The organism is Curtobacterium sp. C1 (genome assembly GCF_021049325.1).
GTDB lineage: Bacteria > Actinomycetota > Actinomycetes > Actinomycetales > Microbacteriaceae > Curtobacterium > Curtobacterium citreum.
Genome location: NZ_CP088076.1, coordinates 1,521,768 through 1,579,438, shown reverse-complemented (window position 1 = coordinate 1,579,438; position 57,671 = coordinate 1,521,768). Strand labels below are relative to the sequence as shown.

Annotated in this window: 45 protein-coding genes (2 of these 45 cut by a window edge); 22 read left to right on the top strand and 23 right to left on the bottom strand. The window is 71.1% G+C overall.

Features of this window, described 5'->3' with window-relative positions:
- On the top strand, positions 1-605 hold the 3' portion of the coding sequence (locus tag LQK89_RS07625; RefSeq protein ID WP_231050639.1) for a hypothetical protein. Its footprint begins 289 nt before the window's first position; the window shows 605 of its 894 coding nt (coding positions 290-894); the start codon falls outside the window, past its left edge; it ends in the stop codon at positions 603-605.
- 71 nt (positions 606-676) lie between these two features.
- Here LQK89_RS07625 and LQK89_RS07620 read toward each other — a convergent pair whose 3' ends face one another.
- On the bottom strand, positions 677-1,645 hold the full coding sequence (locus LQK89_RS07620) for a beta-ketoacyl-ACP synthase III (protein WP_180225224.1): 969 nt from the start codon (positions 1,643-1,645) through the stop codon (positions 677-679).
- 54 nt (positions 1,646-1,699) lie between these two features.
- Complete coding sequence (locus LQK89_RS07615) at positions 1,700-2,095, bottom strand: ChaB family protein (protein WP_231050638.1); 396 nt, start codon at positions 2,093-2,095, stop codon at positions 1,700-1,702.
- A 112-nt stretch (positions 2,096-2,207) separates the two neighbouring features.
- Between LQK89_RS07615 and LQK89_RS07610 the strand changes: the two genes are divergently transcribed.
- Positions 2,208-3,179, top strand: a complete 972-nt coding sequence (locus LQK89_RS07610) for an aldo/keto reductase (protein WP_231050637.1) — start codon at positions 2,208-2,210, stop codon at positions 3,177-3,179.
- 196 nt (positions 3,180-3,375) lie between these two features.
- Here LQK89_RS07610 and LQK89_RS07605 read toward each other — a convergent pair whose 3' ends face one another.
- Both LQK89_RS07605 and zapE read right to left on the bottom strand, forming a co-directional pair.
- A complete protein-coding gene (locus tag LQK89_RS07605) occupies positions 3,376-4,650 on the bottom strand; it encodes an ammonium transporter (protein WP_058743398.1) in 1,275 nt (424 codons plus the stop codon).
- 266 nt (positions 4,651-4,916) lie between these two features.
- Positions 4,917-5,936 carry a cell division protein ZapE gene (gene zapE, locus LQK89_RS07600; protein WP_373682784.1) on the bottom strand — a complete coding sequence of 340 codons (1,020 nt, stop codon included), beginning with the start codon at positions 5,934-5,936 and terminating at the stop codon, positions 4,917-4,919.
- Positions 5,937-6,057: 121 nt separating this feature from the next.
- Between zapE and LQK89_RS07595 the strand changes: the two genes are divergently transcribed.
- The 7 genes from LQK89_RS07595 (at position 6,058) to LQK89_RS07565 (ending at position 15,521) form a co-directional block, all read left to right on the top strand.
- Positions 6,058-6,963: a sulfurtransferase gene (locus LQK89_RS07595; RefSeq protein WP_231050636.1), complete on the top strand. Its 906-nt coding sequence runs from the start codon at positions 6,058-6,060 to the stop codon at positions 6,961-6,963.
- A complete protein-coding gene (locus LQK89_RS07590) occupies positions 6,960-7,412 on the top strand; it encodes a SufE family protein (protein ID WP_141861374.1) in 453 nt (150 codons plus the stop codon). Before LQK89_RS07595 ends, LQK89_RS07590 begins: the two co-directional genes overlap by 4 nt.
- Positions 7,413-7,615: 203 nt before the next feature.
- On the top strand, positions 7,616-12,931 hold the full coding sequence (locus LQK89_RS07585; protein WP_231050635.1) for a DUF6531 domain-containing protein: 5,316 nt from the start codon (positions 7,616-7,618) through the stop codon (positions 12,929-12,931).
- 24 nt (positions 12,932-12,955) lie between these two features.
- Entirely contained in the window at positions 12,956-13,411 is a 456-nt protein-coding gene (locus tag LQK89_RS07580; protein WP_231050634.1) for a hypothetical protein, read from the top strand.
- 100 nt (positions 13,412-13,511) lie between these two features.
- Complete coding sequence (locus LQK89_RS07575) at positions 13,512-13,913, top strand: DUF6188 family protein (protein WP_231050633.1); 402 nt, start codon at positions 13,512-13,514, stop codon at positions 13,911-13,913.
- Positions 13,914-13,962: 49 nt separating this feature from the next.
- On the top strand, positions 13,963-14,364 hold the full coding sequence (locus LQK89_RS07570; protein ID WP_231050632.1) for a DUF6188 family protein: 402 nt from the start codon (positions 13,963-13,965) through the stop codon (positions 14,362-14,364).
- The gene (locus LQK89_RS07565) at positions 14,361-15,521 is read left to right on the top strand and encodes a hypothetical protein (protein ID WP_231050631.1); all 1,161 of its coding nucleotides are present in this window, start codon (positions 14,361-14,363) and stop codon (positions 15,519-15,521) included. Before LQK89_RS07570 ends, LQK89_RS07565 begins: the two co-directional genes overlap by 4 nt.
- A 122-nt stretch (positions 15,522-15,643) precedes the next feature.
- Here LQK89_RS07565 and LQK89_RS07560 read toward each other — a convergent pair whose 3' ends face one another.
- A complete protein-coding gene (locus LQK89_RS07560; protein WP_231050630.1) occupies positions 15,644-16,867 on the bottom strand; it encodes an alpha/beta hydrolase family protein in 1,224 nt (407 codons plus the stop codon).
- Positions 16,868-16,890: 23 nt separating this feature from the next.
- Here LQK89_RS07560 and LQK89_RS07555 point away from each other — a divergent pair, with 23 nt between their 5' ends.
- From LQK89_RS07555 to LQK89_RS07540, 4 genes are all read left to right on the top strand, one after another.
- The gene (locus LQK89_RS07555) at positions 16,891-17,472 is read left to right on the top strand and encodes a DUF3000 domain-containing protein (RefSeq protein WP_144801333.1); all 582 of its coding nucleotides are present in this window, start codon (positions 16,891-16,893) and stop codon (positions 17,470-17,472) included.
- A 131-nt stretch (positions 17,473-17,603) separates the two neighbouring features.
- On the top strand, positions 17,604-18,794 hold the full coding sequence (locus LQK89_RS07550; RefSeq protein WP_231050761.1) for an HRDC domain-containing protein: 1,191 nt from the start codon (positions 17,604-17,606) through the stop codon (positions 18,792-18,794).
- 125 nt (positions 18,795-18,919) lie between these two features.
- On the top strand, positions 18,920-20,131 hold the full coding sequence (locus LQK89_RS07545) for a thiolase family protein (protein ID WP_175326157.1): 1,212 nt from the start codon (positions 18,920-18,922) through the stop codon (positions 20,129-20,131).
- A gap of 2 nt (positions 20,132-20,133) precedes the next feature.
- Complete coding sequence (locus tag LQK89_RS07540) at positions 20,134-22,272, top strand: 3-hydroxyacyl-CoA dehydrogenase NAD-binding domain-containing protein (RefSeq protein ID WP_231050629.1); 2,139 nt, start codon at positions 20,134-20,136, stop codon at positions 22,270-22,272.
- Positions 22,273-22,405: 133 nt separating this feature from the next.
- Here the strand turns inward: LQK89_RS07540 and dxs are convergent, their stop codons facing one another.
- The 5 genes from dxs to dut form a co-directional block, all read right to left on the bottom strand.
- Positions 22,406-24,340, bottom strand: coding sequence for a 1-deoxy-D-xylulose-5-phosphate synthase (gene dxs, locus LQK89_RS07535; RefSeq protein WP_231050628.1), 1,935 nt, complete (start codon positions 24,338-24,340; stop codon positions 22,406-22,408).
- 140 nt (positions 24,341-24,480) lie between these two features.
- Entirely contained in the window at positions 24,481-27,336 is a 2,856-nt protein-coding gene (locus LQK89_RS07530) for an aconitate hydratase (RefSeq protein ID WP_058742500.1), read from the bottom strand.
- A 128-nt stretch (positions 27,337-27,464) separates the two neighbouring features.
- A complete protein-coding gene (locus LQK89_RS07525) occupies positions 27,465-28,268 on the bottom strand; it encodes a DUF3159 domain-containing protein (RefSeq protein WP_231050627.1) in 804 nt (267 codons plus the stop codon).
- A gap of 38 nt (positions 28,269-28,306) precedes the next feature.
- Complete coding sequence (locus LQK89_RS07520; protein ID WP_083520041.1) at positions 28,307-29,029, bottom strand: DUF3710 domain-containing protein; 723 nt, start codon at positions 29,027-29,029, stop codon at positions 28,307-28,309.
- Positions 29,026-29,517 (bottom strand): dUTP diphosphatase, encoded by a 492-nt coding sequence (dut, locus tag LQK89_RS07515; RefSeq protein WP_175326153.1) that lies wholly within the window; start codon positions 29,515-29,517, stop codon positions 29,026-29,028. The genes LQK89_RS07520 and dut overlap by 4 nt, the downstream gene beginning before the upstream one ends.
- A 65-nt stretch (positions 29,518-29,582) precedes the next feature.
- On the opposite strand from dut, the gene LQK89_RS07510 reads away from it, so the two are divergent.
- On the top strand, positions 29,583-30,014 hold the full coding sequence (locus LQK89_RS07510; RefSeq protein ID WP_114851031.1) for a DUF3093 domain-containing protein: 432 nt from the start codon (positions 29,583-29,585) through the stop codon (positions 30,012-30,014).
- Positions 30,015-30,178: 164 nt separating this feature from the next.
- Here LQK89_RS07510 and LQK89_RS07505 read toward each other — a convergent pair whose 3' ends face one another.
- Positions 30,179-30,478 carry a DUF4193 domain-containing protein gene (locus tag LQK89_RS07505; RefSeq protein ID WP_031272446.1) on the bottom strand — a complete coding sequence of 100 codons (300 nt, stop codon included), beginning with the start codon at positions 30,476-30,478 and terminating at the stop codon, positions 30,179-30,181.
- Positions 30,479-30,759: 281 nt separating this feature from the next.
- Here LQK89_RS07505 and sepH point away from each other — a divergent pair, with 281 nt between their 5' ends.
- On the top strand, positions 30,760-31,773 hold the full coding sequence (gene sepH / locus LQK89_RS07500) for a septation protein SepH (protein ID WP_167510054.1): 1,014 nt from the start codon (positions 30,760-30,762) through the stop codon (positions 31,771-31,773).
- Positions 31,774-31,791: 18 nt separating this feature from the next.
- Here the strand turns inward: sepH and LQK89_RS07495 are convergent, their stop codons facing one another.
- On the bottom strand, positions 31,792-32,943 hold the full coding sequence (locus LQK89_RS07495; RefSeq protein ID WP_231050626.1) for an alkaline phosphatase family protein: 1,152 nt from the start codon (positions 32,941-32,943) through the stop codon (positions 31,792-31,794).
- A 25-nt stretch (positions 32,944-32,968) separates the two neighbouring features.
- On the opposite strand from LQK89_RS07495, the gene LQK89_RS07490 reads away from it, so the two are divergent.
- On the top strand, positions 32,969-35,455 hold the full coding sequence (locus LQK89_RS07490; RefSeq protein WP_141861356.1) for a DNA gyrase/topoisomerase IV subunit A: 2,487 nt from the start codon (positions 32,969-32,971) through the stop codon (positions 35,453-35,455).
- A gap of 196 nt (positions 35,456-35,651) precedes the next feature.
- Here the strand turns inward: LQK89_RS07490 and LQK89_RS07485 are convergent, their stop codons facing one another.
- Complete coding sequence (locus LQK89_RS07485; RefSeq protein ID WP_231050625.1) at positions 35,652-37,769, bottom strand: DNA gyrase/topoisomerase IV subunit B; 2,118 nt, start codon at positions 37,767-37,769, stop codon at positions 35,652-35,654.
- Between the two features lie 179 nt (positions 37,770-37,948).
- Here LQK89_RS07485 and LQK89_RS07480 point away from each other — a divergent pair, with 179 nt between their 5' ends.
- Positions 37,949-38,173 carry a DUF7455 domain-containing protein gene (locus LQK89_RS07480; RefSeq protein WP_058742508.1) on the top strand — a complete coding sequence of 75 codons (225 nt, stop codon included), beginning with the start codon at positions 37,949-37,951 and terminating at the stop codon, positions 38,171-38,173.
- A 74-nt stretch (positions 38,174-38,247) separates the two neighbouring features.
- Here LQK89_RS07480 and LQK89_RS07475 read toward each other — a convergent pair whose 3' ends face one another.
- The 5 genes from LQK89_RS07475 to LQK89_RS07455 all read right to left on the bottom strand — a co-directional run bounded on the left by LQK89_RS07475 (position 38,248) and on the right by LQK89_RS07455 (position 44,228).
- Positions 38,248-39,021: a hypothetical protein gene (locus tag LQK89_RS07475; RefSeq protein ID WP_231050624.1), complete on the bottom strand. Its 774-nt coding sequence runs from the start codon at positions 39,019-39,021 to the stop codon at positions 38,248-38,250.
- The gene (locus LQK89_RS07470; protein WP_231050623.1) at positions 39,018-40,277 is read right to left on the bottom strand and encodes a MurT ligase domain-containing protein; all 1,260 of its coding nucleotides are present in this window, start codon (positions 40,275-40,277) and stop codon (positions 39,018-39,020) included. Before LQK89_RS07470 ends, LQK89_RS07475 begins: the two co-directional genes overlap by 4 nt.
- Before the next feature lie 4 nt (positions 40,278-40,281).
- Positions 40,282-41,580 carry an RNA polymerase sigma factor gene (locus LQK89_RS07465; RefSeq protein ID WP_231050622.1) on the bottom strand — a complete coding sequence of 433 codons (1,299 nt, stop codon included), beginning with the start codon at positions 41,578-41,580 and terminating at the stop codon, positions 40,282-40,284.
- A 192-nt stretch (positions 41,581-41,772) separates the two neighbouring features.
- Positions 41,773-43,098, bottom strand: a complete 1,326-nt coding sequence (locus LQK89_RS07460; protein ID WP_114851023.1) for an MFS transporter — start codon at positions 43,096-43,098, stop codon at positions 41,773-41,775.
- Between the two features lie 197 nt (positions 43,099-43,295).
- Entirely contained in the window at positions 43,296-44,228 is a 933-nt protein-coding gene (locus tag LQK89_RS07455) for a proteasome assembly chaperone family protein (protein ID WP_058742513.1), read from the bottom strand.
- A gap of 75 nt (positions 44,229-44,303) precedes the next feature.
- On the opposite strand from LQK89_RS07455, the gene LQK89_RS07450 reads away from it, so the two are divergent.
- The 3 genes from LQK89_RS07450 to sucB all read left to right on the top strand — a co-directional run bounded on the left by LQK89_RS07450 (position 44,304) and on the right by sucB (position 48,893).
- Complete coding sequence (locus LQK89_RS07450; protein ID WP_231050621.1) at positions 44,304-45,785, top strand: leucyl aminopeptidase; 1,482 nt, start codon at positions 44,304-44,306, stop codon at positions 45,783-45,785.
- 153 nt (positions 45,786-45,938) lie between these two features.
- A complete protein-coding gene (gene lpdA / locus LQK89_RS07445) occupies positions 45,939-47,312 on the top strand; it encodes a dihydrolipoyl dehydrogenase (RefSeq protein WP_058742515.1) in 1,374 nt (457 codons plus the stop codon).
- 72 nt (positions 47,313-47,384) lie between these two features.
- Entirely contained in the window at positions 47,385-48,893 is a 1,509-nt protein-coding gene (gene sucB, locus LQK89_RS07440) for a 2-oxoglutarate dehydrogenase, E2 component, dihydrolipoamide succinyltransferase (protein WP_231050620.1), read from the top strand.
- A gap of 138 nt (positions 48,894-49,031) precedes the next feature.
- Here the strand turns inward: sucB and LQK89_RS07435 are convergent, their stop codons facing one another.
- Positions 49,032-49,928 carry a hypothetical protein gene (locus tag LQK89_RS07435; protein WP_231050619.1) on the bottom strand — a complete coding sequence of 299 codons (897 nt, stop codon included), beginning with the start codon at positions 49,926-49,928 and terminating at the stop codon, positions 49,032-49,034.
- 76 nt (positions 49,929-50,004) lie between these two features.
- Here LQK89_RS07435 and LQK89_RS07430 point away from each other — a divergent pair, with 76 nt between their 5' ends.
- Positions 50,005-50,718, top strand: coding sequence for a DUF4191 family protein (locus tag LQK89_RS07430; RefSeq protein ID WP_058741321.1), 714 nt, complete (start codon positions 50,005-50,007; stop codon positions 50,716-50,718).
- Positions 50,719-50,987: 269 nt separating this feature from the next.
- On the opposite strand, the gene LQK89_RS07425 is transcribed toward LQK89_RS07430, so the two are convergent.
- The gene (locus LQK89_RS07425) at positions 50,988-51,458 is read right to left on the bottom strand and encodes an RDD family protein (RefSeq protein WP_058741322.1); all 471 of its coding nucleotides are present in this window, start codon (positions 51,456-51,458) and stop codon (positions 50,988-50,990) included.
- Positions 51,459-51,602: 144 nt separating this feature from the next.
- Here LQK89_RS07425 and glnA point away from each other — a divergent pair, with 144 nt between their 5' ends.
- Complete coding sequence (gene glnA, locus LQK89_RS07420) at positions 51,603-53,027, top strand: type I glutamate--ammonia ligase (RefSeq protein ID WP_058741323.1); 1,425 nt, start codon at positions 51,603-51,605, stop codon at positions 53,025-53,027.
- A gap of 491 nt (positions 53,028-53,518) precedes the next feature.
- Here glnA and LQK89_RS07415 read toward each other — a convergent pair whose 3' ends face one another.
- The 3 genes in view from LQK89_RS07415 to LQK89_RS07405 are tightly spaced (each overlapping or abutting the next) and all read right to left on the bottom strand, a layout consistent with a single transcriptional unit that may run on beyond the window.
- Entirely contained in the window at positions 53,519-54,949 is a 1,431-nt protein-coding gene (locus LQK89_RS07415) for a UDP-glucose dehydrogenase family protein (protein ID WP_058741324.1), read from the bottom strand.
- The gene (locus LQK89_RS07410) at positions 54,946-56,472 is read right to left on the bottom strand and encodes a glycoside hydrolase family 26 protein (RefSeq protein WP_231050617.1); all 1,527 of its coding nucleotides are present in this window, start codon (positions 56,470-56,472) and stop codon (positions 54,946-54,948) included. Before LQK89_RS07410 ends, LQK89_RS07415 begins: the two co-directional genes overlap by 4 nt.
- A protein-coding gene (locus tag LQK89_RS07405) for a glycosyltransferase family 2 protein (RefSeq protein WP_175324853.1) crosses the window boundary here: on the bottom strand, positions 56,465-57,671 show its 3' portion. Its footprint extends 410 nt past the window's final position; the window shows 1,207 of its 1,617 coding nt (coding positions 411-1,617); its start codon lies off the right edge, out of view; the stop codon is at positions 56,465-56,467. The genes LQK89_RS07410 and LQK89_RS07405 overlap by 8 nt, the downstream gene beginning before the upstream one ends.

Genomic DNA, 57,671 nt, shown 5'->3' with positions numbered 1-57,671 from the left:
TCCCGGGCGTCGGCATGGCCGCGGCCCTCGGGCTGAGCGGCGCGGAGACGGTCGGGTTCCTCGAGACGACGGCGCTCTTCGCCCAGTCCGTGACCGAGGTGCACGGCATCGCCCTCGACGACCCGGAGCGTTCGCGCACCCTGGTGATGGCGCTCATCCTCGGCGCGCCCGGCACGCAGCTCATCAAGCAGCTCGCCGGACAGGCCGCCGGCGGTCAGGTCCGCACGGCGTTCTGGGGCGAGATGGTCACGTCCACGCTGCCGAAACAGGTCGTGAGCGGCATCGGCGGCAAGGTCCGCGACCAGTTCGTCAAGCGGTTCGCCGCCCGGCAGGGCACGTCGATCCTCGGCCGAGCGCTGCCGTTCGGGATCGGTGCCGCGGTCGGTGGCCTCGGGAACCACGCGCTCGGGCGGAAGGTCGTCCAGGCGGCACGCGAGGGCTTCGGCATGCCCCCGCGCCACTTCACCCTGGTGCTCGAGGCGAAGCCCACCAAGGAGTCCAAGGCCGCGCAGAAGGAGCTCACCGCGAAGGGGCGGTCCCGCCGCCGCGCGCGTCGGGACGAGGACCTCTGGTCCGACACGCCGGCGCGCGACGCCCTGGACTGACCCCCGGACGGACGGGAGGCACGTGGCGACCCCGCCCCGTGCCTCCCGTCCGACCGCTGGTCGCGACCGCGTCAGCTGCGCCGCACCGGCGTCCGGACCACCTGACCGGCGTGCGCGAACCCGCCGCCGAACCCGAACAGGAGCGTCGCCGCGCCCTCCGGCAGCTCGCCGCGCGACCAGGCCTTCGACAGTCCGAGCGGCACGCTCGCAGCCGAGGTGTTGCCGGACTCGACGACGTCCCGGACCACGAACTTGTCCTGCCCGCCCAGGGCCTCGACCAGCGGCTCGATGATCCGCAGGTTCGCCTGGTGGAACGCGAACACCTCGATGTCGTCGAGCGTCATGCCCGCGGCCTCGACGACGGCGCGGGCGTGGCCGGCGGCCTCGGTGATCGCCCAGCGGTAGATCGAGCGGCCCTGCTGCGTGAAGTACTCCGGGTCCTTCGTGACGAGCACCGCCTCGTTCAGGTGCGGCACGCTCCCCCACGACACCGGCCCGATCTCGGCGGTGTCCGAGGCGCCGAGCACCGCGGCACCCGCACCGTCGCCGACGAGCACGCACGTCGACCGGTCGGACCAGTCGGCGATGCTCGACAGCGTCTCCGACCCGATGACGAGCGCGGTGTCCGACGCCCCGACGCGGATCGACTGGTCGGCGAGGGCCATCGCGTACTCGAAGCCGCTGCAGGCCGTGTTGATGTCGATCGGCGCCGGCCCGTTCGCCATGCCGAGCGCCGCGGCGACCCGGCCGGCGGTGTACGGCGCACGGTCACGGTGCGTGGTCGACGCGACGATGACGAGCCCGATGTCCGACGGTTCGAGTCCGGCGTCCGCGATCGCGTTGCGGCCGGCCTCGATCGCCATCGACGTGACGGAGTCGTCGGGGCCGGCGATCCGACGGGTCTTGATGCCGGTGCGCGTGGTGATCCACTCGTCGTTCGTGTCGACCATGGTCGAGAGCTCGTCGTTGGTCAGGATGCGCGCGGGCTGGTGGTGTCCGAACCCGAGGATCCGGCTGCCACGGAGTGCTGGGGTGTCCATCCGCGGCACGCTACTCCCCTCGGTGCCCTCCACATGCCCGAGCAGGAATGCGCCTCAGTCCTTCCGGGCGGCTGCGGTCGCGCGGTCGTTCGCCTTCTTGATGGCCTCGATCAGCTCGCCCTTGTCCATCGTCGAGCGGCCGTGCACGTCCAGGCGGCGTGCGACCTCGAGCAAGTGCTCCTTCGTGGCGTTCGCGTCGACGCCGCCCTGGGTCTCGCCGGAGCCACGGGTGCCGGCAGCGCCCTCGTCGGACGGGCCGGCGGACTCCTTGGCCTCCCAGTGGTCACCGACCTTCTCGTACTCGTGCTTGACCGCGGCGAACGCGGTCCGGTGCGCGCGCTCCCCCAGTCCGTAGGTCTCGTTCGCGGAGTCGAGCGCCGCGGCGTACACGTCCTGCGCGTGCTGCGGCGACCGGCGGAGTGTGCTGGGGATCTCGTCCTTCGCGGGCATCGGGGTTCCTCTCGTGGTTCGGGCCGTCGTCCTGACCTTCCGTTGTACCCCGCACCGAGACCGGTACCCTCAGGGCCTGGCGCGCCCAGCGCCCCGGGCGTAGACCGGGGCCATGGACTACAAACACCTCGGACGGACAGGGCTGTCGGTGTCACGGGCGGTGCTCGGCACCATGAACTTCGGACCGGAGACCAGCGAGGACGACTCCCACGCGATCATGGACCGGGCGCACGAGCTCGGCGTGAACTTCTTCGACACGGCCAACGGCTACGGCGGCTCGGTGGGCAAGGGTGCCACCGAGGAGATCATCGGCCGCTGGTTCGCGAAGGGCGGCGGCCGCCGCGAGAAGACGGTCCTCGCCACGAAGGTCTACGGCGAGATGATCGACTGGCCGAACGGCGGCAAGCTGTCGGCGCTCAACATCCGGCAGTCGCTCGACGCGTCGCTGCGCCGGCTGCAGACGGACCACGTCGACCTGTACCAGATGCACCACGTCGACCGGGACACCCCGTGGGACGAGATCTGGCAGGCGATGGACCTCGCCGTCGCACAGGGCAAGGTGCTCTACGTCGGATCCTCGAACTTCGCGGGGTGGCACATCGCCCAGGCCCAGGAAGCCGCGCGGCACCGCAACTTCCTCGGGCTCGTCAGTGAGCAGTCGATCTACAACCTCGTCGTCCGCGACGTCGAGCGCGAGGTCCTCCCGGCCGCCCGGCACTACGGCCTCGGGCTCATCCCGTGGTCCCCGCTGCAGGGCGGGCTGCTCGGCGGCATCATCGAGAAGACCGAGCAGGGTTCCCGTCGGCTGAGCGGCCGCAGCGCCGAGTACGTCGAGGGACACCGCGACCAGCTGTCTGCCTACGAGTCGTTCGCGAAGGAGCTCGGGCACACCCCGGGTGAGCTCGCCCTCGCGTGGCTGCTGCACCAGCCGGGCGTCACCGCCCCGATCACCGGCCCGCGCACGATGGAGCAGTGGGAGTCCGCCGTCCGCGCGACCGACATCCGCCTTGACGACGCGGCGCTGGCGCGGCTCGACGAGCTGTTCCCGGGGCACAAGACCTCACCGGAGGACTTCGCCTGGTGACGTGACCCGGCGGCGCACCTCGCGCCGTGGTCGCGAGCACGGTACGGAGGCGCGGTGCGGGTCGGACCCGCACCGCGCCTCCCGTCCGTCACCCGCCCGCGACCCCGCGCGCTCCCGCCAGCCGCCCGCCCCGAGAACGACGACGGGCCCCACGCCTGCTGTGTGCGCGGGGCCCGTCGTGCGGGAGGTGCGGTGTCTAGCGGACCGACACCGGGGTCTTGTCCGACTCCTCGTAGAGGACGTAGCCCTCTTCGCCGTGGACGGCGGTGTCGATGCCGGCGACCTCGTCCTCGGTCTTGACGCGGAAGCCGATGGTCTTCTCGATGGCGAACCCGATCACGAAGGCCAGGACGAACGAGTACAGGCCGACGGCGAGGGCGGCGACCGCCTGCTTGCCGAGCTGCTCGAACGAGCCCGAGTAGATCAGGCCGGTCGTGTTGGCGAAGATGCCCAGGTAGAGCGTGCCGAAGATGCCGCCGACCAGGTGGACGCCCACGACGTCGAGCGAGTCGTCGAAGCCGAGCTTGTACTTGAGGTCGATCGCGAAGCAGCAGACCACACCGGCGAGGAAGCCGAGCAGGATGCCCCAGCCGGGGGTGAGGGCAGCGCAGGCCGGGGTGATCGCGACGAGACCAGCGACGGCACCCGATGCGGCACCGACCGACGTGGCCTTGCCGTCCTTGAGCTTCTCGATGAGCAGCCAGCCGAGGATCGCGGCGGCCGGGGCGGCGAGGGTGTTGACCCAGGCGAGCGAGGCGATGCCGTCGGCGGCACCCTCGGACCCGGCGTTGAAGCCGAACCAGCCGAACCACAGGATGGCGGCACCGAGGAGGACGAAGGGCGGGTTGTGCGGCTTGTGCGCACCCTTGGCGAAGCCGACACGCTTGCCGAGGACGAGCGCCAGGGCAAGACCTGCAGCACCGGCGTTGATGTGCACCGCGGTCCCACCGGCGAAGTCGATGACGCCCCAGGTGGCGAACATGCCCGAGGTCAGGTTGAAGACCCACGAGGCGACCGGGAAGTACACGACCGTGACCCAGACACCGGCGAAGATCATCCACGCGCCGAACTTCGCACGGTCGGCGATCGCACCGGAGATGAGCGCGACCGTGATGATCGCGAAGGTCGCCTGGAAGCCGACGAAGGCCATCGACGGGTACGACGCGTTGATCTTCGACGCGATCGACTCCTCGAACGCCTGGCCGAGGCCGATCTGGTTCCAGTCGATGCTGAAGAAGCCGACGATGCCCGCGACGTTCGTGCCGGCGCCGTGGTTGGCGAAGGCGATCGCGTAGCCGTAGAGCACCCACAGGACGCCGACGAGGGCGATCGCCCCGAAGGACATCATCATCATGCTGATGACGGACTTGGCCTTCACCAGACCGCCGTAGAAGAAGGCCAGGCCGGGTGTCATGAACAACACCAGCGCCGCCATGATCAACACGAATGCCGTGTTGCCCTGATCAAGCATCTGTTCACCTCTCGCGAATGCAGGCGGCTCTCGGTTCCGCCTCGGGTGCTGATGAGTCTGGCGAGGCGAGGTTTCACGAGGGAGCACGAACTGTTTCGTGGGTGTAACGCGGTGGGCCGTTCTGTAAACGTCGTGTTTCGGGGAGCAGGACACCCCCCGGACGGGAGGCGCGTGGCGGCCCCGCCACGTGCCTCCCGTCCGGTGGGTCGCCGGCCCCGCCAGCCGCCCCCGTCAGGCGGCCGCGGTGGTGGTGGCCGTGGCGTCCGTCAGTCCGCGGCGCGCGACAGCGCGACCACGCGCGACGCGGCGCGCAGGTACTTCTTCCGGTACCCGCCGTCGAGCATCGCCTGCGGGTACACCTGGTCGAGCGGCGTGCCGGACGCGACGATCCGGACCTGCGCGTCGTACAGCCGGTCGACGAGCGCGACCCACCGCAGCGCGTCGGTCTGGTCGGTGAACGCCGCGACGTCGGTCAGGCCGACGGCGTCGAGTCCGTCGACCAGCGCGACGTACTTCGAGGGGTGCACCGACGCCAGGTGCGCGACGACGGACCGGAAGTCGTCGAGCGTGGTGGCCCCGGTCGGCAGCGCGGCGGGGACGTCGTCGACCGTCCGGGCGTGCTCGTCGACCGCGCGGCGTCGGTAGTCGAGCCCGTCGATCCGCATGGTCTCGAAGCGATCGGACATCGCCTGGATCTCGCGCAGGAAGTCCTGCGCCGCGAACCGGCCCTCGCCGAGCGCGCCCGGCGGGGTGTTCGACGTCGCCGCGAAGCGGGTGCCGGTGTCCGCCAGCTCCTTGATGAGCCGGGTCATCACCATCGTGTCGCCGGGGTCGTCCAGCTCGAACTCGTCGATGCAGACGAGCGCGGTCCCGCGGAGCAGGTCGACCGTGCCCTGGAACCCGAGCGCACCGACGAGCGCCGTGTACTCGATGAAGGTGCCGAAGGTCTTGCGGGACGGCTCCGCGTGGTACGCCGCGGCGAGCAGGTGGGTCTTGCCGACGCCGAACCCGCCGTCCAGGTATACACCCGAGCGCGCCGGCGCCTCGGCGGGCTTGCGGCGACCGAACAGGCCGCGCTTCGCCGGCTCCGGCCGGGTCGCGACGAAGGCCTCGACCGCGTCGCGGACCGCCGCCTGCGAGGGGTACTCCGGGTCCGGTCGGTAGCTCGCGAACGAGGCGTCCGCGAACTGCGGCGGCGGCACGAGCGCAGCGGCCATCTGCTGCGGCGTCACCTGCGGGTCACGGTCGACGAGGTGTGCAGGCAAGTGGGCCCCTCCGGGAAGCATGTCGTGCGGTGTCACGTTGCAGGTGGCGGACGGCACGTTGCGCGTACCGTTGCCCGCGGGCACCGAGGACCGATCCTAGCCTCGGCCGCCCCGTTCGTCCCGCACCCTGGAGGTACCCCCGATGACCGCACCGGTCGACCCGTCCGAGAAGTTCGCCGCCTACGCCCACCCGGAGCGCCTGGTGTCGACCGAGTGGCTCCAGGAGCAGCTCGACGCCGGGACCCCCGACCTCGTCGTCGTGGAGTCCGACGAGGACGTCCTGCTCTACGAGACGGGCCACGTCCCCGGAGCGGTGAAGATCGACTGGCACACCGACCTCAACGACCCGGTGCAGCGCGACTACGTCGACGGCGGGGCGTTCGCGCGACTCGTCGGCGGCAAGGGCATCGGCCGCGACACCACCGTCGTGATCTACGGCGACAAGAACAACTGGTGGGCCGCCTACGCCCTCTGGGTCTTCACGCTCTTCGGGCACGAGGACGTCCGCCTGCTCGACGGCGGCCGGGCGAAGTGGATCGCCGAGGACCGTGCGCTGACGACCGACCGCCCCGAGGTGACCGCGGTCGACTACCCCGTCGTCGAGCGCCACGACGAGCTGGTCCGGGCCTTCAAGGACGACGTGCTCGCGCATCTCGGCAAGCCCCTGATCGACGTGCGGAGCCCCGCCGAGTACGACGGCTCGCGCACCACCGCCCCCGACTACCCGGAAGAGGGAGCCCTGCGCGCCGGCCACGTGCCGACCGCCGTCAACATCCCCTGGGCCACCGCGGCCGCACCGGACGGCACCTTCAAGTCGCGCGAGGAGCTCGACGCGGTGTACCGCGACGGTGCCGGGATCGGCGACGCGGACGAGGTCATCGCGTACTGCCGCATCGGCGAGCGGTCGAGCCACACCTGGTTCGTGCTGCAGCACCTGCTCGGGTACGAGAACGTGCGGAACTACGACGGGTCGTGGACCGAGTGGGGCAGCGCCGTCCGCGTCCCGATCGCCGTCGGCACCGAACCGGGTACCGTTCCCTCTCGATGAGCACCGAACTCCCCCGTTCCCTCGCCGAGATCCGCGACGACTTCCTCGAGCTCTCGCAGCAGGACCGCCTCCAGCTGCTCCTCGAGTTCTCCGACGAGCTCCCCGCGCTGCCCGAGCGACTGCAGGGGCACGAGGACGAGCTCGAGCGCGTCGAGGAGTGCCAGTCCCCCGTGTTCATCACCGTCACGGTCGGGGCCGACGGCGATGCCCCGGACGTCGTCCGCATGCACGCGACCGCCCCGCGCGAGGCACCGACCACCCGCGGGTTCGCGTCGATCCTCGCGCAGGGGCTGTCCGGCCTCACCGCGTCCGAGGTCCTGGCGGTCCCGTCGGACTACCCGCTGACGATCGGGCTCAGCGAGGCGGTCAGCCCGCTGCGCATCCGCGGCATGGTGGGGATGCTCGGTCGGGTGCAGCGGCAGGTGCGGGCGGCGGTCGCCGCCGCCTGATCCGCACCCCCTGACGGACGGGCGCGCCCCGCTCAGCGGCGGCGCGGAGCGACGCGCGGGGCGCGCCGACCGAGCCTGCGAGGGAGGGCGGTGCCAGCTGGCCCCGGCCTCCCGTCCGTCGTCTCGTCGCATACGAAATTCCGCATGCTGGACGCTGCGATGGGGCCTGTGCCAGGATCGAGGGGTCATCGGGGGGAGACGACATGGCGAAGATCCACGGCAACGATCCGACGGGCTACTCGTACGGCGACGCCGACACGCTGAAGACTGCGGCGCGCAGGCTCGCGACGTCGATCGACGGCCAGACCGGCGCACGGTCCACGGCGGTGACGAACGCGGAGCGGGAGTTCCGGGGGTACTTCTCCGAGGTCTTCGCCGACAACGCCGGCATCGCCTCGCGCAGCGCCGGCAAGCTCTCCGAGGCGCTCTCCTCACTCGTCGGGTTCGTCGACGAACTCCGTCAGGCGGCGGAGCAAGAGGACCGACGCCGTGCCGACGCCAAGGCGTGGGAGGCGCGGAAGCGGGAGCGTGAGGAGAACTTCTTCGTCGGTGCGGCGCACGAGGTGTCGACGTGGTTCGGTGCCGAGGACGACCCGAAGCCCCCGGAACCGCAGCCTGAGCCCCAGCTCCAGGCCGATGCCGTCTCGGTGCGCGGTCGTACGATCCCGACGGCCGGAGGCGGCAGCGGAGGCACGTCGTCAGCGGTGCCGGCCGATCTCCGCTCCTTCGCGTCGAGCAGCAGGGGGGCCGACGACTCCCTCGCCGGCGCGGTGTCGTCGTTCCGGAACGCCCTCAGCGACTACGAGTCCGGGTGCAACACCCGATGGGGCACGCTGCACGCGCAGTCACTCGTGACCGCGGTACAGGACTGGCTTACGGACAACGGGCACGACGCGGCTTGGGCCGACACGGTCGCCGCGCAGTTCGAGGCCGCGGGCGGCGGGAACGGACCCGCCACGCTCTCGGACGCCTCGATCGCCGCGGCGCTGGCCGCGGCAGGCGTGGCGGTCGGACGCGACGACTTCACCATCGGCCCGTTCTCCGCGATGGGTACACCGCCCACGAACGGGTTCGCCGACGACCCGGTGAACACCGCGACGGGGAACTTCCTCGAGCCAGAGGACGACCTGACGTTCGGCGGTGCTGCGGCGTCCCTCCGGTTCTCGCGGACGTACAACTCGCTCGACGACCGGGTGGGGTCCTTCGGTCTCGGTTGGTCGTCGGTGCTCGACATCCGGCTGGAGCTCAGCGACGAGCTGGCCTCGATCGTGCTCGAGGACGGGCGCCAGGTCGACTTCCCCCGCGAGGGCGACGGTTGGGGTCGCGGCGTGGGGCAGGACCTCTGGCTCCGTCGCGATGGGACCACCCTCGTCGTCTCGGACAACACGGGGGGTCGATGGACCTTCTCCGCCGCCGGTGTCTGGCTCTCTGCCGGACGTGGCTCGGGCACGGGCGTGTCCGCTCTCCGCGACGCCGACGACCGGATCACTCGACTCGAGCACGAACTCGGTCGTGCGCTCGACGTGGAGTACGAAGGCGACCGCGTCGTGTCAGTTTCAGCGTCCGATGGCCGGCGTGTGCAGTACCGGTACGACGATGCGCGTCGCCTCGTCGCCGCGCAGGACACCGTCGGCGCGCGACGCTACCGGTGGAACGACGCCGGCTTGATCGACCAGGTGACCGCCGCGACGGGCGTCATCGAGTGCACCAACACGTACGACGACCGGGGGCGTGTCGTCGCACAGCGCACTCCGTTCGGACGCACCGTCCGGTTCTCCTACCTGCAGGGCAGGGTGACGTCGGTCTCGGACGCTGACGGCAGCAACGCGAACACGTGGATCGCCGACCGGAAGGGCCGGGTCGTCGGGATCATCGACGCCGACGGTGCGCGTCAGTCGATGTCCTACGACCGCCACGGCCACCTGGTGTCCGTCACCGAACGCGACGGGTCGGTGACGGTGCACGGGTACGACGACCGCGGACGCCGCACGCGCACCGTGACCCCGGACGGCGCCGACGTGACGTGCGGGTACGACGACCAGGACCGGCCCACCACCGTGGTCACCGCAGACGGCGCGATCGTCGAGTACGAGTACCGGGGCGACGACCGGAACCCTTCCGTCGTCACCGATACCGACGGCGGACGGACGCTCCTCGAGTGGCGCGCCGGGCAGTTGGCTCGCTGCACGGACCCGACCGGTGTGGTCGTCACGTTCCACCACGACGACCACGGCGACCTCGTCGCGATCGAGGATGCCGGCGGGGGGACGGCGTCCTTCACCCGGGACGCAGCTGGGCGTGTCGTCGAAGCGGTCACCCCCCTCGGCGCCTGGACGACGTACCGATACGACGCGGCAGGCCTGCTGACCGCTCGCGAAGCTCCCGACGGCGGCGTGTGGCGGTTCGAACACGACGATGCCGGGCGCGTGATCGCCACCACGGATCCGACGGGCTCCCGGACGGCCGTGGAGTACGGCACGCACGGCGAGGTCACCGCGACCATCGACCCGCTCGGCCGCCGCATCACGACCCTGTTCGACGACCTCGGCAACGTCTCGGCCGTCACCCTGCCCGACGGGGCGGAGTGGCGGTTCGTGCACGACGCGCTCTCGCGGTTGCGCACCGTCATCGACCCCGCAGGCGGTTCGTGGAACCGTGAGTACGACGCCATCGGCGCCGTCGTGGCAACCGTGGACCCGACCGGTGTCCGCACAGCTGCCGAGCGGAAGCGTGCCGACGGCACGACGATCGTCAGTTCCGCGTTCGAGGACGTCAGTGTCCGCACCGATGCGCTCGGACGACCGATCGGCCTCCGGCAGGGAGACGGCTCCACCACCGTGACCGTGCGTGATGCGGCTGGAAGGATCGTCGAATCGCTGGACGGTGAGGGTGGTCTGACCCGCATCGAGCGCGACCTCGCGGGCCGGATCATCGCCGTCACGACGCCTGCGGGTCGGACGACGACGTACACGTACGACCGGTGCGGGCGTCCGGAGACGGCCACGGACCCGCTCGGCGGCCGGACGTCGCTGCGGTACGACGCCGACGGACGCGTCGTCGAGCGGACGGATGCGAACGACGACGTCGAGCGCACCGAGTACGACGCGGTTGGTCGGGTCACCTCCGTCGACGTCCCTGGCTTCGGGATCATCCGGTACCGCTACGACCGGGCGGGACGTGTCGTCGAGGCACGGGACCCGCGATTCGGTCGCCGCTCGTTCCGGTACGACGCGGCGGGGCAGCTGGTCGCGGCGACCAACGGCCTCGGCGGGGTGACGCGCTACGAGTACGACGCCCGCGGGCGGCTCGTCCGCACCACCGATCCGCGCGGAGCAGTCACGACGCGGACCTACACCGAGCTCGACAAGGTCGCCAGCTCGACGGACCCCCTCGGCCGCACGACGAGCGCGACGTACGACGCTGCCGGTCGCCAGATCTCCCAGACGGAGCCCGACGGCACCGTGCTTCGGTGGGAGTACGACGCAGCCGGTCGAGAGACGGCCCAGTACGTGGACGACGCACTGGTCGCTCGCATCGAGCGCGACCCGCGCTCGCGGACCGTGACCATCTCCGACCACACCCGACCGGACGTTGCCAGTGCCCACCTGCTGGAGTACGACCGGCGGGGTCTCCTCGTCCGCCGAGTGACGGACGGTCGAGAGACGCGATGGACGTACGACGCGGACGGCCTGCGTACCTCGGTGCACGCGCCGGACAGCTCCGTGACGCGCATCGAGCGTGATCCCGCGGGTCGGCCGGGCACCGTCGAGCAGACCGCGTTCGGCGCCGTCCATCACGAGTACGACGGCGCCGGACGACTCACGGCGGTGCGCACGGCAGGGACGAGCGACTCCTGGTCGCACGACCGCGGTTTCGTCGTCGGACACACCAGCTCCGACGGGGACTCGACGGCGACGACACGACTGACCCGCGATCGAGACGGTCGGCTCGTCGGGATCGAGCGACCGGGCACGACGACGGTCTACGAGCATGACGCAGCGATGCAACTCGTCCGTGCCGGCACCGACGGAGTGGAGACAACGTGGTCCTACGACGCCGCTGGCCGACTCGTCGTCGAACGCACCGAGAACGGCACCCGCACGTACGAGTACGACGACGCAGGTCAGCTCGTCGCGGTGACCGGCCCCGAGGGGCGGACTGCGCACGAGTACGACGCCCGCGGCCAACGGGTCCGGAGCACCGCCCCGGATGGCAGGGAGACCAGGTACTCGTGGGACGGGCGCGGGTGGCTCCGACTGATCGCATCGGGCTCCTCGAGCACAGCGATCCACGTGGGCGCGCTCGGCGACCTGGTCGACGTCGACGGGATGCGGCTCGACTGGGATGCCGCTGCCGCCGTTCCCGCCTTGCTGACAGTCGACGACTCCCCAGTGTTGCGCACGCCCACCGGACTGCTCGGTAGCCCGGACGGCACAGGACCATCAGGATGGCGAGCGGCCCGTAGGACTTCGGACACTGATCCGTGGCAGCTCCTCGCCTCCTTCTCCGGAGAACCCGAGCGCGCACTCGCGTTCGGCGCGGACGGAACACCCGTGGTGGCGGGACTCGAGTGGATGGGTGCACGTGCGTACGACCCCACGACGCGTGGATTCCTCTCCACCGATCCGATCACCGCACCAGCGGGAGCGGTCTGGGGCGCGAACCCGTACTCGTTCGCCGGCAACGATCCGCTCCATGCGCTCGATCCTCTCGGACTCGCACCGGTCACCGATGCCGAACTCGAGGCGTACGCCGCCGCCGAGCAGGGGCCGCTCGCCCGCGCGGCAGCGGCCACCGGCGACTGGTTCAAGGACAACTGGGAGTACGTCGCCGGCGGGGCGATGGTCGTCGCGGGTGGCGCCCTCATGCTCACCGGGGTCGGCGGCCCACTCGGCGGCATGCTCATCGGCGCCGGGGCGGACACGATCATCCAGAAGGCCACGACCGGAGAGGTGAACTGGGGCCAGGTCGCCGTCAGCGGAGCCTTCGGAGCGGTCGGCGGCGGCCTGGGCGCAGCGATCGGCAAGCACTTCGTCGGGAACGCCGTCGAGGGCGCCGTCGAGAACGTCGCGAACACCGTCGTCAGCGGTCAACCACTCACGCCCACAGACCTCCTCGGTTCCGCCACTGAAGGTGCTGCGATGTCGGCTGCGACCGGTGGCACGATGTCGAGGCTGCACCTGCCGACGTCCGTGTCTAAGCTCCGCGATGACGTTCCGGCGCCGAAAGTGCCAGACGGCAAGTGGTTCTTGAAACGACCCCTCCCGTCATCGCCGGACGGAGTTCGTCTGCCAGAGTCGGCGTATCCACACACTCAACTCGGCTGGCGTAAGAGCAGTCACGGACCTGACTATCCTCAGGCGCGCGAGTGGGACGGCGACGGAGAGATCGTTCGAGACATCGACTTCACTGACCATGGCTCTCCAAAGATCCACCCCAACCCGCACTATCACACCTATGAGCCGAACGCGACCGGTGGCACTCGGACGCGGACCAAAGCAGCTCGGCCGCTGTTCTGATCGGGAGAGATACCAATGCTTCGATTGTTCACGCTCGATCTGAGCCGAGATGCGACCTCAAGCATCGAGTTTCGCGACGTTGTTGCCGCCCTTGTCCTCCCAGAGCTGTCATGGACAGCCGAGGACATCTCTGTGGTGGTCACCGGGCATTCCGCCGTGCCGATTGCTGAGATCGAAGAAGCCTCAAGCACTCCTGGCGTCGCGAACCCCGTCCTCAACAGCGAGATGTTCGTAGCTTTCAACCGTGCTGTTTCGCAACTGATCGACGGCGAGTTAATCGGCTTTCCGACCGAGCACCTTCAGCAGCTCGACAAGGCTGCAATCCGGCTGGACGTGGTGGACGGGACATTCTGGACCGTGATCCTCGATCCCGATCGAGTGGGGATGCGGAAGCAGTTCACGGCCATGTTCGGGGGCGGAGTGCCGATCGAAGCCATGAGCAGCCGAGCTACCGAGTCAAGCCGAGTAGACGACGATTGAGCGATGGCGTCCGAGGTTCATCGAAGAAGACGGCCACACCGGCGACTCTGGCGATCCCGGCGAAGGTACAACCAGTGCGCCACGGAGGAGGGCACCCAGCATGGCCGGACTGAGCGTCGAGGACGTTCCGCTCCGCTTGGTCGGGGAATCGGTCGATGCGATCTGGGTCGACCACACGGTCAGGCTCCTGTTCTCGAGCGCGGCGACCGTAGGGCTGGAATGTGCGTTCACGTTCGGCGCGACGATGGGCAGCCGGACGGTCATCGACCCGGACGGCGACAAAGCAGCACTCGCTCCGCTCCTCCGTCTGCACACAGTGACCGTGACCGGAGCACGCGCCGAGGGTTCCACCCTGACCGTTGAGTCCGCCGACGGGTCGTCCCTCTCAGCGGGACCGGCTCCCGCCTTCGAGTCCTGGCACTACACCGGTCCGGAAACTCCGCCGAATCGCATCATCATGCCGGGCAGTGATTCAGCGATCTGGGTCCACGGCCCACGATGATGCGGTCGTCCTGTTCACCGATCCGCGATCCGCGTGAAGGGAATGTCTGATGAACGACCTGGCCGTCGAGAGCGTTCCGTTGCTCCTCGCGGGAGAGACCGTCGACGCCATCTGGCTCGACCACACCGTCCAGCTCAGGTTCTCGAACGGAGCACTCGTCGTCCTCGCTCGACCCTTCTCACTGGGATCGGCGTCGGAGGCGATCACGATCGCCCCGGACGGCGACAAGTCGAACCTGGTACCGGCTCTGCGCCTGCACACGCTCGAAGTGATTGAGGCTCAGGTGACGGGCTCGACCCTGACGATGACGTTCTCCGATGAGAGTCGCTTGATCGCAGGACCGCACCCTGATTTTGAGTCGTGGCACTACGCCGGCCCAGAGACTCCCCCGACGATGATCATCATCATGCCGGGCGGCAACCCCGCCATCTGGCTGCATCACACCGCATGACCGGCCCCCGGTTCGCGTTCTTCCGGGCACGGTCCCCGCAGGACGGACGGATGCCCTCGTTCCGGTCGGTGTTCGAGTCGCTCACCATTCCACGCTTGCGATGGCTCGTCACCGACCTCGACGTGGTCGTGCGGTCGGGCTCGACGGTCCACGTGCACGAGTGGGACCGCCGGCTCACGGCAGCGCCACCACCCGGCCTGCGGTTGTCGCACGACGAGATGCTGACGCTCGTCCGGGACAACGAACAGGTGATCGACGGCGCGTTCTTCGGCGTCCCACTCGCAGCCGAGGCCGACATCGCCCAGGCGGTGATCCGCATCGACTTCTTCGACAGTTCCGAGGCCACCGTGGTCGTCGACACGGCGGTCATCGGCGTCTCCGCCGAGCTCGAAGGTCTGCTGGGTCCGGCGGTCACGGTGCCCACCATCGGCAGTCGGGACGCCGACACCACCGCGTACCGGATCCGGTCGCTCCTCCTCGCCTTCCTCGACGACTACCCTCGGCTGGCCACGCCGGAGCTGCGCCAGCAGGTCGATGCGCTCACGGCCGTCCACGAGTCAGCCCCCCGCATCTGGGACGTCGCACTCGCGGAGTGCCCTCGGACGGGCTTCGCAGACGGCCCGCTGCCCGGGGCACTCGACTACCGCACGGACGAAGCGCCGCTCGCCGGAGAGGTCCTCGTGTGGATGCTCGCCGGTCGGATCGACTCCGTCGAGTTCCCGTGGTTCACGACGGCGATGCCGACCGAGCTCCCGCGCCCCGATCAGCTCATCCGCGCGGGGGTGGTCCCGACGACGACCGGCGAACTGCACGCCGCCCTGTCGGCGGCGGCCGACGTCCCGACCAGCGCGCGCCGCTTCCTCGACTCGGTTGCTCCGTCCACCCCGGTCACCGCCGGCCGGACCCCGGCACGGACCCTGGCGGCGGCGCTCCGACGGAGTCGACAGGCGACGGCCCGCGGCGTCGACGTCCTGGCGGCAGCGCTCGACCGCATGCGCGACGACCCCGTCCTGATGTGCCAGGTCCAGGACGGCGACGACCTGCTGACGGTGGCGCTGTCGGCGACCGACCGGGCGGTCGTCGGGGCCGCGGTCACGACCGCTCGCGGTCCCTCGGACCTGGGAAGCATCACCGAAGCGAGTCATCCGCCGACCTGACCCAGGACGGACGGGCACACCCCGCTCAGCGGCGACGCGAAGCGTCGCGCGGGGCGCGCCGACCGAGCCTCCGAGGGAAGGCGGTGCCAGCTGGCCCCGTGCCTCCAGTCCGCTGGTCGCGTCTACCGGGCGCTGGTCGCGTCCGTCGGCTGCACCACCTCGGTCAGCCACGCGAGGATGCGCGCGTCGAACCAGTCCGCGTCGTGGTTCCAGAGCTTGGTGTGCCGCGCCGTGGTCTGCACCTCGAGCCGCACGATGTCGGGCCGTGCGCGTGCCAGGTCGTGCGACGCCGAGGACGGCACGAACCCGTCGTCGTCGCTGTGGAGGATGAGGATCGGCACCGTGAGTTCGTCGGCCCGCGCGACCATGTCGAGCTCCCGCAGGTCGACGGGGTGGTCGAGCCCGGCGACGTGGTGCAGGACGGGGGTGCGGAGGAGCCGCTGCGCGACCTTCCGGACCGGCCGCGGCAGCTTCAGGACCCGGCTCTGCGACTTGAGCACCGCGTGCCAGTCGACGACGGGCGACTCGAGCACGATGCCGTCGACGAGCCCGGCGAACCGGGACCGGACGAGGGTCTGCAGCACGACGGCCCCGCCCATCGACCATCCCATGAGCACGACGCTCCTGGCCTGCTGCGCGGTGAGCCAGCGGAGCACGGCGTCGACGTCCTCCCACTCGGTGCTGCCGAGACCGTAGCGGCCGTCGGTGCTCCGCGGCGCGACGCCGTCGTTCCGCCACGAGGCGAGGACCACCGAGTACCCGGCGGCGCGGAAGACCGGGACGGCGCGGATGGTCTCGGCGCGGGTCACGCCCCGGCCGTGCACGAGGACCGCCCACGGTGCGTCGGGGTCGTCGGCGCGGACCACCCACGCGGGCGCCGGGCCGTTCGGCGTGGGGATGTCCACGTCCTCGACCGGGACGTCGAGCTCCCCGGGGCTCAGGTAGAACCAGCCGCCCCACCGGCCGCGGCGGGCGGAGCGGGGGTCGCCGGCGTCGATCGCGATGATGCGCCGGGTGACGGTGGTGTCGGTGGTGCCGAGGACCTCGCCAACGCGCATGTGCCCGGTGCCGCCGCCGAACCACAGGCTGTACCGGCCCTGCAGCTCGGTGTCCGCGGTGCGCTCGAGCGTGACGGTCATGGCACCGGGGTCGACGGCGTGGATCGGGACGCGTTCGGTGCGCTTGCGGTCGGGCGTGACGACGGCACGGGCCACGGCGGCGACGAAGCCACCGACCACCGCGGTGGCCACGGCGGTCGCCGCGATGCCGGCTCCCAGCGCCACGAGCCCGGCCGACCGAGCGGTCTCCTGGACGACGTCCTCGGCGGGTCGCGCGGATCGGGACATGGCCGGGAGCCTAGTCTGCATGCGTGTCCGAATCCCGTGAGCCCGAGGCCTTCGAGCGACTCCGCGCGTTCGTGGCGTCGGGCCGGACCCGCACCGAGACCACGGTCACCGAGATCCCCTCGCCCTCGCGGATCGCGCCGCACTCGATCGCCCTCGCGGCGGACGTCTCGGGCGCCGTTCACGGCATCGACTCGGACCTCGGCACGGGGCGGTTCATCGCCCTGCACGACCCCGACGAGCCGGACGGCTGGGGCGGTGCGTTCCGCATCGTGACGTTCGCCCAGGCCCCGCTCGAGCCGGAGATCGGCGTCGACGAGTTCGTGGCCGACGTGACGTGGAGCTGGCTCGTCGATGCGCTCGCGGCCCACGGCGCGACGTACGACCGGGCCTCCGGGACGGCCACCAAGATCATCTCGCGCGGGTACGGCGACCTCGCGGCGCAGGGCGACGGCGCACAGCTCGAGCTCCGTGCCTCGTGGACGCCCCGTGACGAGGACCTGACCGCGCACGTCGAGGCGTGGGAGGAGATCGTCGCGATGCTCGCGGGACTCCCCCCGGCATCGGACGGCGTGACCCTGCTGGCTCCGAGGAGGACCACGAAGTGACCGACCCCGCCAGCGAAGCCGACCACACCGCACCCGGCGGCTCGGCCGCTCCGGCAGCACCGGGCGGCCCGGCCGCCCCGGCAGCATCGGCCGCCCCGGCTGATCCCGCCTTCGAGGACTCGCACGCCGCCGTGCGCGTGATCGAGGACCGCGACGAGTACCTGCGCGCGGTCGCCGCCATCGCCGCCGGCCACGGCCCCGTCGCAGTCGACGCCGAGCGCGCGAGCGGCTACCGGTACTCCCAGCGGGCGTACCTCATCCAGGTCTTCCGCCGCGGCGCCGGCGCGTTCCTGTTCGACCCGATCGCGATCGGCGACTTCACCGAGCTGCAGGACGCCATCGTCGACGAGGAGTGGCTCTTCCACGCGGCGTCGCAGGACCTGCCGTGCCTGCAGGAGGTCGGCCTCGTCCCGACCCGCATCTTCGACACCGAGCTCGGGGCCCGCATCGCCGGCTTCCCGCGCGTCGGCCTCGGCGCGGTGGTCGAGCAGCTGCTCGGCATCACGCTCGCCAAGGCCCACTCGGCGGCGGACTGGTCGACCCGCCCGCTGCCGCAGTCCTGGCTCGTGTACGCGGCGCTCGACGTCGAGCTGCTGCCCGACCTCCGTGACGCCCTGGCCGCAGCGCTCGACGCCGCCGGCAAGTCCCGCATCGCGGAGGAGGAGTTCGCCGCCGTCCTGACCCGCGCGCCGAAGCCGCCCCGTGCCGAGCCGTGGCGCCGGCTGTCCGGCATGCACGCGCTGCGCGGTGCCCGAGCGCTGGCGATCGCCCGCGCCCTGTGGACCGCCCGCGACGAGTACGCCCGTGCGGCCGACGTCGCCCCCGGTCGGACCATCCCGGACGCCGCGATCGTCGCCGCGGCGGCCGCCGCACCGGCCACGAAGGCCGAACTCGGTGCGCTCAAGGCCTTCACGGGTCGGGCCAGCCGTTCGGAGCTCGACCGCTGGTGGGCCGCCGTCGACGAGGGCCGCACGACCGAGGACCTGCCGAAGCTCCGCGGCTCGGGCGAGGCCACGCTGCCCCCGCCCCGGGCGTGGGCCGACCGCAACCCCGAGGCCGACCGCCGTTACAAGGCCGCGCGGGCCGCGGTCGTCGCGCGCGCCGAGGAGCTCGACCTGCCCGTCGAGAACCTCCTCACGCCGGAGACGCTCCGCCTGGTGTCGTGGGAGCCGCCGACGCCGATCGCGACCGAGACCGTCGGTGCCGTGCTCGCCTCCCACGACGCCCGCCCGTGGCAGGTCGAGGAGACCGCGTCGCGCATCGCGCACGCCTTTGTCGCTGCTGGACAGGCCCCTGCTGCCGAGAGCAACACCGGCTCGTAGGAACACCCCAACGGGCATGCGCCCGTCCAGGCTCCGGGCATAGCGTCGGAGCAGTCGCCGGGCACAGCCCGGCCGGTCGGGGCGGAACGTGCCCCGACTCGATCGAAGAGGATCTGGAGGCCCGAGTGCCCAAGGCATCAGACGTCGTGTTCGTGGACGGAGTCCGCACCCCGTTCGGACGAGCCGGTGAGAAGGGAGTGTTCTGGAAGACCCGCGCGGACGACCTCGCGGTCCACGCGATGCGCGGGCTGCTCGATCGGAACAGCCAGCTCGACGGTGCGGCGGTCGACGACGTCGCCGTCGCGGCAACCACCCAGCAGGGCGACCAGGGCCTGACGCTCGGCCGCACCGTGGGCATGCTCGCGGGTCTGCCGAAGTCGGTCCCCGGCTACGCGATCGACCGCATGTGCGCCGGCGCCATGACGAGCGTCACGACGCTCGCCGGCGCGATCGCCTTCGGCGCCGCCGACGTCGCGATCGCCGGCGGGGTCGAGCACATGGGCCGCCACCCGATGGGCTTCGGAGCCGACGTGAACCCCCGGTTCGTCGCCGAGCGCATGGTCGCGAGCGACGCGCTCGTCATGGGCAGCACCGCGGAGCGCCTGCACGACCGGTTCCCCGCCATCACGAAGGACCGCACGGACGCCTTCGCCGTCCAGTCGCAGCAGCGCTACGCCGCCGCGTGGGGCGCGGGCAAACTCCAGCCCGACGTCGTCCCGGTCGAGGTCAACACCGGCGAGGGCTGGGACGTCGTCACGGCGGACGAGCCGCCCCGCCCGGGCACCACCCTGGAGGCACTGGCTGCGTTGCGCACGCCGTTCCGGCCCCACGGACGGATCACCGCCGGCAACGCGGCGGGCCTGAACGACGGCGCGACGATGAGCCTGCTCGCGTCGGAGGACGGTGCGAAGCAGCACGGCCTGCCGATGAAGATGCGCATGGTCTCCTTCGCGTTCGCGGGTGTCGACCCGGAGGTCATGGGCATCGGCCCGGTCCCCGCGACCGACAAGGCCCTCCGCAAGGCGGGACTCACCATCGACGACATCGGCCTGTTCGAGATCAACGAGGCGTTCGCGGTCCAGGTGCTCGCCTTCCTCGACAACTACGGCATCGCGCAGGACTCCCCGAACGTCAACGCCTGGGGTGGCGCGATCGCCGTCGGCCACCCGCTGGCGTCGAGCGGTGTGCGCCTGATGAACCAGCTCGCGGCACAGTTCGCCGAGCGCCCGGACGTCCGGTACGGCATCACCACGATGTGCATCGGGCTCGGCCAGGGCGGCACCGTCATCTGGGAGAACCCGAACTTCAGCAAGAGCGCGGCACGGAAGGCGGCCTGAGCATGACCACCACCCCGATCGACCAGCTGACCGAGCTCAGCGCGGACGAGGTCGTCACCCACTCGTACGTCAAGCACGTGGCACTCCCGTCCGGCGGGACGCTCGCGCTCATCACGCTCGACAACGGCAAGGACTACAAGCGCCCCTCGACCCTCGGACCGCGGACCATGCGCGAGCTGTCCGACGTGCTCGACACCCTGCGTGACGCAGCCGCGAAGGGCGAGGTCCAGGCCGTCGCGATCACCGGCAAGGAGTACTGCTTCGCGGCCGGCGCCGACCTGTCGCAGGCCGCGGCGCTGCCCTCCCGCGAGGTCGCGCACGAGCTCGGCGTGCTCGGGCACGCAACGCTCCGCAAGTTCAGCGAGCTGGGCGTCCCGTCGTTCGCGTTCGTGAACGGCATCGCCCTCGGCGGTGGCCTCGAGGTCGCCCTGCACTGCACGTTCCGGGTGTTCTCGTCCGCAGCGCAGGGCATCGGCCTGCCCGAGGTGTTCCTCGGGATCATCCCCGGCTGGGGCGGCGCGACGCTGCTCCCCCGCCTGATCGGGCCGGAGAAGGCGCTCCGCGTCATCGTCGAGAACCCGCTCAAGAACAACCGCCTGATGGACGGCCTGGCTGCGGTCGAGATCGGCATCGGCGACGCGCTCATCCCGTCGGTCACCTTCCTGCCGTCCGCGATCGCGTGGGCTGACGGCGTCGTGTCCGGCCGCACCAAGGTCGTCCGGAAGAACGAGCCCGGCATGCTCGAGAAGGCCGCGTGGGGCACCGTCGTCAAGGTCGCACGGGGCCAGGTCGCATCCAAGATCGGCACGGTGCCGAAGTCGCCGTTCCGCGCGCTCGACCTCGTGGCGGCCGCGAAGAGCGGGAGCCTGGACGAGCGCTTCGCGGGCGAGGACGACGCCCTCGCCGACCTGCTCGCCGGCGACCAGTTCGCCGCGTCGATGTACGCGTTCGACCTCGTCCAGAAGCGGGCGAAGCGTCCCGTCGGAGCCCCGACGGACGTCGAGGCGAAGAAGATCACGAAGGTCGGCGTCCTCGGCGCCGGACTCATGGCGTCGCAGTTCGCGCTCCTGTTCGCGCGCCGCCTCGGCGTTCCCGTGGTGATCACGGACGTCGACCAGGCGCGTGTGGACGCCGGCGTCGAGCGCATCCGGTCCTCGGTCGACGAGCTCCTCGCCAAGAAGCGGGTCTCCCCCGACGACGCGAACCGCATCAAGGCGCTCGTCTCGGGTTCGGTGTCCTACGACGCGTTCGCGGACGCCGACTGGGTGATCGAGGCCGTCTTCGAGGAGATGTCGGTCAAGCAGGACGTGTTCCGGAAGATCGAGCAGGTCATCGCACCCGATGCGATCCTCGCCACGAACACGTCGTCGCTGTCGGTGTCCGAGATGGGCTCGGTGCTGTCCGACCCGTCGCGGCTCGTCGGCTTCCACTTCTTCAACCCCGTCGCCGTGATGCCGCTCCTCGAGGTCGTCCGCACCGAGCAGACCTCGGACGAGACGCTCGCGACGGCCCTGGCGGTCGCGAAGACCCTCAAGAAGACCGCGATCATCACGGCCGACCAGCCCGGCTTCGTCGTGAACCGGGTGCTCGCCCGGGTCCTCGGCGAGGCGATGCGCGGTGTCGAGGAGGGCACGCCCTTCGCGACCGTCGCCGATGGTGCGGCACCGCTCGGGCTGCCGATGTCGCCGTTCGAGCTGCTCGAGCTCGTCGGGCTGCCGGTCGGCGCGCACGTGCTCGACTCGCACCACGCCGCGTGGCCGGAGCGGTTCTACCCAGGTGACGGGCTGAAGCGCATCGCGGAGCACGGCGCGATCCTGACCCGCGACAAGAAGGGCGCCGTCACCGGGTACGACCCCGCTGCCGTGAAGCTCGTCGCGCCCGCGAAGAAGGACGCCCAGCCGGTCGACGCCGCGACCATGCAGCAGCGGTTCGAGGACGCACTGGCCGACGAGGTGCACCGCATGCTGCAGGACGGGGTGGTCCAGCACGTCGAGGAGATCGACCTCGGCCTGATCCTCGGTGCGGGCTACCCGTTCCAGGCCGGCGGCATCAGCCCGTACCTCGACCGCTCCGGAGCGTCCGAGCGCGTCTTCGGCGGCACGTTCCACGACCCGGCGATCGTCGGTCCCGCCTCGCGCTAGCCGGACCCACCGGTCGATCGAACCACGGAACCGACATCGAACCAGGCACTCGTCCTGGTTCGATGTCGGTTCCGTGGTTCAACGGCGCGACGAACGAGCGCGGGCCCGCCACCGCACCGCGCGAACCACGCGCTCAGCGCTCCGCGGACTCCCGCGTGCGCGCCGGCTTCGCCTGAGGCAGCTTCGTACCGACGACCTGGTCGATGACGTCCCGCGCGATCGCCTGCGCGGTCAGCCCGACGTCGGCCAGGATCTGCGACCGCGACGCGTGGTCGATGAACTCGTCGGGCAGCCCGAGCTCGTTCACGCCGGTGTCGACCCCGGCCGCCCGCAGGTCCTGTCGCAGCCGTGTCCCGACGCCCCCGACCCGGACGCCGTCCTCGATCGTGATGACCAGCCGGTGCTCGCGGGACAGGTCGACCAGCGATGCGGGGATCGGCACGACCCACCGCGGGTCGACGACCGTCGCACCGATGCCCTGCGCCTCGAGCAGGGCCGCGGCATCGAGCGCCACCGGCACCATCGAGCCGACCGCCACGAACAGGACGTCAGGCTCCTGCCCGTCGGTCGGGTCCCGGAGGACGTCGACCCCGTCCGAAAGACGACGGAGCGCCGGCAGGTCCGGCCCGACGGAGCCCTTCGACCAGCGCAGCACGGTCGGGGCGTCGTCCACGGCGACGGCCTCGCGGAACTCCTCGCGCAGCGTGACCGCATCGCGCGGTGCGGCGATCCGGATTCCGGGCACGACCTGCAGGAGCGCGAGGTCCCACATGCCGTGGTGCGAGGGACCGTCCGGACCGGTGATGCCCGCGCGATCGAGGACGAACGTCACCCCGGCGCGGTGCAGTGCCACGTCCATGAGCACCTGGTCGAACGCCCGGTTGAGGAACGTCGCGTAGAGCGCGACCACGGGGTGGAGCCCGCCGAACGCGAGCCCGGCGGCGGTGGTCACGGCGTGCTGCTCCGCGATGCCGACGTCGATCACCCGCTCGGGGTGCTGCTCCTGGAACAGGTGGAGTCCGGTGGGGCGCAGCATGGCGGCGGTGATCGCGACGATCCGCTCGTCCGCGGCGCCGACCGACGCCAGTTCGGACGCGAAGACCGACGTCCACGAGGGCCCCGACGACACGTCGAGCGACTCCCCCGTCTCCGGGTCGATGTGCCCGACCGCGTGGAACTGGTCCGCCTGGTCGCGGAGCGCCGGCTCGAAGCCGTACCCCTTCTCGGTGATGGCGTGCACGATCGTCGGCGCTCCGTAGGCCTTGGCCTGCCGGAGCGCAGCCTCCATCGCGCGCTGGTCGTGCCCGTTCACCGGACCGATGTACTTGATGTCGAGGTTCGAGTAGAGCGCCTCGTTGTTCGTGAACCGCGACAGGAAGCCGTGCAGGCCGCCGCGCACCCCGCGGTAGAAGGCCCGACCGGGTGCACCGAAGCGCGACGCGACCGCCTGCGACTTCTCGAACAGCGCACGGTACTCACGGCGCGTGCGCACCGAGCTGAGGAACCGCGCCATCCCGCCGATCGTCGGCGCGTAGGACCGGCCGTTGTCGTTCACGACGATCACCATGCGGCGGTCGTTCGCGTCCGAGATGTTGTTGAGGGCCTCCCACGTCATGCCGCCCGTGAGCGCGCCGTCCCCGACGACGGCGACCACCGTGCGGTCGTCCTGGCCGGTCTGCCGGAAGGCCCGCGAGATGCCGTCCGCCCACGACAGGGACGACGACGCGTGCGACGACTCGACGATGTCGTGCTCGGACTCGCTGCGCTGCGGGTACCCGGCGAGGCCGCCGCGCTCCCGGAGGCGCGAGAAGTCCTGTCGACCCGTGACGAGCTTGTGCACGTACGACTGGTGCCCGGTGTCGAACACGAACGGGTCGTGCGGCGAGTCGAACACGCGGTGCATCGCCAGCGTGAGCTCCACCACCCCGAGGTTCGGCCCCAGGTGCCCGCCGGTCTTCGCGACCTCGGCGACGAGGAAGCGACGGATCTCGGCGGCGAGCTCCGTCATCTGCGCGTCGGACAGACGCTTGAGGTCGCGCGGCGACGAGATGCTGCTGAGCAGGCTCACGAGCGCTCCTTTCGTGGGGCAGGTCACCACACTATCCGCGGGACCGGACGACGGACTGGAGGCCCGTGGCGGTGTCGCCACGGGCCTCCAGTCCGACAGGTGGTCGCGTCAGCGACCGGTGCGCGCGTCGCGCGCCGTGCTCACACGAGCGAGCGGAGCACGTACTGCAGGATGCCGCCGTTGCGGTAGTAGTCGGCCTCACCGGGGGTGTCGATGCGGACGACCGCGTCGAACTCCACGGGCTCCTTGCCGGCGGGCGAGTGCTCGCTCGGCGTCGCGGTGACGTGCACCGTCTTGGGCGTCCGACCCTCGTTGAGCTCGGTCAGCCCGGAGATCGAGACGACCTCGGTGCCGTCGAGGCCCAGGGACTCGGCGGACTCGCCGGCCGGGAACTGCAGCGGGACGACGCCCATGCCGATCAGGTTCGAGCGGTGGATCCGCTCGAAGCTCTCGGTGATGACCGCCTTGACGCCGAGCAGGTTCGTGCCCTTGGCCGCCCAGTCGCGCGACGAGCCCGAGCCGTACTCCTTGCCACCGAAGATGACGAGCGGGATGCCCTGCTCTTGGTAGTGCTGCGAGGCGTCGTAGATGAACGACTGCTCGCCGTCCGCCGTCGTGAAGTCACGGGTGTACCCGCCCTCGACGCCCGCGCCGTCGTTCGCGTCCGCCAGCAGCTGGTTGCGCAGTCGGATGTTCGCGAACGTGCCGCGGATCATCACCTCGTGGTTGCCGCGACGCGAGCCGTAGGAGTTGAAGTCCTTGCGGTCGACACCGTGCTCGGCGAGGTACTTGCCCGCCGGGCTGTCCGCCTTGATCGACCCAGCAGGCGAGATGTGGTCGGTCGTGACCGAGTCGCCGAGCTTCGCGAGCACGCGGGCGCCCGAGATGTCCGAGACCGCGTCGGGCTGCATCGTCATGCCCTCGAAGTACGGGGGCTTCCGGACGTAGGTGGACTCGGTGTCCCACTCGAAGGTGTCGCCCGTCGGGGTCGGCAGGTTCTTCCAGCGGTCGTCGCCCTCGAACACGGAGCCGTACTCGTGGGTGAACATCTCCGTGTCGATCGACGTGTCGATGACCTGCTGGACCTCGCCCGCGTCGGGCCAGATGTCCTTGAGGAACACGTCGTTGCCGTCCTGGTCCTGGCCCAGGGCGTCGGTGTCGAAGTCGAAGTGCATCGAGCCGGCCAGCGCGTAGGCGATGACGAGCGGCGGCGACGCGAGGTAGTTCATCTTCACGTCGGGGTTGATGCGGCCCTCGAAGTTGCGGTTGCCCGAGAGCACCGCGGTGACGGCGAGGTCGTTGTCCTGCACGGCCTGCGAGATCTCCTCGGGCAGCGGTCCCGAGTTGCCGATGCAGGTGGTGCAGCCGTAGCCGACCGTGTAGAAGCCGAGGTCCTCGAGGTAGCTGGTCAGCCCGGCCTTCTCGTAGTAGTCGGTGACGACCTTCGAGCCCGGCGCGAGGGTGGTCTTCACCCACGGCTTGGCCTTGAGGCCCTTCTTCGCGGCGTTCCGCGCGAGGATGCCGGCGGCCATCATGACCGACGGGTTCGACGTGTTCGTGCAGGACGTGATCGCGGCGATCGCGACGGCGCCGTGGTCGATCGTGAACGCGTCGCCGTCGCCCACCGTGACCGAGGTCGGCTTCGAGACCGTGCCCGGGGCGCTCGAGGCGTGCACCGGGACCTCGGACGGCTGCGCGTCCTGCAGGTCGTCGACGGCGTGCTCGTCACCGGGGGCCGCGGCGACCGGGTCGGACGCCGGGAAGGTGTCGGCGACGGCCTTGTCCGCCTCGGAGTGGTCGATGCTCGCGTAGTTCGCGAGGTCGACCTCGAACTGGTCCTTGGCCTTCGAGAGCTCGATGCGGTCCTGCGGGCGCTTCGGGCCGGAGATCGACGGGACGACCGTCGACAGGTCGAGCTCCATGTACTCGGAGTACGCGGGCTCCACCGACGGGTCGTGCCACAGGCCCTGGGCCTTGGCGTACGCCTCGACGAGGGCGATCTGGTCCTCCGACCGGCCCGTCAGGCGCAGGTAGTCGAGCGTGACGGCGTCGACCGGGAAGATCGCGGCGGTCGAGCCGAACTCGGGGCTCATGTTGCCGATGGTCGCGCGGTTCGCGAGCGGGACCTCGGAGACGCCCTCGCCGTAGAACTCGACGAACTTGCCGACCACGCCGTGCTTGCGGAGCTCCTGCGTGATGGTGAGCACCACGTCGGTCGCGGTGACGCCGGCCGGGATCGAGCCGGACAGCTTGAAGCCGACGACCTTGGGGATGAGCATCGAGACGGGCTGGCCGAGCATCGCCGCCTCGGCCTCGATGCCGCCGACGCCCCAGCCGAGCACGCCGAGGCCGTTCACCATCGTGGTGTGCGAGTCGGTGCCGACGAGCGTGTCCGGGTACGCGTAGAGCTCGCCGTCGAACTCGCGCGTGTACGTGACCTTGGCCAGGTACTCGATGTTGACCTGGTGGACGATGCCGGTCCCCGGCGGGACGACCTTGAAGTCCTCGAACGCGGTCTGGCCCCAGCGGAGGAACTGGTAGCGCTCCCCGTTCCGCTCGTACTCCAGGTCGGTGTTGCGCTGCAGCGCGTCCTCGCGGCCGAACAGGTCGGCGACGACGGAGTGGTCGATGACCATCTCGGCCGGCGACAGCGGGTTGATCTTGTTCGGGTCGCCGCCGATCTGCGCCATCGCCTCGCGCATGGTGGCGAGGTCGACGATGCACGGCACGCCGGTGAAGTCCTGCATGACCACACGGGCCGGCGAGAACTGGATCTCGGTGTCCGGCTCGGCGTCGGGCCGCCACGAACCGAGGGCGCGGATCTGCTCCTCGGTCACGTTCGCACCGTCCTCGGTGCGGAGCAGGTTCTCGAGCAGCACCTTCAGGCTGTACGGGAGCTTCTCGTGCCCCGGCACCTTGTCGATCCGGTGGATCGCGTAGTCGACACCCCCAACCGACAGTGTGTCCTTCGAGCCGAAGCTGTTGACTGCAGCCACTGTGCCGCCTCCCTACTGATCGGTGTGCCCCCATCTTCGCGGGCCGCGGAACGTCCCACCAGCAAGGCAAACCTAAACCCGGCGGCGCTGCTGCGCCCCCGGCAAACTGTCTCGATGTCGAGACAACTCTACACCGCGGCGGGGTCGTCCCGTCGCGTGAACACCGTGCGGACGAGCAGCCACGTGACCCAGAGCACGGCGGCGTAGAGCGGCACGCCGAGGATCAGCTTGAGGCCCGCGAGCAGTTCGACCTGCGCCGTCAGGTACAGCGGCACCTCGACCGCCAGGCGCACCGCGAACAGCCCGACCCAGATCCACGTGGCGACCGTGAGCACCCGGCGCTTCGCGGGGTCGGCGCGCCAGTCGACGTGCGAGCCGTCCTCGTTCGCGGGCAACAGGAAGCCGACGACGACGCCGATGAGCGGCCAGCGCACGGCCAGCGTGACGAGGAGTCCGACCAGCCAGACGGCGTTGATGACGATGCCGGGGATGAAGTTCGTCTCGGCGCGGCCGGTCAGCAGTGCCAACCCGGCCGACACCGCGACGCCGAGGATGCCCGCGAAGGACATCGTCACCGACTGCCGCTGCACCAGCCGGAGCACCACGAAGACCAGCCCGACGACCACCGGGATCACGACGCTCGGGACGAGCTCCTTCGTGATCGTGTAGACCACCAGGAACGCGAGCCCGGGCAGGATCGACTCGGCGAGGCCGCGGACGCCGCCGACGGCACCGAGCAGGTCGCGGCCGGACGGTGCCTCGCCCGGGGCGACCCGGGCGATCCCGGCCTTCTGCACCGCCGCGCGGAACTGCTCGGAGAAGCTCGGCTGGTCCGGATCGACACCCGGCCCGTCGCCGGACGACGCCGTACCGGACGGATCGGTGCCGGGCGTCCCCGTCTGCGGTCGGGTGGTCTCGTCGCGGTCCGGCACCGTGCCTCCTGGCCGTGTCTCGAGTCTGGGCGTGCCGGTCAGACGGCCGACTGCGTCGACTTCGGCATGTGCAGCGGGATGAGGTCGCGCGGCGGCATCGGCGTGGTGCCGCGCACCACGACGACGCTGCGGAACAGCTCCTCGATCTCGGCGGCGTCCTCCGGACGCTCGGCGGCCTTGCCGGCGATCACGCCGCGCAGGAACCACCGCGGACCGTCGACACCGACGAAGCGGGCCGGGCGCGCGCCGTCGGTGCCGCCCGAGCCGTCCGTGACCACCGGCACGAGGGCACGGAGCTCGGGGCCGAACGGGCCGTCCACTTCCTGCACCGTGCCGCCCTGACGCTCGATCTGCTCGGCGATCTGCGCGCGGATCTCGTGCCAGAGCCCGGTGGACCGCGGCGCGGCGAACGGCTGGACCTGCAGCGTCGACTCGTCGTAGTCGAGCCCGACGGCGACGACGCGCTGCGAGCCCTCCTCGACCTCGAGCCGCAGGTGCAGCCCCTCGCGCGGCAGGACCTTCACGCCACCGAGGTCGACGTACGGACGCACCAGGTTCGCCTCGGTCTCGTCGTGCGGCCCGTTGGCGGCACGGTCGTCCGGGGCGGACTTGTCGGTGGGCGCGACCGCGTCCACCTCGTCGAGGTCCGCGTCGGCGTCGGCTGCGAGCTCGACCTCCGGCGTCGTCCCCGCGACCTCTGCGTCCTCGGCGACGGCCTCCGCCACCTCGACCTCGTCACGCTTGCGTCGGCCGAACTTCATACGCCCGTCCCTTCCTGGATGTCGACGGCGGCGTCGCGCGCGACACCGCTCCGGTCACCGTAGCCCGAGGAGCCGAACCCGCCCTCACCGCGGCGGCTCTCGGGGAGCTCGTCCACCTGTGTGAAGACCACCCGGGGCACCGGCATGACGATCAGCTGGGCGATGCGGTCGCCCGCGTGCACCTCGTAGGGCTCGGCCTGGTCGGTGTTGAGGAGTGCGACCTTGATCTCCCCGCGGTAGCCCGCATCGACGGTGCCCGGCGCGTTCACGATCGTGATGCCGTGCTTCGCCGCGAGCCCACTCCGGGGCACCACGAACGCCGCGTACCCCTCGGGCAGTGCGATCCGCAGCCCGGTGCCCACGAGGCGTCGCTCGCCGGGACGGAGCACGAACGCCTCGGTCGAGACGAGGTCGGCACCGGCGTCGCCGGGGTGGGCGTACCCGGGAGCGTGCTCCCCGGTCCAGAGGACGTCGACTGGTTCGGTCACGTGACGAGGGTAGTGCAGACCGTGACCGTTCCGTGACCTGCCCCGGTTCGTGGTCGAATGGTCCCGTGACCCTGTACCGCGAACGTCTCTGGGCGCCGCCCGCCCTCTACCTGGCGACGGCGCTCGTCATCCCCGCGAGCCTCCTCGTCTTCCTGCCGATCAGCGTCCTCGCCGGCGTGCTGGTCGCGATCGGCATGTACCTCGGGATCGTCGTGCTGCTCTGGGCGCTCGCCCCGACCGTCGAGGTCACCGAGACCGAGTTCCGTGCGGGCAAGGCGCACCTGCCGCGGACCCTCGTCGGCGAGGTCGCCGGCTTCGAGGGCGCCGAGGCCACCACCCAGCGGGGGCCGAAGCTCGACGCCCGCGCGTGGACGCTCTTCCGCGGGTACGTGCGCGGGGTCGTGCGCGTCGAGGTCGCGGACCCGGCGGACCCCACCCCGTACTGGCTGGTCAGCGTGCGGAACCCGTCGGCGGTCGTCGCGGCGTTGCGCTCGTAGGCGGTCACCGCCGACCCGGCCTGGAGGCACGGAGCGCGCCCGCCCCGCCGGTCACGTCCGCTCTCGCTCGCGTGGTCGACCATGCGGACTGCCCGGACGTGCGGAACGGCCCGCCTCCCCGAGGGGAGGCGGGCCGTTCCGCGTCGCTCGACGCGGTGTGCTGCTCAGAGCGCGGCGCACTCCGCGCAGACCGGGCCGAGCTTCGACTCGTGGTCGAGCTGCGAGCGGTGCTTCACGAGGAAGCACTCGACACAGGTGAACTCGTCGACCTGCGGCGGCAGCACGACGACGTCGAGGTCGACGTCGCTGAGGTCCTGTCCGGCGAGCTCGAAGCTGCCGGGGTTGTCCGAATCATCGTCGACGACCCCCGACATCTTGTCGGGAACGCGCTCCTTCAGGGCTTCGATCGACTCCGAGTCGGAGGAGTCGTCGGTCTTCCTGGGGGCGTCGTAATCGGTGGCCATGCCCATCCATTTCTCGTATCGAGAGGTCGTCGCCGGTGATCGGCGGCGACAGTTTGCACCACGACCCGGCAGAGCGCAAACCGAACGCGGTGCGGGATCGTCAGGCCGTCCAACCCGGCGCCGGACCCGGACATTCCCGCGTGCCACGGACGGACCCGCCACCCGGCCCGGGCATCCCGCGGCGCGCCCGTGCGCCTCCCCGCGATCGACCCCGGCCGGCTGCATACTCCTCGGGTACGCGCACGACCGTACGAACGCTCGGGAGGCGGAACATGCAAGACGTGAGAGTCATCGGAGTCGAGTCCGGGGCACTCCTGCTCGCGACCGACGGCGGCACCGAGTTCCGGTTGCCGGTCACCTCGTCGCTGCCGGGGCAGGTCCGTCAGGCGAACCCCGAGGCCGGTCCGCAGAAGCGCGTGTCCCCGAAGGACGTGCAGGCCCGGATCCGCGGCGGTGCCGACGCGGCCGACGTCGCATCGGCGCTCGACGTCGACGTCGAGTACGTCCGGCGTTTCGAGGGTCCCGTGCTCGCCGAGCGCGCCTTCGTCCTCGACGCCGCCCGCCGCGTCCCGGTCACCCCCGTCGACACCGACGCGCCGGACACCTTCGGCGAGGCGATCACCGCCAAGCTCGAGTCCGGCGACGCGACCGCGGTCCACTGGGCGTCGTGGAAGCACGTCGAGCAGGGCTGGGTCGTCCGCGTCCGCTACACCGCCGCCGAGGTCGAGCACGACGCGCAGTGGCTCTTCGACCCGAAGACCTCGACGCTCACGCCGGACAACGGCGACGCGCACCGTCTGTCGCACACCGAGGACGAGGGCATCGCGCCACGCCTCCGTGCCGTCGAGAACGACCACCAGGACACCGACGGCACCCGCTTCGACTCCGGCGCGTTCCGCGTCGAGCAGCCCGACGAGGACCTCACGAACCCCGAGGTCCAGGAGCGTCCGCTACGGGCGCCGCTCCCCCGCATCGGTGTCGCGGTGGCCGAGGAGCGCTCCCCCGGGAACGAGACCGCCGACCTGCTCGAGGCCCTGCGTCGCCGCCGGGGCGAGCGCGAGGCCGCGACGTTCGGGGAACAGCGCGACGAGCCGCGCGGCACCTCGATCAGCGTCGTCGACATCCCGCTCGCCGGCTTCGACGCGACGCCCGCGTCCGCACCGGAGCGCGAGGACGCCCGCCCGGCGTCGGCCCCCGAGGCCGAGAGCCGTCCCGAGCGCAAGAAGCGCAGCCGCCGCTCGATGCCGAGCTGGGACGAGATCGTCTTCGGCACACGTCCGGAGGACCCGGCCTGATCGGACCGTCCTGCGCCGTCAGGCGCGGAACGCACCGCCGAGCCGGAGCGGGACGAAGGTCTCCTCGTCCGTCATCGCGCCGTGCTGCCCGATCATGCGCTTCGGCGTCTCCCGCGGGCCGACCTCGCGGTCGTCGTTGAACGCCCACGACCCGCGCGCGACGACGACCACGTCCCCGATGCGCGGGAGCACCCGGTCGTCGGTCGTCCCGAACCACCCGGCCGCGACGGCCTCGGTCCGGCTCGCCACGTACGCCTTCTTGCCGTAGCGGGACCGCCAGGCATCGACGAGCGCGGGCACGTCGGTCCCCGGTGCGACGGTCAGCTGGCGGCAGCGCGGGTCCCCGGCCACGCCCACGACGTCGCGCAGGAGCTCCGGGTCCATCGGGATGTTCGCGTCCGGTGGCACGTCGAGCACCCCGTGGTCGGCGGTCACGAGCAGCCCGACGTCCGGCGCACCGCGGGACTCGAGCCGGGCGAGCTCCCCGTCGAGCAGCTCGAGCGCGGCCGTCCACCGGTCGGACTCCCACCCGTGCTTGTGGCCGATCGAGTCGAGCTCTGGGACGTAGAGGTACACGAGCGACCGCCCGGTCGCGGTCTCGGCCAGGGCCGCGTCGACGCGCTGCGGGATGGTGTCGGCGGCGACGTACCGGGCACCACCGAGGACGTTCGCGGTCATCCCCGAGGTCCGGTACCGCGTCGGACCGACCACCACGGGGTCGACGCCGAGCGCCGGGGCCTCGCTGAAGACCGTGCTCGCGAGGAACCAGTCCGCGGGGACGACGTCGTCCCACCCGCTCAGCAGGTTCATCACCTGCCCGGTGTCCGGGTTCCACCCGCTGTAGCCGACGACCCCGTGCACGCCCGGCGGTCGTCCGGTCGTCAGGGTGCTCAGCGCCGCGGCCGTGGTCGTCGGGAACCCGCTCCGCAACCGCTTCTTCGTCCCGGCGAGCCACCGGGCGTGCCCGGCGCGCGCGGCCAGCGCGCCCGCGCCCAGTCCGTCGACCAGCACCACGACCGCGGAACGGGCGGGACGGAGGGCGATCCGTGCCTCCCGTCCGGTGGTGCGCAACCACGTGTCGTCCGCAGCGCCGAGCGCGACGAGGCAACTCGGCAGCACGTCGGCGAGGTTCGCGGTGGCGTCGGGGGCGCTCGGTACGCTGGGGGGCACCCCACGATCCTCCCAGAAAGGTCCCATGGCACGCACGGAAGCAGTCGGCCTGCCCGACGGTGAGCGCATCGAGGACGTCGACGTCTCCGAGGAGATGCAGGGTTCGTTCCTCGAGTACGCGTACTCCGTCATCTACTCGCGGGCCCTGCCGGACGCGCGCGACGGACTGAAGCCGGTCCAGCGCCGCATCCTGTACCAGATGGCCGAGATGGGCCTGCGTCCGGACCGCGGCCACGTCAAGAGCGCCCGTGTGACAGGCGAGGTCATGGGGAAGCTCCACCCGCACGGCGACGGCGCGATCTACGACGCGCTCGTCCGTCTGGCGCAGCCGTTCACGATGCGCGTGCCGCTCGTCGACGGCCACGGCAACTTCGGCTCGCTCGACGACGGCCCGGCCGCGGCGCGGTACACCGAGGCTCGGCTCGCCGAACCCTCGATGGCGATGACCGAGGGCCTGAACGAGGACGTCGTCGACTTCGTCCCGAACTACGACAACCAGATCATGCAGCCGGCCGTGCTCCCCGCGGCCTTCCCGAACCTGCTCGTCAACGGTGCCGCGGGCATCGCGGTCGGCATGGCGACGAACATGGCGCCGCACAACCTGGGCGAGGTCGTCGAGGCGGCCAAGCACCTGCTGCTCCACCCGGACGCCACGCTCGACGAGCTGATGGAGTTCGTGCCGGGGCCCGACCTGCCCTCCGGCGGCACGATCGTCGGGCTCTCCGGCGTGCGGGACGCATACGCGACCGGCCGCGGATCGTTCCGCACCCGGGCGAAGGTCAGCGTCGAGAACCTCACGCCGCGGAAGGCCGGGCTCGTCGTCACGGAGCTGCCGTACCTGGTCGGCCCCGAGCGCGTGATCGAGAAGATCAAGGACGGCGTCCAGGCGAAGAAGCTCGTCGGCATCTCCGACGTCAACGACCTGACCGACCGGAACCACGGGCTGCGGCTCGTCATCGGCATCAAGTCCGGCTTCAACCCGACGGCCGTGCTCGAGCAGCTCTACAAGCACACCCCGCTCGAGGACGGCTTCGGCATCAACAACGTCGCGCTCGTCGACGGGTCGCCGCGCACGCTGGGCCTCCGCGAGCTGCTCGACGTCTACGTGCGGCACCGCATCGCCGTGGTCACGCGGCGCTCGGAGTACCGACTGGCCCGCCGGCGCGAGCGACTGCACCTCGTCGAGGGCCTGCTCATCGCGATCCTCGACATCGACGAGGTCATCGAGGTCATCCGCTCCTCCGACGACTCCGAGGCCGCACGGACCCGGCTGCAGGACGTCTTCGACCTGTCCGAGGTGCAGGCCGAGTACATCCTCGAGCTCCGGCTCCGTCGTCTGACCAAGTTCTCGCGCCTCGAGCTCGAGGGCGAGCGCGACCAGCTGCTCGCCGACATCGCCGCGCTCGAGGAACTCCTCGCGTCCGACGACCGGCTCCGCGCCCAGGTCGCACTCGAGCTCACCGAGGTGTCCGACCGGTTCGCCACCCCCCGCCGCACGCTCCTCACCGAGGCCGACGCTCCCGTCCGCGGCGGACGCAAGGCCGCGGTGGACCCGGAGTCGCTGCAGATCGCGGACGCGCCGTGCCGGGTGCTGCTCTCGACGACCGGTCGACTCGTCCGGGTGGACATCCCGGAGACCGACCTCGGGATCGTGCGGGTGCCGAAGCGCTCGAAGCACGACGCCGTCCGCTCCACCGTGGTGTCGACGGTCCGCGGACAGGTCGGGGCGCTCACCTCGACCGGCCGCGTGCTCCGGTTCTCGCCCGTCGACGTGCCCGCCGTGCCGCCCGCCTCGGTGCGGCTCGACGCCGGGGTCCGCGTCGCCGAGTACCTCGGCATCGCCCGCACCGAGACCGTCGTCGCCCTCGTCGACCTGTCCCCCGGTGCGTCCGACTCGCTCGCGATCGGCACCGCGCAGGGCATCGTCAAGCGCGTCGCCACCGGGGCGTGGCCGGACAAGGACGAGTTCGTCGCGATCGGGCTCAAGCCGAAGGACGCCGTGGTCGGTGCCGCGCAGGCGCCCGAGTCGGACGACCTCGTGTTCATCACGTCGAACGCGCAACTGCTGCGCTTCCCGGCCGCCGGGGTCCGCCCCCAGGGACTGCCGGCCGGTGGTGTCGCCGGGGTGTCCCTCGCCGACGGTGCGACGGTGATCTGGTTCGGCTCCGTCCCGCGCTCCGACGACGCCGTGGTCGCGACCGTGTCCACCGCGTCGGGCGCGCTGCCCGGCACCGACGCCGGTCGCGCGAAGGTGTCCGCGTTCTCGGAGTTCCCGGCCAAGGGCCGTGCCACCCAGGGTGTCCGGGCGCACGCGTTCCTGAAGGGCGAGGACGGGCTGACCGTGGCGTGGGCGGGCATCGCGCCGCCGCACGCCGTGGGGTCGGACGGTGCCGCGCGGACACTGCCGGACTGGCTGTCGAAGCGGGACGGGTCGGGCGCGCCGCTCGAGGCCGTCATCGCGACGATCGGCGGGAGTGCCGCGGCGCTCGACGGGACCGCGGGCGAGGCGTAGGCGGGCGCGGCGCGCGCTGCGCCGCCGGGCTGCGCCGCGCTCCCGCGCTGCCGCGCTGCCGCGCCGCCGCGCTGAGTTCACGCGCTGAGCGACACCTCACGGCCTTCGCGCCGCGTGAGATGTCGCTCAGCGCGTGAAGTCGCAGAGGCGCGCCAGCGCCCCCGCGCGCGCTCCGCGCGCTCCGCGCCGGCGCGCGCTACGCGTCGATACGGTCGCGGTCCAGGCCCTCGCCCGCGAGGATGAACTCCTTGCGCGGGGCCACGTCGTTGCCCATCAGCAGCTCGAAGACCTTCGCGGCGCCCTCGGCATCGGTGACGTTCACGCGCCGGAGCGTCCGGTGCGTGCGGTCCATCGTCGTCTCGGCGAGCTGGTCCGCGTCCATCTCCCCCAGGCCCTTGTACCGCTGGATCGGCTCCTGGTACTTCTTGCCCTGCTTCGCGAGCTTCTTCAGCACGGCCTGCAGCTCGGCCTCGGAGTAGGTGTAGAGCGTGTCGTTCGGCTTGCCGCGGTTCACCACGACGACCCGGTGCAGCGGCGGCACGGCGGCGAACACCCGGCCCTGCTCGATCATCGGCCGCATGTAGCGGAAGAACAGCGTCAGCAGCAGCGTGCGGATGTGCGCGCCGTCGACGTCGGCGTCCGACATGATGATGACCTTGCCGTAGCGGGCCTGGTCGATCTCGAACGAGCGGCCGGACCCGGCGCCGATGACCTGGATGATCGAGGCGCACTCGGCGTTCGACAACATGTCCGACACGGACGCCTTCTGCACGTTGAGGATCTTGCCCCGGATCGGCAGCAGCGCCTGGTACTCGCTGTTCCGGGCGAGCTTGGCGGTGCCGAGCGCGGAGTCGCCCTCGACGATGAACAGCTCGGTGCCCTCGGCGTCCTGCTTGCGGCAGTCGGCGAGCTTCGTCGGCAGCGAGGAGTTCTCGAGCGCGTTCTTCCGGCGCTGGGTCTCCTTGTGCGCGCGGGCGGAGATGCGGGTCTTCATCTCGGCGACGACCTTCTCGAGCAGGGTCGCCGCCTGCGCCTTCTCGGTCCGCTGCGTCGAGGTGAGGATCTCGGTCAGGCGCTTCGCGACGACCTGGTCGACGATCTTCCGCACCGCCGGGGTGCCGAGGACCTCCTTCGTCTGGCCCTCGAACTGCGGTTCCGGCAGGCGGACGGTCAGCACGGCGGTCAGGCCCGCGAGCACGTCGTCCTTCTCGAGCTTGTCCTGACCGACCTTGAGCTTGCGCGCATTGGCCTCGACCTGGGTGCGCACGGCCTTCACGAGCCCGGACTCGAAGCCGGTCAGGTGCGTCCCACCCTTCGGCGTCGCGATGATGTTCACGAAGCTGCGCTCGACCGTCTCGTAACCGCTGCCCCACCGGAGCGCGATGTCGACCTCGCACGCGCGCTCGACCGAGGTCGACACCATGTGCCCCTTGTCGTCGAGCATCGGGACGGTCTCGGTGAAGGTCCCGGTGCCCTGAATCCGCCAGACGTCCGTCACGGCCGTGTCGACCGCGAGGTGCTCGACGAACTCACTGATGCCGCCCTCGTACCGGAAGCGCTCCACCACCGGACCGGCGGCGACGGTCGTGCCCGTCGCCTCGGCCCGCGCGGCAGCGGCCTCGATCGACGCGGCGCGCTCGTCGGTGATGGTGATGCCGAGCCCGGGGACGAGGAACGCGGTCTGGCGTGCACGGCTCACCAGGTCGGGCGTGCTGAACTTCGCGTCGGGCGTGAAGATCTGTCGGTCCGCCCAGTACCGGATGCGCGAGCCGGTGACCCCACGCTTGACCTTGCCGACCACGCGGAGCTCGCTGCCCGAGGTGAACGGTGCGAACGGCGCGTCCGGGCCGTCGCCCGCGAAGGTGCCCGGCTCGCCACGGTGGAAGGACATGGCGTACGTCTTGCCACCGCGGTCCACCTCGACGTCGAGTCGCTCGGACAGGGCGTTGACGACCGAGGCCCCGACACCGTGCAGACCACCGGAAGCCGCGTACGACCCCGATCCGAACTTGCCGCCGGCGTGCAGCTTCGTGAACACGACCTCGACCCCGGTCAGACCGGTCTTCGGTTCGACGTCCACGGGGATGCCGCGCGCGGTGTCCCGGACCTCGACCGATCCGTCGGCGTGCAGCACGACGCCGATCTCGTCGCCGTGCCCGGCGAGGGCTTCGTCGACCGAGTTGTCGATGATCTCCCACAGGCAGTGCATGAGGCCGCGGGAGTCCGTCGACCCGATGTACATGCCCGGTCGCTTCCGGACCGCCTCGAGCCCCTCGAGGACGGAGAGATGGCGCGCGGAGTAGTCGGAGCTCACCTCCCGATCGTACCGACGGGCGCCGACACCCTCGGCTCGGGCGGGCGGCGCGCCTCGGACTGGGGACATCCGGTCCGCGGTGAGCGAAACCGCGTACGCGTGGTGCACGACTCCCAGCCACCGCGTGTTCAAATAGGTGGACCAACCGGCACCACCTGCGATCCGTGAGGAGCACAGCAATGACCCAGACCGTGCACGACCTCTCCATCGACGAGACCACCAGCCACCAGCTCACCGCGGTGGACCGTTGCGACAGCTGCGGAGCGCAGGCCTACATCCGCGCCACCATGGCGAGCGGCGAGCTGTACTTCTGCGCCCACCACGGCGCCGAGTTCAAGGACAAGCTCGCGGCCACCGCGATCGAGTGGCACGACGAGAGCAGCCGGCTCTACGAGTCGAAGTAGCAGCCGACCACACAGCAGACGGGAGGCGCGGTGCCAGCTGGCACCGCGCCTCCCGTCCGTCGTCTGGTCGCCGCTCAGGCGATGCGCTTGAACGCCTTGTCGACGTAGCGGTCGATGGTCGCGCGCGCTTCGCGCGCGTACCGGTCGACCGTCTCGGTCCGCGCCGCGTCCGGCGTGTACTCCCGTCCGACGCGGGCAGTCGCGGCAGCGAGCACGGCGTCGGTCAGCTGCGGGTTGAGGGGCAGGATCGGCCCCTGGGTGTGCGTGCCGAACGACGTCCCGACGATCGCGCCCTCGACCGGCGATCCGGCCTGGTTGCCGCCGCCCGAGACGACGTCCGCGAAGGGCGTCACCCCCGCGGCGAGCTCGATGCGGGTCGCGTGGTCCTCGAACCCCGCGATGCGGGTCGCGGCCCCGCCGAGCAGCGGGTAGCGCGTCTCGAGCACGAAGTAGTTGACGCGCCGCTCCGCGCCGCGGACCGCGCGGGCGTCGAAGACGCCGAAGCCGGCCACCGGAGCGCCCTCGGTCGGGACGACCTCGTTCGTCGCGAGGTCGAAGCCACCGCCGACGGCGACGACCGGGACGCCGGACCCGGCGAGGTCACGGAGCGGGGCGCCGATGCGTGCGACGTCCGCGCCGAGCGACCGCATGGCGCTCAGCGGACCGTTGCCGACCACGACGACGTCCGCCGCCGTGGGCAGGGCACCGCCCGGGGCGTACTCGACGACCTCGGTGTCCAGGCCGGCGGCCGCGGCTCGACGCACGAGCGCCGCGACGTTGCCGCGGTCACCCGAAACGCCCATCTGGCGCGGGTACACGTGCAGGATGGTCAACCGGTCGGCGGTCATGCCGTCTTCTCCATGTCGCCGTGGCCGAGGGCCTTGCGGGCGATCATCATGATCTCGTAGTTGACGATGAAGTTCTTCGTGCCGCTCGTCGTCGCACCGAGGCCCTGCATGAGCTTGATCGCGGCCTCGACGTCGGGCTCGACCCGGCCGATGCGGACTCCGGCGTGCTCGAGCGCGATCGCGATCTGCCACGCCTTGTCGCCGGACACGACGTCGACGTGGTCGAGGTTCGAGAAGTCGATGTCGTAGATCCAGGAGATGTCCGGCGTGCCCTCGTCGATCGCCATGAGCACCTGTTCCGGGTGCGCGGGCAGGGCGTCGAGGTTGAGCTGCAGGCTCGCGGCGTTCTTGAACATCGTGAACTCGGCGGACTCCCCGGCGATCGGCAGGCGTTCGCCACGGCCGTACGCGGGCTTCATCGTGCCGAACGCCTTCGTCACCGCGTCCGGGCGGAACTGCACTCCGAGCGCGGCACTGGCCGTCGCGGTCGCTGCGGCCGCGTCGACCGCGTAGTGCAGGCCACGCGCGGGCAGGCGCACCGGGATGTCGGTGCCCTCGAAGCGGATCGTCGCACCGTCGCCGGTGTTCGCGACGACCTCGGACTCGGCCGGGTTCGGCTCGCCGTCGGTCCGGTCGAAGTCATCGGCGTTCTGCAGGCCGTTCGGAGCGGCGGCGACCACCTCGGTGCTCGCACCGAAGCGCAGCACCCGCTGCCCGGTCCGCGCCGCGTAGGCGTCGAGGAACTGGTCGTCACGGTTGGTGACGACGTTCGCGGAGGACAGCGCCGCCGTGTCGAGCATCATCGTCGCGACGCGCTCGGTCTCGAAGAACCGGTAGAGCTGGTCGACCTGGACGTTGAGCATCGTCACCGTGGACGGCGACAGGATGCCGGCGAGCTCGACCGCGAACGCCTCGTCGACCTCGAGGATGCCGATGTCGGCCTTCAGCCGGCCGGTCAGCGACACCTCGGACAGGAGCGCGGAGGCGATGCCCTGCGGCAGGTTCGCGCCGGACGGGTTCGTGAACACGCGGAGCCCGTGCGCCCGGACGATGTCCGAGATCATGTGCGTCGTCGTGGACTTGCCGTTCGACCCGAGCACGAAGACGACGCCGTTCGGGAACTGCTTCGTGACGTGCTGCAGGAAGTCCGGCACGAGCTTCAGGACGATGTAGCCCGGGTAGGCGGACCCGCCGCCCCGCGCACGGGCGAGGGCGCGGAGGATCCGCCCGACCAGGATCGGGATGAGGAAGCGCATCGGCCTACTCGAGGTAGTCGCGGAGCGACTGCGAACGGGACGGGTGACGGAGCTTCGCCATCGTCTTCGACTCGATCTGACGGATGCGCTCACGCGTCACGCCGAACGTGTCACCGATCTGGTCGAGGGTCTTCGGCTGACCGTCACCCAGGCCGAAGCGCATGCGGATGACGCCGGCCTCGCGCTCGGAGAGGGAGTCGAGCAGGCTCTCGAGCTGCTTCTGCAGCATCGTGAACCCGACCGCGTCCGCCGGGACGACCGCCTCGGTGTCCTCGATGAGGTCACCGAACTCCGAGTCGCCGTCCTCGCCCAGGGGCGTGTGCAGCGAGATCGGCTCGCGGCCGTACTTCTGGACCTCGACGACCTTCTCCGGAGTCATGTCGAGCTCGCGGGCGAGCTCTTCCGGGGTGGGCTCGCGCCCGAGGTCCTGCAGCATCTGGCGCTGCACACGGGCCAGCTTGTTGATGACCTCGACCATGTGCACCGGGATGCGGATGGTGCGGGCCTGGTCGGCCATCGCGCGGGTGATCGCCTGACGGATCCACCAGGTGGCGTACGTCGAGAACTTGAAGCCCTTGGTGTAGTCGAACTTCTCGACCGCACGGATCAGGCCCAGGTTGCCCTCTTGGATGAGGTCCAGGAACTGCATGCCGCGGCCGGTGTAACGCTTGGCGAGCGAGACGACCAGGCGGAGGTTCGCGCCGAGCAGGTGGCTCTTCGCGCGCTGGCCGTCACGGGCCACCCAGCGGAGCTCGCGCTCCTCGGGCTTGGACAGGCCGGTGGTGTGCTGCAGCTTGTCCTCGGCGAACAGGCCGGCCTCGATGCGCATCGCGAGCTCGACCTCCTGCTCGGCGTTGAGCAGGGCGACCTTGCCGATCTGCTTGAGGTAGTCCTTCACCGGGTCGGCGGTGGCACCCGTGATGGTGGTCGAGTAGACCGGGGCCTCGTCGTCGTCGGACTGCGAGATGACGAGCGCACCCGCGGCCACGGCAGCGGCGGCGTCCGGCTTCGCGGTCTTGTCCTCCGCGTCGCCCTCCGGCTCGTCCGTCTCGGTGTCGTCGGTGACCTCGTCCGTCGGATCGACGCCGTCGTCCTCGACGTCCTCGTCGTCGTCGGCCTTCTTCTTCGCGCGGCCGGCGGTCTTCTTCGGTGCGGCCTTCTTCGCGGGGGCCTTCTTCGCCGTGGTGGCGCGCTTCTTCGGCGCGGCCGTCCCCTCGGCCTCGGCGTCCGCGGCGTCGTCCGCCGTGACGCCCTCGGGCTCGGTGTCCTTCGTGGGATCGATCGTCGTGCTCCGGGCAGCCATGCGATCACCTCTCTCGTCGTGCCACGTTCGTGGGGTCGTGGCCTCCCTCGCCACCCAGGGCCTGCGCCGCGGTCGTGCGCGTCGTCAGGTCCTACCGTTCCGGGCAGCACGAGGACCCATGTCAAGTCCCCCAACTTCTGCGCAGCACGGGAGCTGCGCGGAGGCGAGGGGCCCTGATGGGTCCGACCTTCATTATTGCACGGCCTTCTTCCGCAGGCGTGCAACCAGTGCAACCCAGAGGGGCCCGACCCGTATTCCGTCCTGGGCGTGCATCTCCCGGCGGGTGCGGCGACGGGCGTGCAGGAGCATGCCGACGCCGATCCCCACCACGACGTACTGCACGGTGAGCGCGATCCGGAAGTTCTCCCACGCGAACACCGTCCGCCCGGTCGCACCCGACACGACGTCGAGGAGCGTGCCGATGAGGAACATCATCACGAAGGCCGCGAGGAAGCCGCCGACGTTGACGACCCCGTTCGCGGAGCCGAGGGAACCGACGGGGTTGAAGCTGCGCGCGAAGTCGAAGCCGATGAGCGAGCCGGGACCGCCGACCCCCATCGCGACGACGAGCAGGACGAGCAGCCAGGTCGGCGGGTGCCCGGGCCACAGGAGCACGGCCGTCCAGACCAGGGCGAGCGCGGCGACGATGCCGAGCACGAGGTTCGACCGGCGGAGCGGGAACCGGGCGCACAGCACCCCGAGGACCGGTCCGGCGACGAAGCCCACGACGACGATCACCGTCAGGAACGTCGCGGCCTCGGACGGGGTGTAGCCGAGCCCGCGGAGCATCGGGACGCCCCAGAGCAGCGAGAACACCGTGCCGGACGACTGCGTCACGTAGTGCGACCAGAAGCCGAGCTGGGTGCCCGGGCGACGGAGGGCGTGGCCGAAGGTGTGGAACGCACCGCGCCAGGAGTGCGGGAGCGCCAACGGGATGGTGTCGGTGCGCACCGGGACCGGGCCGTTCCGGACGAAGACCACCGCCAGGAGCAGCCCGACCAGGCTCGCCGCCGCGGCCACACCGAACGCCGGGGTCCAGCCGGCGGTGTGGAGGAGGACGGCGAAGGGGAACGCCGACAGGATCTGGCCGACCTGCCCGAGGTTGCCGGTCCACTGCGAGATCTGCGGCAGGATCCGCCCGCTGAACCACATCGGCACGAGGCGGATCACGGAGATGAAGGTCATGGCGTCCCCCGCCCCGACGAGCACCCGGCCCGCGATCGCCGGAACGATCGTCGGCGAGAACGCGACGACGGCCTGCCCCACGACGAGGAGCGCGGCGCCGAGCAGCACGAGCTTGCGGGGGCCGACGCGGTCCAGCGCGATTCCGACGGGGATCTGCAGGCCGGCGTAGACCGCGATCTGCACGACCGCGAGCGTCGACAGGACCGCGGCGGAGACGGCGAAGCGGTCCTGCGCGTCGACGCCCGACACGCCGAGCGACGAGCGCTGCACGACGGCGAGGACGTAGGCGAGCACCGCGACGCCCCACACGAGGAAGGCACGACGGGAGTTCACCGCTCCAGGCTAGCGACGGCGCGGCACTGCCCGACACGCGTCGTGGAGGACGGGAGGCGCGGGGCGGGCTGTGGAGGAGCCTCCTGTCCGTCCCGTCACGGCCTGGTCGCGCGCCGCCGCGCCGGCGGTGCGTGCGTCGGACCGTCGCGGTGTGGGACGGACGCCGCGTCGGACGGACGCTCCGTCGGTCGACGGTGTCAGTCAGATGCGGCGTCGCCCTCGGAGCGGCGGTCCGCCAGGAAGCGCTCGAGCTCGGCCGCGATCGCGTCCGCGGTCGGGACCTCGCCGTCGACGTTCGTCAGCGGCGACGCGACGGGGTTGCCCTCCATGTAGGTGTCGTGCCGCTCCTCGAGCACGGCGACGAGCCGCTGCAACTCGGCGTTGCCGGCGACCTGCTCGTCGACGCGGGCGAGGAACTCGCGACCGGACTCGCGGAGCGCGTCGGTGGCGAAGATGAGCCCGGTCGCGGCCGAGACGGCCGACAGGCCGGCGACCGCGGCGTCCGGGAACTCGGTGTCGCCCAGGTAGTGCGGCACGAGCAGGACGAGTCCGGTGACCTGCGCGCCGGACTCGGCGAGGCGGTGCTCGACGAGGTGCAGCACGTTCGCCGGCGCCTGGGTCTCGGGCTTCCAGACGCTCATCTGCTCGACGAGGTCCTTGCGGGTGCCCGACACCGTGAGGCTGATCGGGCGCGTGTGCGGGACGGGCATCGGGATGGACTGCAGCCACGTGGTGTCGGCGACCTGCAGGCGGTCGGCCAGTTCGGTCACCGCTCGGACGAAGCGGTTCCACTGGAAGTCGGGCTCGTAGCCCGTGAGGAAGAGGAACGGCTGCCCGAGCTCGTCGCGGACCAGGTGCAGCACGAGCCGCGGCGGGTCGATCGCCGTGATGTGGTCCTGCTCGAAGGTGATCACCGGTCGTCGGGCGCGCCAGTCGAGGAGCGCGTCCGGGTCGAACTCCGCGACGAGCTCGTGCTCGAGACCGTCGAGGATCGAGGACGCGACCTGCGCGACGGCGCCGCCGGCGTCGACGAACCCGGTCAGTCCGGCGACGAGGTGCAGTCCCGCCGGGACGGTCGGAGCGGCCGCGGCGACGGTGTACAGGTCCTCGGGGTGGTTCACCGTCCCCATGCTAGGCGGGACCCCCGACGGCCCCGTCGTCCACGGCCACGCTGTCGGCGAACAGGCGCTGGATAGGCTGGCGTCATGGTCCGACCGACGCTCTCCACCACCTCCACCGCCCCGTCCGACGTCTCCGCCGACGTCCTCGTCCTCGGGGTCCTGCCCGGCAAGGACGGCGGCTCCCCCACCCTCGCGCCGAGCGCTGCGGGGACGGTCGACGCCCTCGCCGACCTCGACCTGACCACCGTCGGAGCGACCGGCGCCAAGGACCAGCTCGTCCGTCTGCCCGGCACCGGCGTCGCGGCTGCGGGCGTCGCCCTCGTCGGCCTCGGCTCGACCGTCGACGCAGCCGCGATCCGCACAGCAGCCGGCAGCGCCGTCCGACAGCTCCCGAACGTCGACACGATCGCCCTCGCGCTGCCGACCGACTCCTCAGAGCTCGTCGCCGCGGCGCTCGAGGGTGCGGCACTCGGCGCCTACGCGTTCACCCGGCACAAGGGCGCCGGCACGACCGGCCCGACCCGCGGCGACCAGCGCATCGAGGTCGTCTCCCCCGCCGACGTGCCCGCCGACGCCACCGTCCGCCCGGCGATCGTCGCCGACGCCGCAGCGCTCGTGCGCGACCTCGTGAACACCGCCGCGGGCGACCTCGGTCCCGCCGGCCTGGCCGACGTCGCCGTCGCCCAGGCCGAGGGGCTCCCGCTGACCGTCGAGGTCCTCGACGAGCACGCGCTCGAGGAGCAGGGCTTCGGCGGCATCCTGGGCGTCGGCCGCGGCTCGGAGCGTCCGCCGCGGCTCGTCGTCGTGCGCTACGAGCCCGCCGCCGCGACGAAGCACCTCGCGCTCGTCGGCAAGGGCATCACGTTCGACACGGGCGGCCTGTCGCTCAAGCCCGCCGCGTCGATGCTCGGCATGAAGACCGACATGGCCGGCGCCGCGACCGTCCTCGCCGCGACCGTCGCCGCCGCGCGACTCGGACTCGACACGCGGGTCACGGCCTGGCTGTGCCTCGCCGAGAACATGCCGTCGGGCTCCGCGACCCGCCCCGGCGACGTGCTCACGCTGAAGAACGGCAAGACGGTGGAGGTGACGAACACCGACGCCGAGGGCCGGCTCGTCCTCGGCGACGGCATGGCCGCGGCGTCGCTCGAGCAGCCCGACGCGATGGTCGACGTCGCGACCCTGACCGGCGCGCAGGTCGTCGCGCTCGGCGACCGGACCACCGGTCTGATGGGCAGCGACGACCTGGTCGCACGGGTCCGCGCGGTCGCGGACGCAGTCGCCGAGCCGATCTGGCCGATGCCCCTTCCCGAGGAGCTCGACACCCGGCTCGCGAGCGACGTGGCCGACATGGTCAACGCCACGGTGGGCAACCCGTCGGGCGGCATGCTCCTGGCGGGCAAGTTCCTCGAGCGCTTCGTGGGCGAGGGCGTGCCGTGGGCGCACCTCGACATCGCGGGGCCGTCCGAGCACAAGGGTGGCGGCTACGGCTGGCTCGGCAAGGGCGCGACCGGTGTCATGGTCCGTACGCTCATCGGGCTCGCAGAAGAGCTGCAGTCCAAGTAGTAGGTTGGTCCCGGCGGGGCAGCGCACCGACGCGCCCCCGCCGGAACCAGCGGGACGGGACCGGAACCATGCGGTCCGACCGTCGGACGCCGCCGCCGCGGTGTCCATTGGGGTCCGACCAGGACCTCGACACGCACGAGGGAGTTGCACCAGGTGACGGAACAGACTTACGACGTCGTGGTCCTCGGTGGCGGCAGTGGTGGTTACGCCGCTGCGCTCCGGGCCGCTGAGCTCGGCATGAGCGTCGCGCTCATCGAGGGAGACAAGCTCGGGGGCACCTGCCTGCACCGCGGCTGCATCCCGACCAAGGCGCTGCTGCACGCCGCCGAGGTCGCGGACGCCACGCGCGAAGCGGACAAGTACGGCGTCGTCGCCGAGTTCGCCGGCGTCGAGGTGCCCAAGGTCATCGAGTACCAGCAGGGCGTCATCAGCTCCAAGTACAAGGGCCTGCAGGGGCTCGTCAAGGCCCGCGGCATCACGGTCGTCGAGGGCTGGGGCCGCCTGACCTCGCAGAACACCGTTCAGGTCGGCGACCAGACCGTCACCGGCAAGAACGTCGTGCTCGCCACGGGGTCGTACTCGAAGTCCCTGCCCGGGCTCGAGATCGGCGGCCGCGTCATCACGTCCGAGACCGCGCTCAAGATGGACTACGTGCCGAACAAGGTCGTCATCCTCGGCGGCGGCGTGATCGGCGTCGAGTTCGCCAGCGTGTGGAAGTCCTTCGGTGCCGAGGTCACGATCGTCGAGGGCCTGCCCCACCTGATCCCGGCTGAGGACGAGTCGATGTCGAAGCAGCTCGAGCGCGCGTTCCGCAAGCGCGGCATCGAGTTCTCGCTCGGGATCCGCTTCCAGGGCGTCGAGCAGCACGAGAACGGCGTCGTCGTGACGCTCGAGGACGGCAAGACCTTCGAGGGTGACGTCCTGCTCGTCGCGGTCGGCCGTGGCCCGCTCACCCAGAACATGGGCTTCGACGAGGTCGGCGTCGCGATGGACCGCGGGTTCGTCACCACGAACGAGCGCCTCGCGACCAACCTGCCGAACGTCTACGCCGTCGGCGACATCGTCCCCGGCCTGCAGCTCGCACACCGCGGCTTCCAGCAGGGCATCTTCGTCGCCGAGGAGATCGCGGGCCTGAACCCGGTCGTCATCTCGGACACGAACATCCCGAAGGTCACCTACTCCGACCCCGAGGTCGCGTCGGTCGGGCTCTCCCAGTCCAAGGCCGAGGAACAGTACGGCGCCGACAAGGTCGACACGTACGAGTACAACCTCGCCGGCAACGGCCGCAGCCACATCATCGGGACGTCCGGCGCCGTCAAGGTCGTCCGGGTCGTCGACGGGCCGGTCGTCGGCGTCAGCATGATCGGTGCCCGCGTCGGCGAGCTCATCGGCGAAGCGCAGCTCGCGGTGAACTGGGAGGCCTACCCGGAGGACATCGCTCCCCTGGTGCACGCCCACCCGACGCAGAACGAGGCGCTCGGCGAGGCGTTCCTCCACCTCGCGGGCAAGCCGCTGCACGCGCTCTGACGGACACGTCGACGTGCGCACCGAGACAATGACAACCACCACCACAGCAATCCGCGAACAGGAGCCCACCCGATGAGCGAATCCGTCAACCTCCCGGCGCTCGGCGAGAGCGTCACCGAGGGCACGGTCACCCGATGGCTGAAGAACGTCGGTGACCGCGTCGAGGTCGACGAGCCGCTGCTCGAGGTCTCGACCGACAAGGTCGACACCGAGATCCCGTCGCCCGTCGCCGGCGTCGTGGAGGAGATCCTGGTCCAGGAGGACGAGACCGTCGAGGTCGGCACCGCCCTGGTGAAGATCGGCGACGGCTCGGGCTCCGGTGACTCCGGTTCCGGCGACGCCGAGGGCTCGCAGAGTTCCGACGAGGCCGCCGCCGAGGCGACCGAACCGGAGACCGCGCCGAGCACCGAGCAGCCGGAAGAGGCGAAGGCTCCCGAGCCCCAGCGTCCGGACCCGACCGAGAACGGTCAGACCCAGCCGGCTGCTCCGCAGGCGCCGTCCGCTCCCCCGGCAGCCGCGCCGGTGCCGCAGGCCGCCCCGGTCCCGCCGCCCGCCGCCGTCCCGGCAGCGGTGCCCGCTCCGGCAGCCGCGCCCGCTCCCGCCGCCGCCCCGACCGGTGCTGCTGCGTCCGCGTCGGTGCCGCAGCCCACGCAGGACGGCGCGGCCTCGGGCTACGTCACCCCGCTGGTCCGCAAGCTCGCCAACGAGCAGGGCGTCGACCTGTCGACGATCTCCGGCTCCGGGGTCGGCGGACGCATCCGCAAGGAGGACGTCCTCGCCGCCGCCGAGCAGGCGAAGTCGTCGGCCGCACCGGCCGGTGGCGCCGCTGCTGCCCCGAGCGGTCCGTTCGTCGCGGAGACCTCGCCGCTGCGCGGGACCCGCGAGAAGATGACGCGCCTGCGCAAGGTCGTCGCCGAGCGTGCCGTGCAGTCGATGACCTCGACCGCACAGCTCACGAGCGTCGTCGAGGTCGACGTGACGAAGGTCGCGCAGTTCCGCGACGCGCACAAGGCCGAGTTCCTCGAGAAGACCGGCTCGAAGCTCAGCTTCATGCCGTTCTTCGCCCTCGCGGCGTCCGAGGCGCTCAAGGCCCACCCGAAGATCAACTCGACCGTGGACGGCGACGAGATCGTCTACCCGGACACCGAGAACGTCTCGATCGCGGTGGACACCGAGCGTGGCCTGCTGACCCCGGTCATCAAGGACGCTGCGTCGCTGAACCTGGCGCAGTTCTCGCAGTCGATCGCGGACCTGGCCGAGCGCACCCGCAACAACCAGCTCAAGCCCGACGAGCTGGCCGGCGGGACGTTCACGCTGACCAACACCGGTTCGCGCGGCGCCCTGTTCGACACCCCGGTCGTGTTCCTGCCCCAGTCGGCGATCCTCGGCACGGGCATCGTGACGAAGCGGCCGGCGGTCGTGAAGGTCGACGGCCAGGAGGCCATCGCCATCCGCTCGTTCGTCTACCTGGCGCTGTCGTACGACCACCGCATCATCGACGGTGCGGACGCCTCGCGGTACCTCGTCGCGGTGAAGAACCGCCTCGAGGAGGGCAACTTCGCCCCGAACCTCGGCTACTGACGCCGCCTGGTCGGGAGCGCCCGATCAGCGGTCCTGACCAGCAGGCCCGACGGCCCCGGTCCCCTCGTGGGACCGGGGCCGTTCCGGTTCACCTGAGCCGCCACCCGCGCGCGGGCCGCTGCCGAGGGTGCGGTGCGGTCAGCCGAGGGCGACCGCGACGGCGACGAGGCCGCTCGCGACGGCGACCCCGACGACCACGCGGCGCAGTCCGATCCGCCGACCTCGACCGACCGGGACGCCCTGTTCGAGCACCGTGCGCACCACCCGGAGCACCCGGTCGAGCGGTTCGTCGGCAGGTGCCGGCGGCGGGGCGGCGAACTCGAGGTCGGCAACGCCCGGGGTCCCTCGCGCCCAGCGCACCGGGCGGGGTGCCGCTGCGCCGAGGACCTGCTCGACGACGGACCGGAGCGTGGGACCATCGGCGTCGACGACCCCGTCCAGCAGGGGGTCGACGATGCCACGAGCCGGGTCCTGCGCGTCGACGCGGTCCCAGACCGTCCGGGCCGCGAGCACGAGCTGCCGTGGCCCGTCCGGATCCGACCGGCGCCCGTGCAACGGCTCCGCGTCGGACTCGTCCCCGCAGCACCGGGCCGCCCCCGGCGGGCGGTCGACCACGAGCACGGCACCGGCGTCGTCCAGCCCGACGTCGTCCGGACCCAACGCGCCGAGCTCGAGGGCGCCGGCACGGGCGGTCGCGGCGAGCTCGAGCAACGGCACCGAGACGGTGACCGCGACGCCGCTCGTCGGGACGCCGAGCTCCTCGAACGCCCGGTCCAACGGGAGCGCCGCCGGGCGGAGGACCCGGGCCGCCAGGTGTCCGGCGGGACAGCGTCCGACCGCGACGACGGGCGCGAGGTGCGGTCCGGCGCCGACGGCGCGGTCCGCGAGCCAGCGGGCGAAGGCGGTCGGGTCCACGGAACCGCACCAGCGGTCGGTCTCCGCCGTGGTCACCGGACCCGCAGCGGGCGTCGAGGGCTTCGTCATGGTGACGAGCGTGGCGGAGACGGGGCGTGCCTCCAGTCCGATGCTGCCCACCTGTGGACGGAACCGTTCGCCCACAGCCTGACCGTCCGCGGTCTGCGGGTGGTGACGCAGGCCGTATCCTGGTCGCATGGCACGCAGCAGTTCTCAAGGTACGACGGCGAAGGAGCCGGGTCGTCTCAAGCAGATGTACCAGGTCTTCACCATGACCCGCCGGGCAGACCCGAAGTCGGTGTGGTGGTTCCTCCTCGCCTTCGTCGGCCCCGTCGTGCTGGGCGTCCTGCTCGCCCTCCTGCTCCCCGGCCAGAACTGGCTCGCGGTCACGCTGTGGATCGTCGCGGGCGTCCTGCTGGGTGTGCTGCTCTTCCTGATCGTCCTCGGCCGTCTGGCCGAGCGCGCCGCGTACTCGCAGATCGCCGGGCAGCCCGGCGCGGTCGGCGCGGTGCTCTCGAACTCGCTCCGTCGGCAGTGGCGTTCGAGCGAGATGCCCGTCGCGGTGCACGGCCGGTCGCAGGCCGCGGTCTACCGTGCCGTCGGCACCCCTGGTGTCGTCCTGATCACCGAGGGGCAGCGCGGCAACCTCAAGCGCCAGGTGGAGGAGGAGCGCCGGAAGGTCCAGCGCATCGTCCCGAACGTCCCCGTGCACGTGGTGCACGTCGACGACGACGCGGACGGTGTGACACTCCACAAGCTGCCGCGTGCGATGAACAAGTACAAGAAGGCGCTCAACCGCAACGAGGTCCTTGCGGTCGCGAACCGTCTCGACTCCCTGACGCACAGCCCGGCGTCGGCGATCCCCAAGGGCATGGACCCGATGAAGGCCCGCGCGGGTCGTCCGCGCTGATCGACCCACGCTCCCCCGGTCCTCCGGAGGTGCGAAGGCCCCCGACCGTGCCAGGTCGGGGGCCTTCGTCGTGCCGAGCGCTGGGTCGGGCGGGCGGCGCGGGCCCGGCCGGCTCCGTCATGTGCACCGGCCCAGGGCTCGGGTGCGCCGTCGATGGAGCAGCAACCGTCGGGTCGGGCCGGGGAATGCGACGTCTTCTGCTCCATCGTCGCTTCGGAACCGTGCCCGTCCCGGAGCCGCGCCCGTGCCGGAACCGCACCTGCCACGTGTCAGCGCCGGACGAGCACCGTCCCCGCGATGCGGTCGTGCGCACCCCGGCTGTCACGGTCGATGATGAGCGCCGGCACCACGATGCACAGCAGCAGCGTCCGGACCACCGGGCGCCACACCCCCACGTACCCGCCCCGGATCGGCACGACCCGCAGCCCGACGCACAGGTGCCCGAACGATCCCGAGAACGTGCAGATGAACAGCACCTGCAGCACCGCGAAGATGGCGAGCTGGATCCAGGTGTGCGTGATGTCCCCGGACCCTGCGACAGGCGACCAGACACCGGTCACGAACGCCACGAGGTCCGCGAGCACACCGTCGATGAGCAGCGCGACGATGCGACGGCCGATGCGACCGACGCTCCGCGGCCCCTCCTCCGGCAGACCGAGGTCCTTCCCGGGCCACCCGTCCGGGTGCGCGCCACCGGGGTTCGCGGCGGCGGCGGAGGGCGGAGTGGTGCTGGGAGCCATGCCTCCAGCGTAGGCGACCCCCGGGACGTAACACGCGCGAAACAATGCAGTCATGTCCGGGAAACCCGGTGTCAATAGCCTCGTCGGAGGGTGCACCCGGTGGCACTCGAAGACATCCCCCATACCCCCAGGAGATCGACACACATGTTCAGCGATTCCTCCGAGGTGCTCGCCTTCATCAAGGACACGGACGTCAAGTTCCTCGACATCCGGTTCACGGACCTGCCCGGTGTCCAGCAGCACTTCAACATCCCGGCGTCGACGGTCGACGAGGACTTCTTCTCCGTCGGCCAGCTCTTCGATGGTTCGTCGATCCGCGGCTTCGCGTCGATCCACGAGTCGGACATGCAGCTCATCCCGGACGTGACGACGGCGTACATCGACCAGTTCCGCGCCGAGCGCACGCTGATCATGATCTTCGACATCTACAACCCTCGGAACGGCGAGATCTACGGCCGTGACCCGCGCCAGGTCGCCAAGAAGGCCGAGAAGTACCTCGCCTCGACCGGCATCGCGGACACGGCGTTCTTCGCCCCCGAGGCCGAGTTCTACATCTTCGACGACGTCCGCTACTCGGTCACCCAGAACAAGTCGTTCTACTCGGTCGACTCCGAGGAGGGCGCCTGGAACACCGGCCGCGAGGAAGAGGGCGGCAACCTCGCCAACAAGACCCCGTACAAGGGTGGCTACTTCCCGGTCTCCCCGGTCGACAAGACCGCTGACCTGCGCGACGACATCACGCTCAAGCTGATCGAGGCGGGCTTCGAGCTCGAGCGCTCGCACCACGAGGTGGGCACCGGCGGCCAGCAGGAGATCAACTACAAGTTCGACACGATGGTCCACGCCGCGGACGACATCCTGAAGTTCAAGTACATCGTCAAGAACACGGCCGACCAGTGGGGCAAGGTCGCCACGTTCATGCCGAAGCCGCTCTTCGGCGACAACGGTTCGGGCATGCACACTCACCAGTCGCTCTGGAACGACGGCAAGCCGCTGTTCTACGACGAGAACGGCTACGGCGGCCTCTCCGACCTCGCGCGCTGGTACATCGGTGGCATCCTCAAGCACGCCCCGGCGCTGCTGGCGTTCACCAACCCCTCGATCAACTCGTACCACCGCCTGGTGAAGGGCTTCGAGGCCCCGGTCAACCTGGTCTACTCGGCCGGCAATCGCTCCGCCGCGATCCGCATCCCGATCACGGGCACGAACCCGAAGGCCAAGCGCATCGAGTTCCGCGCGCCGGACGCCTCGGGCAACCCGTACCTCGCCTTCGCCGCGCAGCTGATGGCGGGCCTCGACGGCATCCAGAACCGCATCGAGCCGCACGAGCCGGTCGACAAGGACCTCTACGAGCTCCCCCCGGAGGAGGCCAAGGGCATCCCGCAGGTGCCGGGCTCCCTCGACGAGGCGCTCGAGGCGCTCGAGGCGGACCACGAGTTCCTCACGAAGGGCAACGTCTTCACCGAGGACCTCATCCAGACGTGGATCGACTACAAGCGTGAGAACGAGATCCTCCCGCTCGCGCAGCGTCCGCACCCGTTCGAGTACGAGCTGTACTTCGGGGTCTGATCTCCGGATCCCGTCCAGACACTCGCGCTGTGCGCACGGGGGTCTGATCTCCGGGTCCCGTCCAGACACTCGCGCTGTGCGCACGGGGTCTGATCCCACCGCGCACGAAGGGCCCCGCACCGAGACTCGGTGCGGGGCCCTTCTGCGTCCCGGCAGCTACCGTCCGGCAGGTGGTGCGGTGGCGACCGGCCTGGAGGCGCGGGGCGGCCTGGCGGACGCGCCCCGCGCCTCCAGGCCGGTCGCCTGTGCGTTCCTGCCCATCGCACCCGACGTGGGGTGCCGGATCGCGCATTGCAGGTCGGGAGGAACGACCCACCTTGCGCGGATCGGCCTCCCACGCGCGGAACGGCACCCGACGCGCGGAACGGCACCCGACGCGCGGGACAGCACCGCGCGCGCCCCGCACACCCCGCACACCGCGCGCACCCCGCACGCACGAAGACGGGGCCCGCGCCGCCCCGGCACGGGCCCCGTCTCGGGGCGGTGGACGCCTAGCGCGCCGTCGCCAGCACGTCGGCGGCGCCCGCCGCAGGGCTCACGGGTGCACCCGTGACCGGTGTGGGTCGTCCCAGGGAACGGACGGACCACCCCGCCTGGACCCAGTCGGCGACCGGGAGGCAGTTGCGGGCGTCGATGACCGCGCGGCGGCCGACGAGCGCGCCGAGGGCGACCGGGTCGGCGCCGGTGATGTCGTCCCACTCCGTCAGGACGAGGACGACGTCGGCACCCTCGACCGCGGCCTCCTTCGACCCGGCGTAGGTCAGGGTCGGGAAGGAGCGGCGGGCGGTCTCGTTCGCCTCCGGGTCCCAGAGCGTGACCTGGGCGCCCCGCAGGTGCAGGGCGGCCGCCACGTTGAGCGCCGGCGAGTCGCGGACGTCGTCGGTGAGGGGCTTGAACGCCGCGCCGATGACCGCCACGCGACGGTTCAGCACGGAGCCACCGAGCGAGTCGATGGTCATGTCGATGACCCGCTCGCGCTGGCCCATGTTGATCTCGTCGACCTGCTGCATGAGGCCGACGACCCGGCCGGCACCGAGCTCGTTCGCGCGGTGCATGAGCGCGCGGATGTCCTTCGGCAGGCAGCCGCCGCCGAAGCCGAGCCCGGCGTTCAGGAACTTCCGGCCGATGCGGGCGTCGTGGCCGAGGGCGTCCGCGAGGGTCGTCACGTCGGCGCCGGTGATGGCGCACATCTCGGAGATCGCGTTGATGAACGAGATCTTCGTCGCGAGGAACGCGTTGGCGCTGACCTTGACGAGCTCGGCGGTCGCGAGGTCGGTCGTGATGACCGGGGTGCCCTCGGCGATCGGTGCGGCGTAGACCTCGCGGATCACGGCGTCGGCCGCGGCGGAGGCACCACCCCAGACCAGTCGGTCCGGGTGCAGGGTGTCGTCGACGGCCTTGCCCTCGCGGAGGAACTCGGGGTTCCAGATGAGCTCGGCGTCGATCCCGCTGGGTGTGAACTCGCGGACGATGCCACGCAGACGTTCGGCGGTGCCGACCGGGACGGTCGACTTTCCGACGATGAGCCCCGGGTGGGTGAGGTGCTCGGCGACGCCGCGGGTGGCGCTCTCGACGTAGGACAGGTTGGCGGCGTGCGAGCCGGCCTTCTGCGGGGTGCCGACGCAGACGAAGTGGACGTCGGCGGCGGCCACGGCCTCGGCGATCGAGGCGGTGAAGCGGAGCTTGCCGGTGGCGACGTGCTTCGTGATGAGCTCGGGCAGGCCGGGCTCGTAGAACGGGACCTCGCCGGCGGACAGGGCCGCGAGCTTCGCGGGGTCGACGTCCACGCCGATGGTCTCGAAGCCCATCTCGGCCATGGCCGCCGCGTGGGTGGCACCGAGGTACCCGGTGCCGATGACGCTGATCACCGGTGCGGGACGGGTGTCGGCGGACGGGGTGCTCGCCTTCTTCGGAGCGGTCACTTGGAGACCTCCTGCAGGTCGTAGTCGATGTCGTTGCGTGCGATGCCCTTGACGAACGTCGCGAGGCTGTCGGCGCGGGAGTCGAGGCGCCAGTCGTTGGTGGTCCTGGTGCCGTCGACGATGGTCGTGGCGACCTGGCTGAAGTACGCGAAGCCGATGATGTCCCGGTTCGCGGGGTCGGCCAGTGCGTCGAACAGCGAGGTGATCCACTGGGACTTCTGGCTGTCGGTCACGGTTCCGCCGGTCTCGGTCGCGCCGATCTCGTTGAGGACGATGCCCTTGCCGGGGGCGATCTTCCGGATCTGCGCGAGCGTGGCACCGAAGGTCGTCTGGAACGTCGGCTGTTCGGTGGCGGTGCGGTAGTAGCCGGACATCCCGACCCAGTCGACGTACTGCGCGCCCGGGTAGTACTGGCGCATGTAGTCGAGCGTCTGGTACTTCGGGTTGCCGAGCTTGTCGATGCGCGAGGGCGACCAGTTCCAGATGACGTAGTCGTTCGCCCCGTTCGCCTGGAAGACGTTCCAGACGTGCTGCCACATCGCGACGTAGGAGCCGGCGGCGTTCTGCTGCTTCGTCCCCTCGGACCAGTTGTACCAGGAGCCGTTCATCTCGTGGTCGAGCCGGATGACGAGCGGCATCCTGTTCGCCTTGAGGTCCTGCGCGTACTTCGTCAGGTAGGCGTCGAACTTGCCGGAGACGATGTCCTGGTTCGTGTAGCCCGGCACGAAGGCCTGGTCGTTGCCGGTCTTCGCGGGGACGGTCTCCCACGTCATCATCGGCAGGCGGCCGTTCGCCCACGAGCGCTGGACCGCGGTCTGGTTGAAGTCCTGGTCGAAGCCCTGGAAGAACCCGACCATGTTCGTGGCCTTGCCGACCTCCTGCGAGACGCGGTCGTACTCGGACCAGTTGAACGGCGCCTGCGTCGTGTACAGCCCGTACCACCGGGACTGCTGCGCGAGCACCTGCGCCTTGGACGGGGTGCTGATCGGCTCGGTCGTCACCGGGTCCTTCGAGGGACCGGTGTTCGGTGCGGCGGCGTTCCCGCCGTGTGCGCCATCAGAGCCGGAGCCGGAGCCACCGGACCCGGAGCCATCAGACCCGGAGCCGGACCCGCCCTTCTCGGCCGCAGCGGCAGCTGCAGCGGACCCGGCAGCGGCGCTCTTCGCAGCACCGAGGTCGGACTGCAGCGAGGCGATCTGCTGCTTGAGCTTCGCGATCTCCTCGGCGCGGGAGCCGGCCTGGGCGCTGGACGAGTCGAGCTTGCCCTGGAGCGCCCAGACCTGCTTCTGCGCTGCCGTGAGCTTCGTCTGCAGCTCGGTCGCCGACACCTTCTTCGCGGCGGGCGGCGTGACACCGAGCGCCTCGCTGACGGCGGTGGAGACCGGACCGGAGGGCGACACCCACACGGTCCAGGTGATGAGACCGAGGACGAGGACGATCGCGGTCGTCCCGATCGCGGTGCGACGGGCGTGCTTGCTGGACTGGGCCCACCACGTGCTGGTGGATCGGATGAGGTCAGACAATGAGGAACGCCTCCAGGGCGAAGATCGCGAACCCGATGCAGTACGGGATCGCCGCGTAGGGGTTGTAGCGACGGGTCTTCGTCGGGGTGGGTCGGGCGGCGGACGACGCGGCACCGGCCGGAGCAGCGGCGGCAGCCGCGCGCCGGGTGGTCAGGACGGTCGCGGTCGACCCGGTGGCGGTGCCCGGGAGTGCTCCGGACGCCGTGGCACCTGATGCCGTCTCCGTGCCGAAGATCTCGTCGAAGGCCCGGTCGGCCGCGGCCTGGTCGGGGTCGACGGCCGCCGGCAGGGCCGCGTCCACGGGGCTCACCGGAGCAGAGCCGAGTGCGCCCTGGGGCTGCGCCGGGTCCTCCTCCACCGGCCCGCCGGCGTAGGCACCGGCCCGGGTCCCCCAGCCGGACGCGTGCGCCAGGCGGAAGAAGCCGATGAGCCGGATCGGCATGAGGAAGAACGTCGACACGATGATGAACATCGGCAGGCGGAAGAAGTCGCTCGGCTTCTCGGCGAGGTGGCGCATCTGCCGGATCGCCATGCTCAACACGCTCGACACGACCATCAGGCCGGCGACGTAGAGGAAGCCCGTCGAGAAGCCGTACTGCTGCAGGATGCCCTGGTACAGGTTCTCGCCCTGCCCGGTCAGCCCGCGGTAGATCCAGCCGGCGATGACGCCGAACAGCATGAACGGCAGGATGATGTCGGTCAGGAAGAAGACCGCAAGGATCGGCGCGTGGCCGAGCATCCACGGCAGCATCCGCAGCGTGTTGTACTGCGAGCCGCGGGCCCAGCGGAGCTGCTGCTTGAAGAGCTTCTTCACCTGCAGTGGGGCGTCCGTGTACACGAGCGACGTGTACTGGTAGACGGTCCGGAAGCCCTCCTTGAGCGTCAGGTTCGTCAGCGTCCGGTCGTCGGACACCTCGAGGAACACGCCCATGAACTTCTCGTGCATGAACCGGTCCATGACCCGGACGAGGATGCTCCGGCGGAACGCGATGGTCCGTCCGGGCAGGCAGCCGATCTGGCCGAGGACGCTCTGCGCGGGCATCGAGTACAGCGCGCGGGAGTTCTCGAGCCAGTCCGCCCAGCGGGTGATCCACGAGCGCGTCGGCTCGAGGATGCGCTGGCGGGTGGTCACGCCACCGACCGAGTCGTCGGCGAAGGGCTTGAGGAGTTCCTCGAGCGTGCCGTCGGTCCAGACGGTG

Coding starts and splice junctions, on each gene's coding strand:
- LQK89_RS07575 (WP_231050633.1), top strand. CDS start 13,512: ATGGCCGGACTGAGCGTCGAGGACGTTCCGCTCCGCTTGGTCGGGGAA.
- LQK89_RS07605 (WP_058743398.1), bottom strand. CDS start 4,650: ATGCTTGATCAGGGCAACACGGCATTCGTGTTGATCATGGCGGCGCTG.
- LQK89_RS07505 (WP_031272446.1), bottom strand. CDS start 30,478: ATGGCCACCGATTACGACGCCCCCAGGAAGACCGACGACTCCTCCGAC.
- LQK89_RS07590 (WP_141861374.1), top strand. CDS start 6,960: ATGAGCACCGAACTCCCCCGTTCCCTCGCCGAGATCCGCGACGACTTC.
- glnA (WP_058741323.1), top strand. CDS start 51,603: ATGTTCAGCGATTCCTCCGAGGTGCTCGCCTTCATCAAGGACACGGAC.
- LQK89_RS07475 (WP_231050624.1), bottom strand. CDS start 39,021: ATGACCGCCGACCGGTTGACCATCCTGCACGTGTACCCGCGCCAGATG.
- LQK89_RS07470 (WP_231050623.1), bottom strand. CDS start 40,277: ATGCGCTTCCTCATCCCGATCCTGGTCGGGCGGATCCTCCGCGCCCTC.
- LQK89_RS07425 (WP_058741322.1), bottom strand. CDS start 51,458: ATGGCTCCCAGCACCACTCCGCCCTCCGCCGCCGCCGCGAACCCCGGT.
- zapE (WP_373682784.1), bottom strand. CDS start 5,936: ATGCTTCCCGGAGGGGCCCACTTGCCTGCACACCTCGTCGACCGTGAC.
- LQK89_RS07455 (WP_058742513.1), bottom strand. CDS start 44,228: ATGGGGACGGTGAACCACCCCGAGGACCTGTACACCGTCGCCGCGGCC.
- LQK89_RS07610 (WP_231050637.1), top strand. CDS start 2,208: ATGGACTACAAACACCTCGGACGGACAGGGCTGTCGGTGTCACGGGCG.
- LQK89_RS07615 (WP_231050638.1), bottom strand. CDS start 2,095: ATGCCCGCGAAGGACGAGATCCCCAGCACACTCCGCCGGTCGCCGCAG.
- LQK89_RS07520 (WP_083520041.1), bottom strand. CDS start 29,029: ATGAAGTTCGGCCGACGCAAGCGTGACGAGGTCGAGGTGGCGGAGGCC.
- LQK89_RS07560 (WP_231050630.1), bottom strand. CDS start 16,867: ATGTCCCGATCCGCGCGACCCGCCGAGGACGTCGTCCAGGAGACCGCT.
- LQK89_RS07595 (WP_231050636.1), top strand. CDS start 6,058: ATGACCGCACCGGTCGACCCGTCCGAGAAGTTCGCCGCCTACGCCCAC.
- LQK89_RS07570 (WP_231050632.1), top strand. CDS start 13,963: ATGAACGACCTGGCCGTCGAGAGCGTTCCGTTGCTCCTCGCGGGAGAG.
- LQK89_RS07565 (WP_231050631.1), top strand. CDS start 14,361: ATGACCGGCCCCCGGTTCGCGTTCTTCCGGGCACGGTCCCCGCAGGAC.
- LQK89_RS07480 (WP_058742508.1), top strand. CDS start 37,949: ATGACCCAGACCGTGCACGACCTCTCCATCGACGAGACCACCAGCCAC.
- LQK89_RS07450 (WP_231050621.1), top strand. CDS start 44,304: ATGGTCCGACCGACGCTCTCCACCACCTCCACCGCCCCGTCCGACGTC.
- LQK89_RS07585 (WP_231050635.1), top strand. CDS start 7,616: ATGGCGAAGATCCACGGCAACGATCCGACGGGCTACTCGTACGGCGAC.
- LQK89_RS07430 (WP_058741321.1), top strand. CDS start 50,005: ATGGCACGCAGCAGTTCTCAAGGTACGACGGCGAAGGAGCCGGGTCGT.
- LQK89_RS07540 (WP_231050629.1), top strand. CDS start 20,134: ATGACCACCACCCCGATCGACCAGCTGACCGAGCTCAGCGCGGACGAG.
- LQK89_RS07490 (WP_141861356.1), top strand. CDS start 32,969: ATGGCACGCACGGAAGCAGTCGGCCTGCCCGACGGTGAGCGCATCGAG.
- LQK89_RS07620 (WP_180225224.1), bottom strand. CDS start 1,645: ATGGACACCCCAGCACTCCGTGGCAGCCGGATCCTCGGGTTCGGACAC.
- sucB (WP_231050620.1), top strand. CDS start 47,385: ATGAGCGAATCCGTCAACCTCCCGGCGCTCGGCGAGAGCGTCACCGAG.
- LQK89_RS07465 (WP_231050622.1), bottom strand. CDS start 41,580: ATGGCTGCCCGGAGCACGACGATCGATCCCACGAAGGACACCGAGCCC.